This is a genomic window from Nocardia sp. NPDC127606 (genome assembly GCF_042671725.1).
In the GTDB taxonomy this organism is placed as follows: domain Bacteria; phylum Actinomycetota; class Actinomycetes; order Mycobacteriales; family Mycobacteriaceae; genus Nocardia.
On the sequence record NZ_JBHXWQ010000011.1, the window covers coordinates 1 to 56,281 of the forward strand.

Here is a 56,281-nt window from a genome sequence, read left to right on the forward strand (position 1 = left end):
TTCCCCACTGCTGCCTCCCGTAGGAGTCTGGGCCGTGTCTCAGTCCCAGTGTGGCCGGTCACCCTCTCAGGTCGGCTACCCGTCGTCGCCTTGGTGAGCCGTTACCTCACCAACAAGCTGATAGGCCGCGGGCCCATCTCGCACCGATAAATCTTTCCACCACCGAACATGCATTCAGTGGTCATATCCGGTATTAGACCCAGTTTCCCAGGCTTATCCCGAAGTGCAAGGCAGATCACCCACGTGTTACTCACCCGTTCGCCGCTCGTGTACCCCGAAGGGCCTTACCGCTCGACTTGCATGTGTTAAGCACGCCGCTAGCGTTCGTCCTGAGCCAGAATCAAACTCTCCGTTGAAGACTCTCGAAACAACCCTCCGAAGAGAGCGAATCAAAATTATCTAACTAGAGTCCGAAAACCTAGCAAAGCGAACACCAGCAAAAAGATTCGCTGTTGTTCAATGTCCAACCTCCCACGACCGGGGGGTACATGAAAGATTGGAACCAATAATAATTATTGGCACTGACATTCATCGACACACTATTGAGTTCTCAAAGAACACACGCACAAACAGAATGACCGGATCGTTCCGGATCTTCCGAAGGGCAACTGTTCCAGTCTAACCTCACGCCCAGACGAAGTCAATCATAAGCCTGGTCACAAGATCTTCAGCTCCGTCAGGCGCTTCCCCGTACTACCGCGTTCTCCCTTGGCCCGCCAGCCACTCGGGCTAGCGTCTCGGCTCCGGGTTGGTGTCCGTGTCGCTCTGACTTCCAATAAGTTACGCGCCGGATAACGCCGCGTCAAATCGCCTGGACAGCACCTGATCTCCGCAGGTCACGGCGGTGCGCTCAGCGCTTGCGCCGGCCTGAATCACACGCATGTGACTCAGGCCTCCGCAACGACGTCAGGCTATCCGATGCACACCCGCCATGTTCTTCTTTCCGCGCCGCAGCACCAGCCACTCACCGTGCAGGTAGTCGGCATCGGACGGAGTCCACTCGAGGTCGCTGACCCGCTGGTTGTTCACCGACGCACCGCCTTCGTTGACCACCCGACGGGCCGCGCCCTTGCTTTCACAGAGGCCCGAGGCGACGAGCAGGTCGACGATCGTGTTCGGTTCACCCGGCACCACCTCGGCGACCTTGCCGTCGACCGCGGCTTCGCGCAGCGCGGCGCCGAGCGTGGACAGCGGAAGTTCGCCGAGCTCACCGCGGCCGAACAGGGCGTGGCTGGCCAATTCCGCCGCGCGGGTCTCGGCCTCGCCGTGCACCAGCGTGGTCATCTCCGCTGCCAGGCGCTTCTGCGCCTCGCGGGCGAACGGACGTTCCGCCGTCGCCTGCTCGAGCTCGTCGAGTTCTTCGCGGCTCAGGAAGGTGAACCAGCGCAGGTAGCGCACGACATCGGCGTCGGCGGTGTTCACGAAGTACTGGTACCAGGCGTAGGGGCTGGTCAGTTCGGGGTCGAGCCACAGGCTGCCGCCGCCGGTGGACTTGCCGAACTTCTTGCCGTCGGCCGAGGTCACCAGGGGCACGGTGAGCGCGTGCACATGCGCGCCGTCCACGCGCCGGTTCAGTTCGACGCCGGCGATGATGTTGCCCCACTGATCGGAGCCACCGACCTGCAGCGTGCAACCGTGCTCGCGCCGCAGCTGCAGGTAGTCGTTGGCCTGCAGCAGCATGTAGCTGAACTCGGTGTAGGAGATGCCGTCGCCTTCGAGCCGCCGTTTGACGGTGTCGCGGGCGAGCATCACGTTCACCGAGAAGTGCTTGCCGACATCGCGCAGGAAATCCACGGTCGACAGCGGGCCGGTCCAGTCCATGTTGTTGACGATGACCGCACCGGTCGGCGACTCGTCGAGGTCGACGAACCGCTCGAGCTGGCCCCGGATGCGCTGTGCCCACTCGGCGACGGTGTCGGTCGAGTTCATCGTGCGTTCGCCCACGTCACGCGGGTCGCCGATCATGCCGGTCGCGCCGCCGGCGAGCACGATCGGCCGATGCCCGGCCAGCTGGAAGCGCTTGAGCGCGAGCAGCGGGACGAGGTGGCCGGCGTGCAGGCTGGCGGCGGTCGGGTCGAAGCCGGCATAGAGCGTCAGGGGCGCGGCGGCCGCGGCAGCGCGCAGCTCGTCCAGGTCGGTGGACTGCGCGATCAGGCCGCGCCAGGTCAGTTCGTCGAAGATGTCGCCGGTCACGCTGACCCATCTTTCCGCATGCGGTTCGTCAGCCGCGTGCGCGGGTGAGCCAGGCGAGCAGATCGGCTTCGACCTCGTCGCGGTTGGTTTCGTTGAGGACTTCGTGGCGGGCGTCCGCGTAGACCTGGTAGGTGAGGTCGGCAAGGCCCGCGTCGCGGTAGCGCTGGACGAGCAGGTCGGACAGGCGCAGCTTGTTGTTGAGCGGGTCCTTGTCGCCGACCATCACGTAGATGGGCAGGTCGGCGCGCACGGTGCTCGGATCGGACAGCCGCGTCTGGGCGTTGGCAGCGAGCAGGCCCATGTTGGCCTCGTCGATGGCGAAACCGCACCAGGGGTCGGCGTTATAGGCGTCGACCTGGGCTTCGTCGCGACTGATCCAGTCGGCGTCGGTGCGGGTGGGCTGGAACTCGGCGTTGAAGAAGGCGATCAGGTCACCACCGGCTGCCGCGATCTCGCCGAACAGGCCGTCGACCGCGGTCGTGCCGCTCAGGACCACCTCGTCGACGAGGCCGGAATGGTCGAGCAGGTACTGCTGCACGGCGAAGGAGCCGAGGCTGTGGCCGATCAGGGTGACGGGTAGCCCGGGGTGACGTTCGCGCAGGATCTCGGTGAGCGCGACCTCGTCGGCGACGAGCAGGTTCCAGCCGTCGGGACCCAGGTCGCCCGGCACTGCACCCATGCTGAGCCCGTGCCCGCGGTGGTCGTCGGCATAGACGGCGAACCCGAGGTCGGCCAGTCGTTCGGCGAGGTGCCCGTAGCGGTCGGAATGTTCGCCCATGCCGTGCGCGATCTGCACGACGCCGCGCGGCTCGGTCTCGGTGGGAAGCCAGCTCCGCACGTGGATCGTGGTGCCGTCACTGCTGGGGAAAGTGAACACGGGCGCTCCTGCTCGTACGGTCTTCTCGACGTGGGCCTCGATCGTCGCACCTGCGATGGATTCGCCCTATTGGGTTCGGCGACGAAATCGGGAGCGCGAGATCAGCTCCCTCACCGAAGCCTCGACACGCCGATAATCGCCGGAACCCGATGGCTCCGGCGATTATCGGCGTGTCGAGTGGTGGCTCATCGCACCAGCGCGGTGATGGTGGCGCGGCGTTCGTAGGCGATCCAGGCGAAGATCGCGGCCAGCACCAGCGGGAAGATCCCCATCGCGGGCTTGTCGGCGATGAAGGCCTGCGTCGCCGCGGCGAGCACGGTGAGCACGGACAGACCGGCGGCGGCCAGACCGGACAGACGCGGCACCATCAGGCCGATTCCGCCCGCCACCTCGACGACTCCGATGAAGATCAGCAGCCCGATCGGGATGGTCAGGTTCTCGGGTGCGTTGTCCATCAACGTGTTCGGGATGACGAGCTTCGGGCCGCCCGAGGCGATGACGAAGAACAGGCCGAGCACGATCTGCAGGGTCCACAGGACGCGGTTGCGGATCTTGCCGGGGCGGTAGTCGGCGGCGTGGGAGAAGTTCGCGGAGGGGGTCGCAGTGGTCATGGTCTCGTCCTTCGAGTCGGTCGCGCCGGGTTGGTAGCGCGTTCAACAGATAGGACGGACCGTCGCCGGAAAACTCATCGCTGTCGGCGAAGTCTGTCGAAATCGCTAGGGCATCGGGGCGCGAGGGCTGCGCCGATAGACCGAGACGGCGGGCGAGGCCGGCAGCCAGAACCGCCACGGGATCTCGGCGGCCACGCTGACACCCACTCTGGGACCGGCGGCGATATCGGACTGCGGCACAGGTGGTTCCAGTTCGAGGCGCAGCGCGGAGAACGGGTCGAACAGTTCGGTTCCGTAGTCGGACATGCTGATGCCGAGCGCGCTGCCGACATTGCCCGGTCCCCGCGCCAGATCGGTGTCCTTGCGGGCGGCGGGCCTGCGTTCGCGGGCGAGGTCGATGCCCCCGACCACCTCTGCCGCACGCACGAGCACCGCGCCTGCCTCACCGTCGTAACCACCGGTCACGTTGACACAGAGATGAATTCCGTACGAGCGGTAGACGTAGAGCCGCCCGGCCGGGCCGAACATCACCGCATTGCGGGCTGTCGGCCCCGGCCAGGAGTGCGCGGCCGGATCGGGCCACGGTCCGTCGGGGTTGCTGCCGTAGGCCTCGACTTCCACGATGCGCAGCGCCACCGGACCCGACCACAGGATCGCGCCGAGCAACCTGCGGGCGGCGGTAGGGGGATCGACGGCCAGTTCCTGGGCGGACACGACCGTCATTGTCACCTAGTCGGGCGCCCACGCGCGGCATTGCCGCCGCGCGTGGCCGCGGGTACGCCGAGCGATCGGCGCTCAGGCGTAGGCGCTGTGCTGCCCGGCGCGCAGGATGCGCCGATCGTCGACGATCACCACCGCGTACGCGACCGCAACCAGGGCTGCGAGTTGGCCCCAGGCGAGCCAGTACACCCCGATCGGCGTGGTGGCGGCGACGGCGAGGGCGCCGAGCAGCCTGCCGCGTGAACCGGACAGGCCGAGCGCGGCCCGGAACCAGGACTGTCCTGCGAAGTAGAGCGCGACCCCGCCGGACAACGCGCCCGCGGCCGCCCAGCTCACCGGCTCGCCGCCGTGCGCGATGCTGAGCGCGATGCCTGCCGAGGTGAGGATGACGCCGACCAGGAGCGGATAGAGCGCGTAGTCGTAGGCGACGAGCGCCGGCCGCACCCGTTCGAGGTCGGGTCGTTCGCCCAGCGCGTGCTCGCCGCGTTCGTCGTCGAAACCGAAGTAGGCCCACCACAGCACGTACGCCAGCGCCAGCCCCAACGCGACCATGGCCAGCAGCGCGACGGTGATCGGTTCGCCGGCCAGCCCGACCCCGAGCGCGACGATCGATTCGCCGAGCGCGACGATCACCACCAGCCCGTGCCGCTCGCAGAAGTGCGAGACGCGGACCCGGAATCCGGCGGTGTCGACGAGGTAGGGACTGAGGATCTGCACGGCGAAAGCCCCGGCCCAGAGCAGGTATTGCAGCGGCGGGTGGGTGAAGCCGCCCGCCACGACCAGGGTGGCCGACAGCGCGTTGAGCGGCCCGATCCGGCGGATCGCCAGAACGGCCGACGCCCCGCCCGCCGAGGCGAACATCGCGGTGTGGATCGCGGTCACCAGCAGGTAGCCGATGCCGAAGGCGACACCGGTGCCGTGGAAGGCGTCGGGCACGGCGAGCGCGAGCATGAAGAACGCCGACATCCCGACCAGCAACCAGGTTCGGCGCGAGGACGAGCTCGGCGCCACCTCGTTGGTCAACCAGACGTACCCGCTGTACATCCACCAGATCACGCCGAACATCAGCGAGACCTGCAGAACTGCTTCCCATCCCGGATGGTGCACGAACACGTGGGTGAGCTGGGTGATCGTGAAAACGAAGACCAGGTCGAAGAACAGTTCCAGGGTCGAGGCCCTGACCTGGCCACCTTCGGCCCGGTCGTTGAGATTGCTTGACACGGCAGAATGGTAGGGCCAGTGACCGGTTCGCGCGAACCCAGCGCGGGACGAGGTTTCACCCCTGATTCGGGCGGGGTCCTCGGCCGGGACGAGCTCGTCCCGGCGCGACAAGCGGTCAGCGAGGGATTGCTCAGCCGAGCAGGTCGGTGCCGCGGTACAGACCGGCCAGCTTGCTGGGGTTGACCTGGAATCGCAGATTCTGGATGTGTCCGTCGACGAGGTCGAAAGTGAAGGCGGCGCCGGGGTTTCCGGCGAAGGAGGCCAGGGCGCCGAGCTCGCCGTTGATGTCGGCCCCGGTGAGTTCGAAACCCGCGGACGACGGTTTGGCGAGGACGCCCAGGATCCAGCGGGCGACGTGGTCGGGCCCGTGCAGGGGGCGACGCGCGGCGGTGACCACGCCGCCGCCGTCGGACCAGCAGGTGACATCGGGGGCGAGCAGGTCCATCAGGGCGTTGAGGTCGCCGCCGGCGCAGGCGGCCATGAACTGTGCGGTGACCTGGGCGCGAGCGGCCTTGTCGGTATCGAATCGTGGGCGGCGCGAGTGGACGTGGTTCTTCGCGCGGTGCGCGATCTGTCGCACGCTCGCCTCGGTCCGGTCGAGAGCTTCGGCGATCTCGGCGTGCGAATAGCCGAACACTTCGCGCAGCAGGAACACCGCGCGTTCGACGGGGGTGAGGGTTTCCAGCACGACGAGCATGGCGGTGGAGACGGTGTCGGCCAATTCGGTGTCCTCGGCGATATCGGGCGATGTCAGGACCGGCTCGGGAAGCCAAGGGCCGACATAGCTTTCGCGGGTCGCGCGGGCGGAGGTCAGTCGGTTGAGCGAGAGATTGGTGACCGCGCGGACCAGGTAGGCCTTGGGATGGGCGACCGTGGCGTGGTCGGTGTCGTTCCACTTGAGCCAGGTGTCCTGCAGGACGTCCTCGGCGTCGGCGACCGTACCGAGCATGCGGTAGGCGGTCGCGAACAGCAGGCGGCGGTGTTCGAGGAACGGATCCTGGTCGGACATACGATCTACCATGTCGCACCCTCCGTCACGGTGGCGAATCGGTGGGCGCCGACCAGGGTCGGCGCCCGATCGGCGACGGTGCGGGCTGTTCACGCGAGGGCGCGAGTCGCCTTGCCGCCCTTGGACAATTGCACGTTCATGGTCATCTTCTTGCTGGCCTTGAACGTCGGGACAGGGCTGCTGCTCACCGTCTCCTTGTAGGTGCGCGCGGCCCAGCCGGTGAGGTAGAGGCGGCGCGGGGTGTCGTCGGCGTTGGTGAACTGGATGACCGCGTCGCGGCGGCCCAGGCTGACCGGCTGGTGGAAGTATCCGAAGCGGAACGGCCGCACCGTCTTGCCGCGCAGTTCGGCGGCGATCAGGTCGGCGGTGTACGCGGCGGTGGGCAGGCCACTCTGGCAGGTGCCGTGCACCTGTCCCCACCCCTGGCGGACGGCGGCCGAGTCACCGATGGCGTGAATCATCGGGTGCGACACCGACTTCAGCGTCGGGTCCACGACGATGAGGCCACGCGCGTCGGTCTCGATCCCCGCCTCGGCGCCCAGCGGCGAGACCCGCACGCCGGTGGTCCACAGCGTGAGGTCGGCGCCGATCACCGTGCCGTCGGCGAGTTCGACCGCGTCGGGCTGCACTTTGGCGACGCGCACGCCGATCTCGCGGAGGATGCCGAGCCGGTCCATCGCCTTGTTCAGGTGGGCGCGGGCTTTGTCGCCCATCATCGCGCCCGGCTCGCCCGAGCTGATCAGGGTGACGCGCAGACCGGGGTGGCTTTCCGCGATCTCGGTCGCGGCTTCGATACCGGTGAGGCCGCCACCGCACACGGCGACGGCGGCACCCTGAGCCGCGAGGGTGGTCAGTTTGCCCGCGAATTCGTGGGCGAGGCGCGGGTCGTCGAGGGTGAAAGCGTGGTCGGCGACACCGGGCACCAAGGACGTCTCGGCGGTGCTGCCGAGGGCGTAGATCAACTCGTCGTAGGCGAGTTCGCCGGCACCGTCGACGTGGACGCGCTGCGCGGCGGGGTCGATCGCGGTGACCCAGCCCCGCACGAATTCGACGCCGGTGCCGTCGAGGATGTCCGGGATGTCGTGGTGGGCGAGTTCCTGACCGGCGGCGATCTGGTGCAGCCGCAGCCGCTCGGTGAAGCGGGCCGACGGGTTGACCAGGGTGATCGCCACATCCAGTTTCCTGGCACGCCGGGCCAGGCGGATCGCGGCCAGCATGCCGGTGTAGCCGGCGCCGAGGACGACGATGCGGTGCGTGGTGGTGGTCATTGCGGTGCTCCTTGTCGGTGGGATGTTCATGGGACAAAGCAGCCCGCCGGAACGTGACAACCCCGCTTTGTGATCCACATCACATGATCCTGGCCTGCGGGAAACCCTGAAATCCTCGACCGGAAATCGGGGTCGAACCGGGGACGCACCCGGATGTGGCGCAGGGTTCGCGTCCCTACCGTCGAGGCATGGCTTCTCCCCCACGTCGGCTGCGCCGCATCCTGCTCGGCGCGTGCGCCCTCGTCGTCACCCTGGTCACCGCGATCGGCGCCGGGGTGGCGTGGACTTGGAGCTCCGCCGACATCTCGACGGTCGGCACCACGGAATTCGCTCAGCCACTGCGCATTCCACCGCTGGCCGATTCGACTGTCGACTCCACCGGAACACGGGTGTTCGCACTCGATATGCGCACCGGGACAACCGCGTTCGAGCCCGGCCGCGCCACCGAGACATGGGGCTTCAACGGCACCTATCTCGGTCCCACTCTGCGCGCGGCCCGCGGCGAACGCGTGCGAGTCCAGGTGCGCAACCAACTCCCCGAGGCATCGACAGTGCACTGGCACGGCATGCACCTACCTGCCGCCATGGACGGCGGACCGCACCAGATGGTCGGCCCCGGTGCGACATGGACACCGGAATGGACTGTGGACCAACCGGCTTCGACTCTCTGGTATCACCCGCACCCGCACGGCGCCACCGAGGACCATGTGCGCCGCGGCTTGGCGGGCATGTTCCTCATCGATGACGCACCGAGTGCGGAACTGCCGCTGCCGAACACCTACGGCGTGGACGACATCCCGGTGATCGTGCAGGACATGCGCCTGCGCGGTAGCCGCCTCGACGGGGCGCACGCGATCTTCCGTGACATCGGCTTCCTCGGCGACCGCACCATGGTCAACGGCACCCTGTCCCCCTATCAGGAGGTCGGGGACGAACTGGTGCGGCTGCGCCTGCTCAATGCCTCGACCGCGCGGATCTACACCTTCGCCTTCGACGACGCCCGCGCGTTCGCGATGATCGGTTCCGACGGCGGTCTGCTCGAACGCCCCGTCACCCTCGATCGCCTCCGCCTCTCACCCGGCGAACGCGCGGAGATCGTGGTGCGGGTGCGTCCCGGCGAGCGCACCGTGCTGCGCAGCGAGAAGCTCACGGCGGGCCTCGATTTCTGGTCGAACCGGTTCTCGGGCGGTGACGACACGTTCGATGTGCTCGAACTGCGCGCCGCATCGACCTTGCGCCCCTCCGATGCGTTACCGGAAAACCTTGTGCCGCTGTCGATTCCCGATGGGACCGACTCGGTCACGCAACGGCGCTTCGATCTGACCCTGGCCGGTATCAACGGCGAGCGCATGGACATGAGCCGCATCGACACCACGGTCACCCGGGGCACCACCGAGACCTGGGTGGTGCGCAACATCGACGGCATGCCGCACAACTTTCACGTCCACGATGTGCAGTTCCGGGTGCTCGACTACGACGGCGGCCCGCCCCCGCCCGAGCTGACCGGCGCCAAGGACACCATCTTCCTGCCGCCGAATACGGCGACGACGCTGGCTCTGCGCTTCGACGGGCCCGCCGATCCGACGACGCCGTACATGTATCACTGCCATCTGCTGTGGCACGAGGATGTCGGGATGATGGGCCAGTTCACCGTCGTCGAACCAGGTCAGCAGGCCGTGACACCCCCGGGACACGCCCACTGACCTTGCCACCCGGACACCATCGCGCTAAATTCATCACGTAGTGAATTCAACACTCGATGAATTGAGGCGACCATGTCGCGCACCGCACCGCCACCGATCGCCGTCCAGGTCGCGGACCTGACCGTCACACGCGGAAAACGCCCCGTCCTACACGGCCTCACCCTGGACATCCCGCGCGGCTCGATCACCGGCCTGCTCGGTCCGTCCGGCTGCGGGAAGACCACCCTGCTGCGCAGCATCGTGGGAACGCAACTGGTGGAATCGGGCACCGTCACCGTGCTCGGCGAGCCGGCGGGCAGCGCCGGGCTGCGCCGCCGGGTCGGTTATGTCACCCAGGCGCCGAGCATCTACGCCGACATCAGCGTCCGCGACAATGTGTCGTACTACGCCGCCCTCTACGGACGCGACCGCGACGACACCGAATCCGCGCTCGTCGCAGTCGGTTTGGCCGATCACGCGGATCAGCTCGGCGACCAGCTCTCGGGTGGCCAGAAGACCAGGGCGTCGCTGGCGTGCGCGCTCGTCGGCAAGCCGGAACTACTGGTGCTCGACGAACCGACGGTCGGCCTCGATCCGGTGTTGCGGGTGGAGTTGTGGAAGCAGTTCCGTGAACTGGCCGCGGCGGGAACGACGCTGCTCGTATCGAGTCACGTGATGGACGAAGCCGAACACTGCGACAAACTCCTGCTGATGCGCGAGGGCAACCTGCTCGCCCAGCTCAGCCCCGACGAACTGCGCGAGCGCACCGACGAACAGAACCTCGAAGCCGCTTTCCTGACCTTGATCACGATGGGAGAGCACGCGTGACCACCCTGCGCCCCTACACCGCCACGACCGCCCGGATCCTGCGACAACTGCGCAACGACCACCGCACCGTCGCCATGATCCTGGTGGTTCCCGCCCTGCTAATGACCCTGCTGTACTTCATCTACCAGGACGCACCGCACGCGCCACACTCCCCGCTGACCATGTTCGACCGGGTCGGCATCACGATGCTCGGGATCCTGCCGTTCATCGTGATGTTCCTGATCACCGCGATCGCGATGCAGCGCGAACGCACCTCGGGAACCCTCGAACGGCTGCTCACCACTCCGCTGAGCAAGCTCGACCTGCTCGCCGGGTACGGCAGCGCGTTCTCCCTCGCCGCCGCCGCGCAGGCCGCGGTCGCCTGCGTGGTCGCGTTCTGGCTGCTCGGGTTGACCGCCGCGGGCAGTCCGGGCTGGGTCATGCTGATCGCGATGGTCGACGCGGTGTGCGGCGTCGGGCTCGGCCTGCTGGCGAGTGCTTTCGCGCGGACCGAATTCCAGGCCGTGCAGTTCATGCCGGTGATCGTCGCGCCGCAGATCTTCCTGTGTGGGCTGCTGGTACCGCGTGACCGGCTGCCCGACTGGCTGGAGGCGATCAGCAATGTGATGCCGTTGAGCTACGCGGTCGACGCGCTCCAGCAGGTGTCGGTTCACGCGGAGCCGACAGCCGCGATGTGGCGCGATATCGCCGTCGTCGCCGGGTTCGCGGTGGTGGCCCTCGGCCTCGCCGCGGCTACTCTGCGTCGACGCACCACGTAGCGAACAAGACCCGACGAGAGGATCCATGATGAGTGACGGCGAATCCGGTTCCGGCACAGCGAAATCCGGGCGCACCGGGCGCAGGCCGGGCAACGCCGACACCAGGCTGGCGATTCTCGACGCGGCGCGGGTCCGGTTCGCCGGCGCCGGGTTCGACAAGACCTCGATCCGCGCGATCGCGGCCGATGCCGATGTCGACCCGGCGCTGGTGCACCACTACTTCGGCAACAAGCAGCAGCTGTTCGCCGCCGCGGTGGACTTCCCGGTCGACCCGGACACCACGCTGAACGCCGTCGACGCCGCACCGATCGCCGAACTCGGCGCGACGATCGTGCGCGCGGTCGTCACGGTGTGGGACTCCCCCGCCGGACCCGGCATCGTGGCCATGGTCCGCAGCATCTTCGCGGGCGGCGATCAGAATCTCGCGCGCACGTTCCTGCTCCAGGTGGTGCTGGAACGGGTCCGGGTGCGCATCGCCACCGGCGACGACGACGGGCGCGCCAGGGTCTCGCTGGCCGCGTCCCAGATGATCGGGGTCTTGACCGCGCGCAAGATCATCGCGCTGGAACCACTGGCCTCGATGCCGATCGAGGCCGTGGTCGATGCCGTCGGCCCGGTCGTGCAGCGCTACCTGACCGGTGACATCGATACCGGCAGTTGGTGATCCAGCGCCGGAAATCGTTCGAGGGTCAGGATTCGGCGACGAAGAATTCGTGCTCGGCGTCGGTGACGTCGCGGGCCTCGTCGATCAGCAGCACCGGGATGCCGTTGTCGATCGGGTACGCGCGCCGTAGACGCGGGTTGTAGAGCACGCTCACATCGGCTTCGGTGCGCACCAGCTGCAGCGGGCCCTTGTCCTGGGGGCAGGCCAGCAGGCCGAGCAGGGTTGCGTCGATGGTGGATTCGTGCGCCATGTGCCTAACCTACCGCGCCCGGCGGAACGAGATGTAGCGGTGTCCGAAGAAGCTCACGACCGCCACCAGACCCATGACGATCACCGAGGCGGGAGCGGCGGGAAACCCGAGGCCGGTGACCGCCAGCTCCACCAGGATCACGTTGAGCACCAGACCACCGGCGTTCACCCCACAGAACGCGAGAAAGTCGCGCAGGAGATGGCCGTGAACGCGGAACACCAGCGTGCGATGCAACACGAACGCGACCACCGTGCTCACCGCGTAGGCAGCGACAACAGCCACACCGGGCCTGCCGTCGCCGAGCACCTGCAGCCAGAACACGACGAGGGCCATGCCGAGCAGCGTGTTGAACCCGCCGACGATCGCGAACGCCAGCTCCTGACGTTTCACGATCCGCAGCAGCGGGCCCGGTGTCTCGAGCACGCCGCCCGCCGCCTCGGCGGTCATCGCACCGCGTCCGCGAGCGCGGTGTCGTCATCGGTGATCGACTCCGCCGCCGGGGCGTCCAGCTCCTCGTCGTCGGGCTTACGCCCACGCACGTACAGCCACTGGAACACCGCGAGTCCGAGCAGTCCGAGGCCGATCGCGGCCCCGCCGATCTTCCAGCCCGGCGGACGCCAGGTCAGCTCGAGATCGCCGTTCTTCGTCCCGGCCGGAATGTCGACCGCGACGAAACTCTTCGCGACGACCTTGAACGGGATGTCCTTGCCGTCGAGGCTCACCCGGTACCCCGGCCAGCCCAGCCGCGCGAACACCACGCGGCCACCGGACTGGGAGCTCACAGTGACCCGGCTCGTCGTATCGCTTTCCGAGGTCGAGACCGCGGTGGCGTTCTCGACCGCCGAGATCCGGCCGTTGCGGGTGGAGATCAGCCCGTCCGCTCGTTCGAGGACCGAGATGTAGTTCTCGTGGCCGGGGTAGTCGACCCATTTCCACCCCTCGGGCGCGGGCTCGGTCCGCGCGGCCGGGTAGAGCGCGCGTTGCAGCACCACCCGGTCGATGTTCATCAGGTCGACGACCGTTTTGCCGGTCGACGGCTCGACCGCGAAAGCGCGGCGGTAGGCGTCGGGGCACACGCTGGTGTCCCAGCGCATGCAGAGCATGTCGCCGAACCAGAAGTGGCCGTTCGGGGTGTAGCCGCTGACATAGGTGCGCTCGATGTCCTTGGCGTAGTTGCCGAACACCAGCGAGCCGTAGGCGCCGTCGAGGGTGCGCTCCCCCGGCTGGATGAGCGCGCGATCGCCGAGCTGCAGCGTGGTCCCCGCGAATTCCGGGAACGCCGCGCGTGCCGCGGCCCGATCGCTGGGCAGATTCCAGCTCATCGGCGTCGGCTGTGCCCGCTCCACCTGGACATAGGCGATCGGGGACACCGCGATGATCGCCAGCGCGACCGCCGCCGAGATCCCCTTGTTCACCGCCAGCCACACCAGCGCGGCCCCGAGCGCGGCGATGGCCAGCGCGGCGATCACATGCGCGATCCAGTTGTGCGGGTCGGCGGAGAACGAGCGCACCCACAGCAGCCCGATCAGCACGGCCGCCGCGATCCCGCGCGCACGCCAGTCCTTGAAGGTCGCGAACCGCCCGAGCAGCACGCACACCAGCAGCAGCAGACCCAGCGCCACCATCGGCAGCACGCGGGCAGGCCAGCGCAGCGGGCCGATCGTGCCCGGCCCGGCCGTCCACATCAGCGCCGCGATCGCGAACAGGCCGATGCCGCTGAGTTCGCGCCAGGCCGCACGCGCCTTGCCCCAGTCGATGAACGCCAGGGCCGGAATCAGGAACCAGGCGATGTAGACCACCGGCAGCGGCTGCACGTAACCCCACCACGAGGTGAACGCGGGCAGGGTCGAGGGCAGGCTCGCGTTCAGCGATTCCGACCACGGCACAGTGAGGAACATGTCGTTGTTGATCTGGGCCGTGCCACGCCAGGTGACCTTCGCCGAGAGCATGCTCGGCAGATAGGTGGCCGCACCGGCCAGCGCCGCCAACCCCGCCACCGTCAGCAGCTTCAGTGACGGGCGCCAGGCCCGCTGGTAGATCAGCTCACCGATCGCGACCGCGCCGATCATCAGACCGGCTTCCACCGCCGGGAAGATGTACTGCACCGAGATCGCCAGGTAGAGATACACGAACACGGGGATCGGCCCACCGCGACCACGCGAGTAGCGCACGCCCGACGCCCAGGCGTGCACCATCCACGCGGTGCCGGTGAAGGCGGTCATCCAGCTGGCCTCGTCGAAGAACAGCAGCCAACCGGTGAACGGAATCGAGACGCCGGCCAGCGCCGCCCACTGCACCCGCGAGCCGTAGGCCAGGCAGATCCGGTAGACGCCGAGGCCGAGGATGATCGCGAAGATCAGCTTCACCACGGTCGCGTACAGCACCAGGTTGTCCACCGAGGGCGCGATCAGATCGATCAGCAGCTGCGGCGGATTCAGTAGCCCGGCTTCCTCGATCGAGTAGTTCCCGGCCATCCAGTGCTCGGGCACCATCACCGGCAGATCACCGTTGCGCAGCCGGTTGCCGAGCATCACCCACAGCGGGACGTACTGGGATTCGGTGTCGTCGGTGTAGAAGTGCCGAACGTTGGCGAGGAGAACCGCACCATAGCCCGCGATCACTCCGAGGGAGGTGATCAAGCCCCAGATATAGACGGAACGACGGGACGGGGTTCTACTTTCCACCACGAGGACCAGACCCTACAGGCACACGGCCCGACTGGCACCGTCGCACAGCGGGATCGCTTCCACCGACGTGTCACGCGCCGGTGTTAAAGTGCGCTCACTGTTGGGTCATTACCTCCGAAACACCGAAAGTGTCCGCGATGCCGATTCCGTCCGCACCTTTGTCCAGGCCCGACACTGTCGTGCGATCGGGCGCGCCCGATCGCAACGGGTCGAGCCCGGTGCATTCGGTGTCGGTGGTCGTTCCGGTGTATCGGGGTGAGGACACGATCGCGGCACTGGTCGCCGAGCTGGACCGGCTGACGGGCCCGAGTACGACCGCGGCGGGCGCCCGGTTCGCGGTCGAGGAGATCATCCTCGTGCACGACAACGGTCCCGACCGCTCCGATGTCGTGCTCCAGGAATTGGAAGGCTCCTTCCCTCAGGTGCGCGCGGTGTGGTTGAGCCGCAACTTCGGTCAGGACGCGGCGACGATCGCCGGTATGGCGGCGGCGCAGGGCGACTGGATCGTCACAATGGACGAGGACGGTCAGCACGACCCCGCGTTCATCGCCGACTTCCTGGACGCGGCGCTGGCCTCGCGCGCGGACCTGGTCTATTCGAAACCGTCCAACACCCGCCCGCACGGCTTCCTGCGCAATCTCACCTCGCGCGGCGCCAAGATCGTGCTGGCGACGGTGTTCGCGTTCCCGGATTCGACGCGCTTCGAGAGCTTCCGGCTGATCCGCGGTGACATCGGCCGCCAGCTCGCCGAAGTCGCGGCCAACGGGGTCTACCTGGACGTGGCGCTCACCTGGGTGGTCGGCAATACGGTCTCGGTGCCGGTGGTGCTGCGCGCCGAAGGGCGCGAGGAGTCCGGCTACAACTATCGCCGTCTGTTCTCGCTGTTCTGGAAGATGGTGCTGTGCAGCGGCACTCGCGGACTGCGACTGGTGAGCATGCTCGGGGTCACCCTCGCGCTGGCCGGGGTGATCATGGCCGCGGTGGTGATCGTGCAGGCGCTCACGCAGGACAACCACGATCCCGAGGGCTGGGCGTCGATCATCGTCGTGATGCTGCTGTGCTCGGGCGCGATGCTGTTCTCGCTCGGTCTGATCGCCGAGTATCTCGGTGTCGCGCTGCACATCCTGGTCGGCAAGCCGCTCTACCTCACCGTGCAGACCCCGACACCGCGCCCGGATACGATGCATGCGCCGGCCCTGAACCATCGAGTCGACGCCGCGGTACCGGCAGCCGCGACGGAGAAGGGCCATCGCGCGTGAGCGACCGCATCATCTTCAGCAGGCCGTTCCGCGCTGCCGCTGAACGCCCCAATCTGATGACCGTGCTCGATTCCGATCACAGTCACGGCGACGGTCAGTTCACCAAGTCGGCGACGGCGAAGATCAAAGCCATCACCGGCGCCGATCACGCGCTGCTCACCACCTCCTGCACGCACGCACTCGAATTGGGCGCGCTGCTGCTGGAGCTGGGCCCCGACGACGAGGTGATCGTCCCCAGTTTCGCGTTCACCTCCGCGGCCACCTCGATGGCCCTGCGTGGTTCCACCTGTGTGTTCGTCGACATCGACGAGTCCACCGGCAATATCGACCCCGCCGCCGCGGCCGCCGCGGTCACCGACCGCACCAAGGCCATCGTGGTGATGCACTACGGCGGTGTCGCCGCCGACATGGAGCCGCTGCTCGCGCTGGCCGCCCAGCACGGCGTGGCGATCATCGAGGACAACGCGCACGGTCTCGGTGGCACCTGGCGTGGCAGGCAGCTGGGCACGATCGGCACCCTCGGCACGCAGAGTTTCCACGACACCAAGAACGTGCACTGCGGTGAGGGTGGCGCGCTGCTGCTGTCGGACGAGATCCTGATGAGTCGCGCCGAGATCATGCGGGAGAAGGGCACCGACCGCGCTCGCTTCCTGCGCGGCCAGGTCGACAAGTACTCCTGGCAGGACATCGGTTCCAGCTACCTGCCCAGCGAGCTCAATGCCGCCGTGCTCGACGCTCAGCTGGCCGAGTTCGACACCATCCAGGCCAACCGTCACCGCGTGTGGGACACCTACGCGGCCGCGCTGCCCGACTGGGCGGCACGCAACGACGTGCGCCCGATGACGGTGCCCGCCGACGCGGGCCACACCGCGCACCTGTTCTACCTGCGCATGCCCAGCGAGGACAGCCGCGACGGCATCATCGCCCACCTGGCCGAACGCGGCATCGTCGCGCCGTTCCACTACATTCCGCTGGATTCGAGCCCCGCGGGCCTCAAGTACGGCCGTACCCCGGTGCCGTGCACGCGCTCGGCGAACTTCTCGGCGACGATCGTGCGCCTGCCGCTGTGGCCGTTGCTCAGCGAGGCGCAGCTCGGTCGTGTCGTCGACGCGGTCACCGAATACCAGGTGTAGCCGCAACGAACGACAAGGCCGCCCGGCTTCTGCCGGGCGGCCTTGTCGTTGTGCGGTCAGCGGTTGGGCCAGGTCACCGGTCAGCTTCCGCCGAACAGCGTCGCCGCGGCGGCGTCGCTGAGTACCTCGTAGGCCTCGGTCTCCCGGTTGTAGATCCAGGTACCCGGTCCCGCCTTGGGCAGGCCCGCGGCCTGGATCGCCGACGCCGAGGGGCGGAAGCTGGAGCTACGCGGGATCTCGTCGACGACGTAGACCAGGTCGGGACGCTGGGAAGCCTCCAGCCCGCGCATCGCCTCGGTGACATCGCCCGGTTCGATCCGGAATCCGTGACGCACGCTCAGCGCGGCCGCGGCGATGACCCCGGCCGCGGTCTTCAGCCCGAACGCGACTTCCATGTCGACCGGTGTGATGTCGTTGAGCATGTCCACGATCGGCTGGGTGAACACCGGGCCGCGCGCGGTGCGGATCACCGTGTCACGGCGATCGACCAGCCAGTAGTCACCGTCGCTGTCGCGGCGGAACAGATTCTCCGTCGGCCACCAGGCGTCACCGGCGCGGAACACACCGCGCAGCCCACCGTCGGAGATGTCGCCGCCGTCGACGGCCTTGCCGAGCAGCAGGCCGGGTTCGTTGTCGGCGCAACGGCGCGCGAATCCGTCGTCACCGACGAGGATCTGCTCGCTGATCGGGTCGTAAGCGACCAGTTCCACCCGTGCGGTGCCGGGCACCGGCCTGCCTTTGGACCCGATCTTGGCGCCGGTGACATTCGCCAGCACCACATCACCGTCGATCGAGGCGTAGAACTCGAGCACCCTGGCCGGGTCGAACTGTTCGACCGTGCGCCGCCACAGTCCAGCGGGCATGCCGGAGCCGATGAACAAGCGGATCGGATGGTTGTGGCCCGCGGGGAAGACCTGGGCGTCGAGCAGATCGCGCAGCATGGTCCAGGTGTAGGTGACAACCGTGACGCCGTACCGGTGCACCTCTTCGGCGAAGCGACCCGGGTCCATGTCCACCGGCCTGGCCAGCGCGATCCGGCTGCCACCAGCGATCGCCCCACCGAGGCTCACCAACAGCCCCGACGAATGGTGCAGTGGCGCAAGGCAGTACACGGTGTCACGACGGTCCAGATCGGCCGCGCTCGCGGTACCGAATGCCGACAGCGCCCAGCGATGGTTGGTGATGTACTTCGCCTCGAGGCGGTCGCCGGAGCCGAGCACGAGTACGAACGCGAGTTCGCGCGCCAGACCCGGGTTCGGCCGGTACCACGCGGGCACCCTGACCTTCGCCGGGTCGATCTGCTCCAGGTCGACCACCCGGTCGCTGGTGGCCACCGCGAGCGAACGACTGCCGCCGCCGCCGAGCACGAGCACCCTGGCAGCCGTCGCGGCGGCCGAACGCAGGTTCTCCGGGTCGGCGATCAACGTCTGCACGCCGGTCAGCTCGATGGCCCGGTCGAGTTCGGCGCCCGGCGCGAGCAGCACCGCGACAGCGCCGATCCGCGACAGCGCGGCCACCGAAGCCAGCGCACTCGGACGCGTCTCCATCATGACGCCGACCCGCATCGCGGGCCGGATACCGACAGAGATCAGGCCACGCACCACATTGTCGACGCGCTCCTCGACAGCGGCGTTGGTGTGCACCCGGTCGTCGAAGAGCACCAGGTCCTTCTGCGGAGCGCGGGAGGCGTGCTCGCTGAGCAGTTTGCCGAGGGAGATACGGGTGTGCGGCTGGATCATCCCGAGCCGCGTCAGCCGCGGCAGCGCTCGCGCCGCCTCGCCCGCCATCTCGATCGATCCTCGAATCGTGTTGCCCGCGATGCCTTCCAACGCCTTGCCGACACCCGCGCCCGCCTCGGCCAGACCGGCGGCGGTGTGCACCATCCGGGTGGCGGCCGTGCGCGGCGCGTTGCTCGCGACGTGTTCCTGCATGGGCACGATCTGCTCGGGAAGGGTGCCGTTGCCGTCCATCCAGGCGATCCAGTCGCGCACCATCGGCCAGGTGTGGTTGGTGGCGGTCGAGCCGGCGACGAGCCCGAAATGGCCTGCCACCAAACTGGCTTCGTACACCTCAGCATTGGGCGCGGCCCGCACGATGCCACGCACCGCGGCGGGCTGACCGATGTCGTCGACCTCGCCGACGAATGCCAGGATCGGGCACTTGAGCTCGGCGAGTGACACCGGGTGGTCGCGAATCACGAAGCCGCCGAGCATCATCCGGTTGTGGGCGACGAACTGCTTGAGCAGATCGGCCACGGCCGGACCCGAATAGCCCACCCAGCCATCGCTGTTGAGGAAGCGGCGCTGACGTTCCTTGGGCAGCAACGCTTCCCGATCGTGCAATTGCAGCAGGAAGTCGATCCGCGACTTGGCGGTCTTCACCGGATCGAGCATCTGGAAACCGATGCGTACCATCGATTCGGTGATCGGCAGCCGGTGCATCACGTGGTCGGCGAGGAAATCGGCGACTTCGGAAACCAGACCGTAGGGCAGGCCGAACGGCATCCCGTTGACTATGTCGACAGGGCTGCCGAAGGTGACGATGGAGGCCACGCCCTTGCCGTAGCGGTAGGCGGTGGACTGGTAGGCGAACATGCCGCCCTGGGAGTACCCCATCAGGTGCAGCTGCGCGCCGGTGGCCTCACAGACGGTGTCGATGGCGGAGTTCACCGCGAGCACGTGGTCGGCCAGGTCGCGTTCCCAGCCGCCCTCCTCGGTCGCCGGTGAGCCGAAATCGATGACCCAGCAGTCGATTCCGCTGGCGTGCAGGATGCCGACCGCGCCGCCCGCCGCATTCACGTCCCAGATGTCGGCGTTCACCATCAACGGCGGCACCAGCAGCGCCACCGGACGCCCCGGCGTCGTATCGTCGGGGAAGTAATGTCGCAGCCGGTACATGCGTCGACGCTCGACGACCTCGAAGGGCGAGGACTCGACATCGTGTGACAACCCGCCGAAGCGGATCACCTCCAGCCCGTTCTGCGCGGTAGCCAGCAACCGCTGCACCGAACCGACCACACCTTTTGGACTGATATCCACCGTTCCCACCTGGCCCTACCTGCTCAAAGTGACACACCTCACACACCCCGATGTGCTCATATGAGCTTGCCACATCGGACCTCCATTATGTGTCGGCTGTGACAGGCCGCATGTTCCGGCGATTCGAGTCACATCCCCCGCTCACCGGCCGATCACACTGAGGTCACAACTCTCGCACGGTTCGCTGTCACCGCCGAGATCGCCCGGAAACGGACAGCCCTGGGCGAGGTGGCTGCCGCGATGAGGCCGAGCATCCGCGCACAGAACACATCGCCGGGCGATCCTCGGACACCCACCTGTCCGCAATCGCCTCCCGCACAACGGTTCTCCCGGTCATCATCATGTTTTCGCGAATTTCCGGCGCGCGGTCACCGCGACCACCTACCATCGTTATCGTCCGGAACGTACTGACACGCATCAGATTTCGTGTAACACCGTTTCACACGCCCGGTTATCCGCGCAGGACCATTCGCTTCGCACCATTACCCACACCCGAGCCTGTCGCGCATTGTCGCGCCACACAGGTCGATCGGCCGTGCCGGTTTCCGTCCCGAGGTGAGGACATATTCCATGACCATCGAAATGCCGTTGCCCACAGACAATTCCGTGCGCAAGAGCCTGAGTACCACGGCTGCGCACAAGCTGACGCACACCACCAAATCCGAACCGCAGATGCAGGGCATCAGCTCGCGCTGGCTGTCACGCGCCCTGCCATGGGTGCAGGTCGCGGGCGGTATCTACCGGGTCAACCGCAGGCTCACCCACACCGTCGGCAACGGCGAAGTGGAATTCGTCGTCGACGGGTCACGGGCCAGGGTGATTCCGCAGGAACTCCGCGAGCTTCCGCCGCTGCGCCATATCGACGACGACGAACTCCTGCGCCCGCTCGCGGACAAATTCGTGCAATACGACCTCGATCCGGGAACGGTGGTCGCCGAATTCGGTAATCCGATGGATCAGGTGATCCTCGTCGTGCACGGAAAACTCGCCCGGCTCGGCTCCGGTCAATACGGCGAGTCGACCAAACTCGGCCTGCTGTCCGGCGGTGACTATTACGGCGAGGAAATGCTCACCGAGCCTTCGGCGATCTGGCCGGACACGGTGAAGACGGTGACCAGAACGACCATTCTCTGCCTGCCGAGACAACAATTCGAGCAATTTCTCGAGCTGAACCCGGAGCTGGATCGGATCCGCACCGAGGCGGCCCAGCGGTCGAGCCGGCTCCAGAACTCCAAGGGTGAAGCCGACATCGAGATCTCCTCCGGCCACTCCGGCGAACCGCTGCTCGAGGGCACTTTCGTCGACTACGACGCCAGCCCCCGCGAATACGAACTCAGCCTGGCCCAGAGCGTGCTGCGGGTCCACACCCGCGTCGCCGACCTGTTCAACGATCCGATGAACCAGGTCGACCAGCAGCTGCGGCTCACCGTCGAAGCGCTCTACGAGCGACGCGAACACGACCTGGTGAACAATGCCGAGTTCGGGCTGCTGCACAACTGCGACCTCAAACAGCGCATCACCACTGAATCCGGCGCGCCGACCCCCGACGACATGGACGAGCTGCTCAGCATGCGGCGCGGCACCAAATTCTTTCTCGCACATCCGAAAGCGATCGCCGCGTTCGGTCGCGAGTGTTCGCGCCGCGGTCTGTATCCCGATCCCGTGGAGTACCAGGGGCACCGGGTGCCCGCCTGGCGCGGCGTGCCGTTGCTGCCGTGCGGCAAGATCCCGGTCAGCGACACCCAGACCACATCGATCATGGCGATGCGCATCGGTGAGAAGGATCAGGGCGTCGTGGGTCTGCATCAGACCGGCATTCCCGACGAATACGAGCCGAGCCTCAACGTCCGGTTCAAGCAGATCGACGACCAGTCGATCATGTCGTACCTGGTGAGCTGCTATTACTCCGCGGCCGTCCTCGTTCCCGATGCGCTCGGCGTGCTGGACGACGTGCTCGTCGCGCGCCGAGCCGACTGATCGGCGCGGACCGTGTCCATCCTCACCAGGGTCGGCGCCCCGATCGCGGCAGGCGATCTGGCTGTCGCGGTGGCGGCCCTGTTGCACGGCGCCGCCGCCCCGGCCGACCTGTTCTCCGGCACCGCGACGCTCCCCCGACGCACACCCGCGGCCACCGGCTCGGTCACGCCGCGTCGTCTTCGCGGCCCGACCGGGATCGGCACTTCAGGCCTGCGATTGTTCCCGGCACGGACATCGCCTGTCGCATCCCCTGCGGAGACGACGAATTCCGCTGGGCAACAGTCGGTTCCCGCTCTCTACTGCCCACCTCCCGAGCGCGACGACCCGGCGCTCGCCGAGGCCGTCAACGCGGGTCTGCTCGCCTGGGCCGTCGAGATCGGCCTCTACGAAGGCCGACTCGACGAGCTCGCCAAGGCCGACTTCGGCCGGCTGATCATGCTCGCCCATCCCGATTGCGACGATCCCGACCGGCTGCTGGCCGCCGCACGCTGCGCGGTGGCGGAATGGTCGGTCGACGACTACTACTGCGAGGAGGACGCCCCTGGCGACACCGCACCCGACGGCACGCCGTCCAGCGCCGCCGCCGAACTCGGGCCACGGCTCGAGTTGGCCGCCGCCGCGATGGATCCGGCTCATCTGCCCACGCGGTACGCACCCAGGCTCGAACAGGCCATGCAGGCCGACCCGATTCTGCGCGCGTTCCGCACCTCGTTCGCGCACCTGGCGGGATACGCGAGCCCGGCGCAACTGGCCCGGTTACGCACCGAGATCGCGGGGTGGTTCATCGCGCTCGGCGCCGAGGCGGGCTGGCGCACCGCGGACCGGATGCCGCCGGTCTGGGAGTACCTGACCAATCGGCAGCCACACAGTTTCCTGCCGTGCATGGCACCGATCGACGCCGTCGGCGGCTACGAACTCACCGCCGCCGACTACGCCGACCCGGCGGTGCGGCGGGTGACCACCACCGCCGCGCTGGCCGCCCAGATGGTGAACGACCTGTATTCGATGGCGCGCGAAGACCTTTCGGGCGGCAGGGAGTTCAATCTGCCGACGGTCCTGGCCGCCGAGGAAGGCTGCAGCCGGGCCGATGCCGTGCTGCGCACCGCCCAGATCCACGACGAACTGATGCATCGCTTCGAACGGGAGGCGGCCCCCCTCGCCGCCTCGGGCTCACCCCAGCAGCGCCGCTTCCTGGCCGGGCTGTGGGCCTGGATGGGCGGCAACCGCGCCTGGCACGCGGGCAGCCGCCGCTACCACGACATCGCACCAGGAGAGGACGACAGATGACCATCGTCAACACCCCCGACCGCTCGGTCCTGCGCACCACCTATCAGCGTTCGGTGGCCGCGTACTGGAACAACAATCCCAACGACGACCGGGTCAATACCGAACTGGGCAAGGTCGACGGCCTCTACCACCACCACTACGGCATCGGCGAACCCGATTGGTCGGTGCTGGAAGGCCCCGAGAAGACCCGGCAGGAACGGATCGTGCGCGAACTGCACCGCCTCGAGACGGCCCAGGCCGACTATCTGCTCGACAACCTCGGCGCTGTCACCCCCGACGACCGGCTGATCGATGGTGGCTCGGGCCGGGGCGGCACGAGTTTCATGGCCGCCGATCGCTTCGGCTGCCACGTCGACGGGGTCAGCATCTCCGAGTACCAGGTCGGCTTCGCCAACGATCAGGCCGAGGCCCGCGGCGTGACCGAGCGGGTCGGGTTCCACTTCCGCAATATGCTCGACACCGGTTTCGTCGACGAGTCGGCGCGGGCCATCTGGACCAACGAAACCACCATGTACGTCGACCTTTTCGATCTGTTCGACGAATTCGCTCGCGTGCTCGAACCGGGTGGACGCTACGTGTGCATCACCGGCTGCTCCAACGATGTCACCGGCGGCCGGTCCGCTTCGGTCAGCTGGATCGACGCGCACTACGGCTGCATGATCCACCCGCGCAGCGAGTACTTCCGCGCACTGTCCGACAGCGGCCTCGTCCCCACCACGGTCGTCGACCTCACGCCCGACACCATCCCGTACTGGGAGTTGCGCACCCATTCCGAGCTCGCCACCGGCGTCGAGCAGCCGTTCCTCACCGCCTACCGCGAGGGCAGCTTCCAATACCTGATGATCGTCGCCGATAAGGTGGCCAGGTGACCGAGAAGCTCGCCGACCCGTCGACCGACCGCGAAGCCATGCTCGTCGAGTTGGTCGACGAATCAGGCGCGGCGATCGGAGCGTGCTCGGTGGCCGATGCCCATCGGCCACCGGGCACGCTCCACCGCGCCTTCTCCGTGCTGCTGTTCGACGCGCACGGACACGTCCTGCTCCAGCAGCGCGCGGCGGTGAAGACCCGGTTCCCGCTGCAGTGGGCAAACACCTGCTGTGGGCATCCGTTGCCGGGTCAGAGCGTTGTCGAGGCCGCTGCGATCCGGTTGCGCGAAGAGTTCGGGATGGCGGCCGAGCTCACGAAGGTCGGCGTGTTCACCTACCTCGCCGGCGACGAGAAGACCGGCCGTGTCGAGCACGAGTACGACCACGTCTTGATCGGCGTGGTCGGCGATGTGCCGCCGCGACCCGACCCGGCCGAGATCGCCCGCTGGGCGTGGATCCCCCCGCAGGAGGTACGTGCGGATCTGGCGGCGAACCCCGGCAAGTTCACGCCGTGGCTGTCCCAGGTGCTCGAGATCGCCGATCAGGCCCACCAGCGCTGACCTGGCTGTCCCTGCTTTCTTTTCTCGTCCCGGGTTCGCCCGTGGCGACCAACAGGATAGATGCGCATATCTATATTTGTAGATGGTTCTGAGTTCCTTGGGGAACTCACAGGCTCACCACAGTCCGTGAACAGGCCGCCCGACGAAGCTGGACATCGAACGGTCCGCACGATGGCGAGTGAGGTAGCGATGGTCGAGGTCGAGATCAACGACGACACGGTGACGGTCAATGTGCTCGGTGGGCATCGCCTGCTCGCCCTGCGCCAGCAGGTCGTGATCGACCGCGCCGCGATCACCGAGATCGCTACCGCCGAAGTGGACCTGCGGCCCCCGTGGGTCCGTGCCCCCGGCACCTTCATCCCCGGCGTGATCGCCGCGGGCGTCTACCGCGGCAAGGGCCGCAAAGAGTTCTGGGACACCACTTTCGGCGGCAGCGCCGTGCGGATCGACCTGGACGGGCCCGACTTCACCCGTCTGGTCGTCGACGTCGACGATCTCGCCGCGGTGCTGAACGCACTGGGCACCGAGACCGCCGGCGTCTGACCGGCATTCACGAACCGAACGATTCCAGCAGTCCCGCGTAAGTCTTCGGCGGCGGCGTCGCGAACTCTCCCCTACCCGACTTGCGCAGGCCCATCGTCAGCAGCGACTGCACGGTCAAGGTCGCCGCCGCGACGCCGTCGATCACCGGCACCCCGATCTCGTCGCGGATGTGCGCGCACAGATCGGCCATTCCGGCACACCCGAGCACCACAGCATCGGACCCGTCCTGCGCGACGGCGACCCGGCATGCCTCGGTGACGATCTTGCGCGCGTCCGGATCGGTTTCGAGGGCGAGTACCGGGATCTCGCATGCGTGGATCCCCCGGCAGAACCGTTGCATCCCATAGTGTTCCGCGAGATCGGCCGCCCGCCCGATGGTGCGACCGAGCGTCGTGACGACACTGAATCCGCGACCCAGATGACTCGCGGTGTGCATGGCCGCCTCAGCGATCCCGATCACCGGCCCCGCCGCCAGTTCCCGTGCCGCGTCCAAGCCCGGATCACCGAAGCAGGCGATGACGTACCCGTCCACGCCGTCGGCCTCACCCTGCCGGATCGCGGCGAGCAGGCCCGGCACGCTCATCGCCTCGTCGTAGTGGCTCTCGATCGAGGCGGGCCCGATCTCGGAGGTGACCGCGTCGAGCAGCGTGCCCCGGCCCGCGACGGCCAGCGCACACTGCTCGATCGTGTCGGTCATCGCCCGCGTGGTGTTCGGGTTGACGACCCGGATGCGCATCAGACACCGACCTCCTCGGCCGCGGCCGCGCGCGCGGCGCCGGTCAGCAGGTAGTAGACGACGAAGCCGATGCCGCAGCCGATGAACCAGCTGTACTGGGCGGCGGTGTGCATGCCGGGCAGGCTGTTGGCCAGCACCGGGAACACCGCCACCGCGGCGGCCACGGCGGTCGCGATGACCGCGGCCGGGTGATAGCCCTTCACGTAGTAATACCTCCCCTGCTCCGACATCGTGAACAGATCGTCGACGACCACCTTCTGCTTGCGCACCAGGTAGTAATCGCAGATCAGCACCCCGAACAGCGGTCCGATGAAGGCACCGAGCACCTCGAGGGTGTAGTGGATGACGTCGGGATTGTTATACAGATTCCAGGGCGTGATCAGCACCGAACCGACCGCCGCGATCATGCCGCCCGCCCGCCAGCTGATCCGCTGCGGACTCACGTTCGAGAAGTCGAAAGCCGGCGAGATGAAGTTCGCGACGATATTGATCCCGATGGTCGCGATGGTGAAGGTGAGTGCGCCGAGCACGATCGCGAACGTGGAATCGATCTTGGCGACGGTGGCGACCGGATCGGTGATGAGCTCGCCGTACACCGGCAAGGTCAGGGAAGCCGTGACCACCACCAGTACCGAGAAGACCAGGAAATTCACCGGAAGCCCGAGGAAGTTCCCCTTCTTCACCGCGGCGAAGCTCTTGCCGTATCGGGAGAAGTCACCGAAATTGAGCATCGGCCCCGAGAAATACGACACGACGAGCGCGATCGCGCCGAGCATCACCGGCACCGACGCCCAGCCGGTGTATTTCACATCGCCGAGTTTCAGGTCGATGGCACTCCAGCCCGCCTTCGCGATGAGGTAGCCGCAGAGCAGGAACATGACGACGTAGACGGCGGGACCGCAGAAGTCGATGAACTTGCGGATCGATTCCATGCCGCGCCAGAACACGCACGCCTGCACCACCCACAGCAGCAGGAAGCTGCCCCAGCCCAGGGCCGACAGTCCGAGGAACCCGTAGTCGGCGGTGACGGCGTAGGGCGCCAATCCCGGAAACAGCTTCACCAGAACGACATCCAATGCCGCCGACGCGAGGAAGGTCTGAATGCCGTACCAGGCCACCGCGATCAGCCCACGGATGATCGCGGGGATATTCGCGCCGAGCACACCGAACGCACTGCGACAGATCACCGGATAGGGCACCCCGGTCACCTGACTCGGTTTCGCCACCAGATTACAGAAGAAGTACACGATGGTAATGCCGATGAGCAGTGCGGCGAGCACCTGCCAACTGGCCAGCCCGAGTGCGAAAAGACTTCCCGCCGTGACATATCCGCCGACGCTGTGCACGTCCGACATCCAGAACGCGAAGATGTTGTAGGTGCCCCAACTCTGCTTGCGCAGCGGCGCCAGGTCCTCGTTCGTCAGCCGCGGATCATAAGTGGGTGGTTCACCGGCGGGAACCGCCGAGGACGTAATGGTGTCGGTCATGATCGTTCCCGTCCGAAAGGGTACATCTGCTGAACTGACGGTAAGTATCAGCAATTGCCCAGCGGTTTCCCGGGAATTTCGCGCCTATTGCACCGAAGATATATCTTCCGGCGCGAGCAGCCCGGTATCGGTCGGCAGGGTCGCGACCACGGTTTCCAGCCTGCGGTGGTGCTCCTCGGCGGCCACGAGCAGACGGTCGACATCGCGGGCGAGGAACGCGTCGAGCATGGCGATGTGGTCGATGTGCAGGCGCTCGCGGTCGAGTCGGTCGATGTGGACCATCGACTGCACCGGCTCGGTGACATTCCACGCGGCTTCGAGCATGTACAGCAGCCGGAACATCCGTGACGGCCGCGTCAGCGCCACGTGGAAGCTGCGGGACTGACGCTGGTATGCCTCGGGATCGTCGTCGAGGATGGCGCGTTCGAGCAGGTCGTTCACCGCGAGAAGGTGCGCGCGTTCGGCCTCGTCGGCGTGCAGCGCGGCCGCGGCGAGTGACGCCGTCTCCAAAGTGTCACGCACGATGTACATTTCGCGCAGTTCACGGGCGGTGAGCTGAGCTACCTGATAGCCGCGCTGCGGACGGTGGGTGACCAGGCCCTCCCCGATCAGCGTCTTGAGCGCCTCACGGACCGGGATGTGACTCACCCCGAACAGCTCGGCGACTTCACGCAGCGGGATCACGGTGCACGGCGGTACGGCGCCGTCGAGGATCACCCGGCGCAGTTCGCCCAGAATCACTTGCGGTCGGCCTGGCTCATCGACCACAAGCCTTGCGAGCAGCGCCGATCGTCGTCTCGGGGGCATGCGAACATGCTATGGACCACGTATTGCGCGCGGAGTGCTCGATGTGACAGTTAGGAAACGATCACCGTACCGACCGGTCCCTAGTGTTGGATGGCATGCTCGAAGGATGGGAGTTTCGACAGCGCAGTCGGTGGATCGCCGTTTCGTCCGCTTGGTCACCGTCTTCGACCATCTGTTCCGCAAGCCCTCGCACGGCGGTGGCGCACTGTGTGTGTATCTGCACGGCGAGCCCGTCGTCGATGTGTGGGCGGGCTACGCGAGTCCGGGCGTGCCGTGGACGGCGGACTCGGTGGCGTTGGGCTTCTCCACCGGAAAAGGCGTGGCCTCCACCGTGGTTCACCAGCTGGCCGATCGGGGACAGCTCGACTACGACAGCCCTGTCGCCGAGTACTGGCCGGAATTCGCCGCGGCGGGCAAGGCCGACATCACCGTACGCGATGTCCTCACCCACCGCGCCGGCCTGCACCGGCTGCGTGGCCTGCTGCCCGGACCGATCGAGAGTTTCCTCGATGACGCTGCCGTCACCGCCGCGCTGGCCGCCGCCACTCCCGATCCGCGGCATCGGGTCACCAGCGGCTATCACGGAATCAGCTACGGGCACTTGGCCGCCGAGATCGTCGCGCGGGTGACCGGCCGCGAGTTCGTCGATGTGGTGCGCACGGAACTGGCCGAACCTCTTGACGCCGAAGAACTCTGGTTCCGGGTGCCGCACGACCAGCGCCACCGCATCGCCACCACCTTCCCACGCCTGCGCGCCGCGGGCATGGAGTGGGACACCGGTTCCGATCTGCTCACCCGCACCCGTTTCGCCGCCGCCGCGGAGACCACCCCGCGCGGCTTCGCCGACCTGATCGTCGATGAGCGCGTCCACGATTCGGTGATGCCCGGCGTGAACGGCGTCTTCTCCGCCCGCGCTCTGGCCCGCGTCTATGCGGCCCTGGCCAACGGCGGCGAACTCGACGGCGCCCGCATCCTCTCCCCCGAAGCGATCCGCCGGTTCGCCACCCGCCAGGTCTTCACCCCCGACTATGTCCTGGCATTCCGCATCCCCTGGGCCATGGGCTTCCACGGTGTCCCGATGAAACCCTCCAAAGCCGACCCGATCTCCGCCTTCGGCCACTTCGGACTCGGCGGCTCCGGCGCCTTCGCCGATCCCGAAACCGGCCTCTCGCTGGCCTTCGTCACCAATCGTCTCGGCGGCAGGCTCACCCCGCTCGGCGACGCCCGCCTCACCCGCCTCGGCACCATCGCCCACAACATCGCGAAGTCGTCGCAACTCTCCTGAGCCATCGCCGGTCGGTTGATCACTGCACAATATGGACGCAACACCCGGATACACGACTCGCGATGCCGAACCTGGCACCATGTGGCCGATGGAGACCGTGGGACTGGAGCGGATCGAGGAAGCTGCGCGACTGCTGGCGCCGGTGATTCGACGGACACCGATCGTGGGGTCGCGGGTGTTGTCGGAGCGGGCGGGTACGCAGGTGCTGCTCAAATGCGAGAACTTGCAGCGCACCGGGTCGTTCAAACCGCGCGGGGCCTACAACCGGATCGCCAATCTCCCGGCGGCGGATCGGGCGCGGGGCGTGGTGGCAGCCAGCGCCGGCAACCATGCGCAGGGTGTGGCGTGGGCGGCGAGCGAGCTCGGGATCGCCTCGACGGTGTTCATGCCGGTCGGGGCCTCGCTGCCGAAGCTCGTCGCGACGCGCGCCTATGGTGCCGACGTGCATCTGGTCGGTGACACGATCGACGAATCCTTGGTCGCCGCACAGGACTTCGCTGATCGGACCGGCGCGACCCTGATTCATCCCTTCGACCATCCCGATATCGTCGCCGGTCAGGCGACGGTCGCGCTGGAAATACTCGAGCAGGTTCCCGAGGTGGGCACGGTCGTCGTGCCCACCGGTGGTGGCGGGTTGCTCGCCGGTGTCGCGGTGGCGTTGCACGCGCTGGCGCCGAATGTCCGGGTGATCGGCGTGCAGGCGGCCGAGGCGGCGGCGTGGCCGGATTCGCTGGCTGCGGGCAGGCCGGTCCGGGTGCCACGGATGTCGACGATGGCCGACGGTATCGCGGTCGGACTACCCGGCGCGGTGCCCTTCGCCCATGTCGCCGAGCTGGTGTCCGAGATCGTCACCGTCGACGAGGACGCCCTGTCCAGGGCCCTGTTGCTCTGCCTCGAACGGGCCAAACTCGTCGTCGAACCCGCAGGTGCGGCGGGCGTCGCAGCCTTGCTCACCTCCGCTCTCGAGGATCTACCCGGCCCGGTGGTGACCATCTTGTCGGGCGGAAATATCGACCCGCTGCTACTCACGCGCGTGATCGGCCACGGTCTCAGCGCCGCGGGCCGCTACCTGGCCATGCACGTGACGATCGACGACCGGCCAGGAGCCCTGTCCGCGCTGCTCGCCGTGGTCGGGCGCGCGGGCGCGAGCGTGGTGGATGTCGTGCACTCGCGGACGGGGCCGTGGCTGGCCGTCGACGAGGTCGAGGTCTCGCTCACCGTGGAAACCCGCGGCTCCGCGCACCGCGACGACGTCCTGGACGCACTGCGTGACTCGGGTTTTCGCGTACACGCCGAGCTCTAGAAACCGTGCGCTCACCGAGTTCCCGCACCACGAGCCCGGAGATCACCGCGTCAGTGCGCCATTTTCAACCCGACCACACCGGCAACGATCATCACCAGGAATACGGCCTTCACGACCGAGAAAGCTTCCGCGCCGGTGACCATGGCATAGACGACGGTCAGGACGGCGCCGATGCCCACCCAGACCGCATACGCGGTGCCGATGGGGAGATCGCGCATGGCCAGCGCCAGTCCGGTCATGCTGGCTGCCAGGGCAACGCCGAACACCACGGTCGGGGCGAGTCGGGTGAACCCTTCGGTCCGACCCAGCGCGGTGGCCCACACTGCTTCCAGCACACCGGAGATGACGAGCAGAATCCAAGACATGACGAGCCTCCTGTGGCCGTCTTGTCGCGTTCCGGGTACGGCTACCCTCGTCCGGGAGCCCCGTTCGGGCTCACTGCCAAGCTGTCACACCGGCAATCTCTTGGCAAGCGGGTGGTGGGTGAAGTCACCACCCGCCGCTTCAGCTCAACCAGGCGCGGGCGCCGTCGGCGGTCTTGCGGACCTCGTCGAGCTGTTCGGCCACACGCACACCGGCGGTGCCACCCCGCGCGTTCCGCGAGGCGATCGAACCCTGGACCGTGAGTACCTCGCGCACACCGGCGGTGAGCGCGGGGTCGACGGCGGCGAACTCTTCGTCGGTCAGCTCGTCGAGACCGACACCGCGCGCCTCGGCGACGCGCACGCACGCACCGGCCGCCTCGTGGGCGACACGGAACGGGACACCTTGGCGCACCATCCATTCCGCGATATCGGTGGCGAGGGTGAACCCGGCGGGTGCGAGTTCGGCCATCCGGTCGGTGTGAAAGGTCAGGGTGGCGACCAGGCCCGCGATGGCGGGCAGGAGCAGTTCGAGCTGGGCGACCGAGTCGAAGACCGGCTCCTTGTCTTCCTGCAGGTCCCGGTTGTACGCCAGCGGTTGGGCTTTCAGCGTGGCGAGCAGGCCGGTCAGGTTTCCGATCAGGCGGCCTGCCTTGCCACGGGTGAGCTCGGAGACATCGGGGTTCTTCTTCTGCGGCATGATCGACGAACCGGTGGACCAGGCGTCGGCCAGGGTCACATAGCCGAATTCCGGTGTGCTCCAGATGATGACCTCTTCGGCCATCCGGCTCAGATCCACACCGATCATGGCCAGCACGAACGCGGCCTCGGCGGCGAAGTCACGCGAGGACGTGGCGTCGATCGAATTGGCGGCGGAGGCGGTGAAATCCAGTTCGGCGGCGATCTGCTCGGGATCGAGGCCGAGCGAGGAACCGGCCAGCGCACCCGAACCGTACGGCGAGATGGCGGCGCGCTTGTCGAAGTCGCGCAGGCGTTCCAGATCGCGCAGCAGCGGGTGCGCGTGAGCGAGCAGGTGATGCGAGAGGAGTACCGGTTGGGCGGCCTGGAGGTGGGTCTTGCCCGGCATCACGGCGTCGGGATGCGCGGCGGCCTGGGCGACGAGCGCGTCGACCACGTCGAGCACACCGGCGGCGACGCGACGCACGCCGTCGCGCAGCCACATCCGGAACAGGGTCGCCACCTGGTCGTTGCGCGAACGACCGGCCCGCAGTCGACCACCGAGTTCGGTGCCGACCCGCTCGATCAGCCCGCGCTCGAGCGCGCCGTGCACGTCCTCGTCGGAGTCGGCGGGGCCGTAGGCGCCCGAGGCGACGTCGGCGGCGAGCGCGTCCAGACCGGCCAGCATGGCGGGCAGGTCGTCATCGGCGAGCAGTCCGGCCTTGTGCAGCACACGAGCGTGCGCCTTGGAGGCGCGAATGTCATAGGGAGCCAGCACCCAGTCGAAATGGGTCGACTTGCTCAGCGCCGCCATCGCCTCGGCCGGACCGGAAGCGAATCGCCCACCCCAGAGCGCACCTTCGTTGGTTCCACTGTGGGTCATAGTCGATGTCTCCTCCGGTCGGGATGGCGGGCATGGATGATGACGACACCGGCCGATCCGTGGGGACCGGCCGGTATCGAGACTACGAGGGTGATTCTGTGCCTATTACTTCTGGTTCAGGTCGCGGCGGGCGGCGACCTTCGAGGACAGGCCGTGGATCTGGACGAAGCCCTTGGCCAGCGACTGGTCGAAGGTGTCGCCCTCGTCGTAGGTGGCCAGGTTGAAGTCGTAGAGCGACTGCTCGGAGCGACGGCCGTTGACCACCGCGGACCCACCGTGCAGCACCATCCGGATCTCGCCGGTGACGGTCTGCTGGGTGTCGGAGATGAAGGCGTCGAGCGCGCGCTTGAGCGGGGAGTACCACAGGCCGTCGTAGGCCAGCTCGCCCCAGCGCTGCTCGACCTGCCGCTTGTAGCGGGCCAGCTCACGCTCGACGGTGACGGCTTCGAGGGCCTGGTGCGCGGTGATCAGCGCGATGGCGCCCGGCGCCTCGTAGATCTCGCGGCTCTTGATGCCGACGAGCCGGTCCTCGACCATGTCGAGACGGCCCACACCCTGGCGACCGGCGCGGGTGTTCATCTCCTCGATGGCCTGCAGCACCGAGACCGGGCGGCCGTCGATGGCGACCGGCACGCCCTTCTCGAAGGTGATGATGACCTCGTCGGGCGCCTCGAAGTTCACCGTCGGGTCGGCGGTGTAGTCGTAGACGTCCTTGGTGGGCGCGTTCCACAGGTCCTCGAGGAACCCGGTCTCGACCGCGCGGCCCCACACGTTCTGGTCGATGGAGAACGGCGACTTCTTGGTGACGTTGATCGGCAGGCTGTTCTGCTCGGCGAAGGCGATGGCCTTCTCGCGGGTCCAGGCGTAGTCACGGACCGGGGCGATGACCTCGAGGTCGGGCGCGAGCGCACCGATGCCGACCTCGAAGCGGACCTGATCGTTGCCCTTGCCGGTGCAGCCGTGCGAGACGGTGGTGGCGTTGTGGAACTTCGCGGCCTCGACCAGGTGCTTGACGATCAGCGGGCGGCTGATGGCCGAGACGAGCGGGTACTGGCCCATGTACATGGCGTTGGCCTGGATGGTGGGCAGGCAGTACTCGTCGGCGAACTCGTCGCGCGCGTCGACCACGATGGCCTCCACGGCGCCGCAGTCCAGTGCGCGCTGTCGGATCGCGCTCATGTCCTCGCCGCCCTGGCCCAGGTCGATGGCCACGGCCACCACCTCGGAACCGGTCTCCTTCGCGATCCAGCTGATGGCGACGGAGGTGTCAAGCCCACCGGAGTAGGCGAGTACGACGCGATCGGACATGTCTGTTGTGCTCCTCGAAGTCTGGTACGTAAGGCCTGCCGTGAGCAGTATGGATGCTCCGGCAGCCGGTTCGGCTCACGCCGTTGCTACAAATGATTATGCATGATGATGCAATCTCATTCATAACCGGGGGGCGCGGTCAGGGCCGGACGACACCCAAAAGGCCGATTACCTGCGACGACATCGTAAGCCCCCTTGGCGAGCAGTCTCGGCTGTGAGACGCTGGTCACAGCAGATAGCCACGGGTCGGGACCAAAGGAGCCATCATGCAGTCGCTACGTGATTTCGCCGAGGCCAACTACGACCTCATCGGCACGGTGGTCATCGGACTCGGAAACCTCGGACTGACGGTGGCCAAGGCCGTCATCGAGCTCGGCACCCCACTGCTCCAGGGATTCTTCGCCTGACCCCATCGACCTCGAATCCAGGGAGCACACCATGGACGAAGTCCTGCAGTTCCTCTCCGACAATTACAACGCCATCGCTGGTCTCGGGCTGTATGTCTTGCAAACAGGATTCGAGATCACCGCCCCGTTGACCTTGCTGATCCTGAATTTCCTCAACTCCTGACACCTCGCGTATGGCACGCTGGGAGAGCACTATTCGGCTCGCCACACGTGAGGACGAACAAGATGCTCCATTACATCGCGCAGGAATTCTCGATCCTCGGCAACGGTGTTCTCGATGTCGGCAAGGCCGTCGTCGACCTCGTTCAGGACATCATCGACATCGCCACGCCGAACAACCGTGGCGGCGGCCCGGGCGGCGGCCAGTACCCGTTCAACTGACGCTCCCCACCTCGCCTGGATTTCGGCGCGGGTTACCGCTGATCACCGACCCACGCCGCTAGTCTGCGAGCCATGACCGACGATGTGCGGCTCGACGCAGGTTCCGCAGGTCTCACGATCGCCCCTGGCGACGGCGGCGCGATCCACAGCCTCACCGTCGACGGCACCGAACTGCTCCGGCAGGATCCGGGCACCGGCTGTTTCGTCATGGCGCCGTGGGCCGGTCGGCTCGGCAACGGTGAACTGAGCGTCGGCGACCGCACGTATCAGATGCCGATCAACAACCCGCCGCACAGCATTCACGGCACCGCGCGCGACGGAGCGTGGGAGGTGGTCGCGGCTTCGCCGGCCGAGGCGACGATCAGTCATCGACTAGGTGATCCGTGGCCGTTCGCGGGCACGGTCACTCAGACTTTCACCCTCACCGACACCGGCCTCACCCTGGCCATGCGCATCGCCACCGATCGCGACGCCTTCCCCGCCCAAGGCGGCTGGCATCCGTGGTTCCTGCGCGAAGTCGCGCCCGCGACAGGGCCGGTGCGGCTCGATTTCGACCCGGCATGGCAGTGCGAACGCGGCGACGACTACCTGCCCACCGGCCGCAAGATCGCGCCGACGCCGCCACCGTGGGACGACTGCTTCGGCATGCCCAACGGCGTTCTGGCCCGCCTCACCTGGCCCGGATTTCTGGAATTCACCATCACCAGCCCGGTCCACGACGTGGTCGTCTGGACACTGCCGGAGCAATCCCTGTCGGTGGAGGCCCAGTCCGGCCCACCCAACGGCCTCAAGACCGAACCACGGATGGTCACACCCGACTCACCACTCGATGTACGCGTCGACTGGGCCTGGCAACGTTTGTCGAGGGACCGGACGGCTCGGAAGCCCGAGTAGCCCGGCACCACAGCCGATTACGGTGAATCCGCGCCGATCGACTCGCGGCCGTCGGCTATCGAGCCGCACAAGACCTGCACCGGCCTCGGCTATGTCTGCTCTCTCGCCGGAACAGCGGCCCTCACCTCACTTTCGGTGAGCGAGCGGACGCTGCGGAAGGTGAGCGCGACAAGGAAGGTCAGGGCGGCGATGACGGCGGCTGCCGCGAAGGCGGCGGTCATGCCGCCGACCAGGGCATGGGTGGGTGAACCGCCCGCGTCGCGCGCGGCGGTGCCGAAGATCGTCACCAGGATCGCCAAGCCCAGCGCGCCGCCGGTCTGCTGCATGGTCTGCAGGGCGCCGCCCGCCGCACCCGCCTCGTCGGGCGAGACCGTGGACATGATGATCACGTTCAGCGGCGAGAACGCCAGCCCGATACCGCAGCCCATCGCGACCATCGCCACGAACAGCAGTGGGAAATAGCCGGAGTTCTCCGAAAGCCGGGTCAGCAGTATGAGTCCGATGACCATGGCGACGGAGCCGGTGAGCGTCACCGGCTTCGGACCCCAGCGCGCCAGTAGCCGCGGGATCAGCCGGATCATGGTGAACATCAGCACCGCCGTGGGCAGGAACGCGAAACCCGTTGCCAACGAGCTCATTCCCAGCACATCCTGCAGATACTGCGTGAGGAAGAAGAACATCGACATGCCTGCCATCGGCCCGAGGAACATGTTCAGATAGGCGGCGCCACGGTTGCGATCGGCGAACAGGTGCAGGGGCAGAAGTGGTTGTGGCGCACGCAGTTCGATCGCGATGAAGGCCGCCAGCAAGGCCGCCCCGACCGCGAGCCAGATGTCGGTGCCCGCCGCGCCCCAACCGTGCGAGGCGGCACTGATGAAACCGTAGACCAGGGCGGCCACGCCCGCGGTCGCCGTCACCGCGCCCGGCAGGTCGAGCCGAGCGGCACGACGCGGCAAGTCGGGCAGGTACCGCAATGCGAGCATCGCGATGACCAGGCCGAACGGCACATTGATGAACAGCACCGAGCGCCAGCCGAACCATTCCGTGAGCAACCCGCCGACGATCAAGCCGATCGCGAATCCGGCGCTGGACATCCCGGAGAACAGAGCGAGCACCCGGATTCGAGCCTTGGGCTCGGTGAACGTAGTGGTCAGTAGCGCAAGGGTATTCGGCCCGGCCATGGCGCCGCCGATGCCCTGGAGCACGCGGGCCGCGAGCAACCACCCGGCCGATGGCGCCAGGCCACCGGCCAGCGAGGCCACGGTGAACAGCACCACGCCCGCGATGAACATGGTGCGCCTGCCGAACAGGTCGCCCGCACGGCCGCCGAGCAGCAACAGGCCGCCGAAGACGAGCGTGTAGGAATTCATCACCCAGGACAGGCCGGTCGCGCTGAACTCCAGGTCGGTCCTGATGTGCGGTAGCGCCACATTCATCACGGTGATATCGAGAACGATCATGAGCTGACAGGTCAGCAGGGTGACCAGGACGATCCGTGGCCGAACGCGTTCGACCCGGTCGTTTTCGGAGAGTGTGGGGGTAGTCAAGAACGCTCCATCAACAAGGAACTAAAACGGAGAGAGTCTCCGTTTATGACAGAGTTAGCATAGGGAGAAAGTCTCCGGTTCCGCAAGACTAAACGGAGACTTCATCCGTTTCCAGTGGAGGATCTCGTGGACGCACCGTCGCGGCCGATGCGCGCCGACGCACGCCGCAATTACGAGCGCATCGTCGACTGCGCCCGCGACGCGTTCGCCGAGCACGGCACCGACGCGCCCCTCGATGACATCGCACGGCGCGCGGGCGTCGGTCCAGGAACGCTGTATCGCCACTTCCCGAATCGCACCACGCTCATGGAAGCGGTGTACCGCTCCAACATCGAGACCCTCGCCGCACGGGCCGACGAATTACGCCGAACCCACGCCCCCCTCGCCGCGTTCGACGCCTGGTTCGGCGAACTGGTCACCTACATCCTCGAAAAACACGGCCTGGCAACCACTCTCAAAGCGGCCATCGATCGCACCTCGGACACCTTCACCGCCTGCTCCACCCTGCTGGCCGAAGCCGCGGGCAGCGTGCTGATTCCGGTGCAGGAGGCAGGCGCCATCCGCCCCGAAGTGAGCCCCCGCGACATCCTGCGCCTGGGCCACGGCATCGGCGCGGGCTGCCAAGCCGCGGCCGACTCCGCACCGCTGCTCACCGACGTGGCGCTCGCGGGGCTGCGCGTCCAGCGTTAGTCAGGCCAGGCCTTCGATTTTCGCCGCCAGTTCGGCGCCGGTGAGGGGTTCGCGGGCGATGACGGCGATGGTGTCGTCACCGGCGATGGTGCCGACGATGTAGGGCAGGGCGGCGCGGTCGAGGGCGCTGGCCAGGAAGTGGGCCGCGCCGGGCGGGGTGCGCAGGACGGCGAGATTGCCGCTGGCGTCGGTGGAGACGAGCAAGTCGCCGAGGAGTTTGGACAGGCGGCCGGTGCCGCCGGTGACCCCACGCACGGGGCTGCCGTCCTCGGGAACGATGTAGACGCCCGCGCCGCCGTCGGCCGCGCGCAGTTTCACCGCGCCGAGTTCGTCGAGGTCGCGCGACAGGGTGGCCTGGGTGGTCTCGATACCCTCGGCCGACAGCAGGGCGGCGAGTTCGGTCTGACTGCGGACCGAATGCGAGGTCAGCAGTTCGATGATGCGGGACTGGCGGCCGGCGCGGGTGCGGGCGATGGCGGGCGAGCCCTTCTCGGGTGCGCTCATGCCTGCGCCTCGCTGTCGCTCGGCTCCGGCATGACCGCACGGGCGGCTGTGTTTTCCGGCCGCTCGCTGCGCTCGCTCATCGCCTGGCCCCCACGCCGGCCCCGGTTCGCGGTCTCACGCGGCGGCTTTCGCGAGCAGCCACACCAGCAGCGCCTTCTGCGCGTGCAAACGGTTCTCGGCTTCGTCCCAGACCACACTGTGTTCGCCGTCGAGCACCTCGTCGGTGATCTCCTCGCCGCGGTGCGCCGGAAGGCAATGCAGCACAATCGCTTCCGAAGCCGCGTGGGCGAGCAGCTCGGTGTTGAGCTGGAACGAACGGAACGGGCCGACGCGGTCGAGGCCGTCGTTCTCCTGACCCATGGAGGTCCAGGTGTCGGTGACGAGCACGTCCGCGCCGGTCGCGCCGACCTCCGGGTCGCCCGTGACCGACACGGTCGCACCGGTTTCCGCGGCGCGCTTGGCGGCGGCGTCCAGGATCCACGGCAGCGGTTCGAAGCCCGCGGGCGCGGCCACGGTCACGTTCATGCCCGCCGTCACGCCACCGAGCAACAGCGAGTGCGCCATATTGTTGGCGCCGTCACCGAAGTAGGTGAGGTTCAGCCCCGCGAGGGTCCCCTTACGCTCGCTGATCGTCTGCAGATCGGCCAGCACCTGGCAGGGGTGGAACTCGTTGGACAGCGCGTTCACCACGGGAACCGTTGCGGTGACGGCCATCTCGTCGAGGCGGGACTGTTCGAAGGTCCGCCACACGATGGCGTCGACGTAGCGCGAGAGCACGCTGCCGGTGTCGCCGAGGGTCTCCTCACGACCCAGCTGGGTGTCGCGACCGTCGACGACCACCGCGTGCCCGCCGAGCTGCGCGATGCCCAGCTCGAACGAGAAGCGGGTGCGGGTGGAGTTCTTCTCGAAGATCACCCCGACTCCGCGCGGGCCGTCGAGCGGCCGGTGCGCGAAGGGGTCCTTCTTCAATTCGGCGGCGATGGCGAGGATCTCGGCCTGTTCGGCCTGGCTCACATCGTCGTCGCGCAAGAAATGACGCAGGGTCACTTGGTCGCTCCCTTAGCATCGGCGGCGGCCTTGTCGAGGATCTCGGGCAGGTCGGCGACGAAATTGTCGGCCTGGGTTTCGGTGAGCACCAGAGGCGGCGCCAACCGGATCACGTCGGGCTTGGCGGGGTTCAGCAGGTAGCCGGCCTCGCGGGCCCGTTCGTCGACATACGCGGAGATGTCGTTCTTCAGCACGATGCCGATGAGCAGACCCGCACCACGCACGTGGTCGATCTCCGGATGCTCGAGCAACGCGATGCCGTCGCTGAGCTTCTTGCCCACCCACTCCACGTGGGTCAGCAGGTTGTCGGAGTCGATCGTGCGCAGCACGGCCAGAGCCGCCGCGGCACAGACGGGATTGCCGCCGAAGGTGGTGCCGTGCAGACCCGGCGTGAGCAGTTCGGCGGCCCGGCCCTGGGCCAGCACGGCGCCGATCGGCAGCCCGCCACCGAGACCCTTGGCCAGGGTGATCGCATCGGGCACGATGCCCGCCGCCTGGTGCGCGAAAAACGTTCCGGTGCGCCCGATTCCGGTTTGCACCTCGTCGAGGATCAGCAGCGCCCCGGCCCGCGAGGTGATCTCACGCGCCTTGGCCAGGTAGTCGAACGGCGGGACGACCACACCGCTCTCCCCCATCATCGGCTCGAGAAACACCGCGGCGGTGTCGGAATCGACCACGGCTTCGAGCGCGGCGGCGTCACCGTAGGGCACGTGCACGACGCCGGGCGGCATCGGCTCGAACGGCGTCCGCTTGGCCGGCTGACCGGTGAGGGCCAGCGCACCCATGGTGCGACCGTGGAACGCCTCCTCGGCGGCGACGATCTTGGCCCGCCCGGTGAGCCGCGCGATCTTGAACGCGGCCTCGTTGGCCTCGGTGCCGGAGTTGCAGAAGAACGCCTTGCCCTCACCGTCGCCGAAGTGGGCCAGCAGCTTCTCGGCCAGCTCGATCACGGGCTCGCTGGCATACAGGTTCGACACGTGGCCGAGCGTGCCCAGTTGCTGGGTGACCGCCTCCAGGATGGCGGGGTGGGCGTGGCCGAGGCTGTTGACCGCGATGCCACCGAGGAAGTCGATGTAGCGCTTGCCGTCGGCGTCGTAGAGCACCGCACCGGCGCCGCGCACCAGCGCGACCTTCGGGGTGCCGTAGTTGTCCATCATCGCGGCCGACCACCGCTGCTGCAGCTTCTCTACTTCGCTCATGATTGCGTTCCATCCGGCGACCCGGCGGGGGTCACCATGGTTCCGATTCCTTCTCCGGTGAACAGTTCCAGTAGTACCGAATGCGGCACGCGCCCGTCGATCACGTGGGCACTGGGGACCCCGCCGAGCACGGCGCGCAAGCACGCTTCCATCTTCGGCACCATGCCCGCATCGAGGCGCGGCAGCAACTTCGCCAACGCGTCGGTGTCGATCTGACCGGTCAGCGAGGAGCGGTCCGGCCAGTCGGTGTAGAGGCCCTCGACGTCGGTGAGCACCACGAGCTTCTCCGCGCCGATGCCCTCGGCCAGTGCGGCGGCGGCGGTGTCGGCGTTGATGTTGTGCACCACGCCGTCGGCGTCGGGGGCGATGGTGGAGACCACCGGGATGCGGCCCGCGTCGATCAGGTCGAGCACGGCGCCGGGGTTGACCTCGGTGACGTCGCCGACCAGGCCGATGTCGGTGGCGACGCCCTCGACGGCGACGGTGCGCCGGGTGGCGGTGAACAGGTGCGCGTCCTCACCGGAGATGCCGACCGCGTACGGGCCGTGCGCGTTGATCAGCCCGACGAGCTCACGGCCCACCTGACCGAACAGCACCATCCGCACCACGTCCATCACCTCGGGGGTGGTGACGCGGAAGCCGCCGCGGAATTCGCCTGCCATGCCGAGCCTTTTCAGCATGGCGTTGATCTGCGGGCCACCACCGTGCACGACCACGGGATGTACGCCCACGGTGCGCAGGAACGCCATGTCGGCGGCGAAGGCGGCCTTGAGTTCGTCGTCGACCATGGCGTTGCCGCCGTACTTCACGACCACGATCTTGTCGCGGAACTTCTGCAGCCACGGCAGCGCGTCGGCGAGCACGTGCGCCTTGTCCAGCGCCGAAAGCGTGTGCACCACAATGTTACTCATGAGCTGTACGCCGAGTTCTCTTCGACGTAGGCGTGCGAGAGGTCGGTGGTGCGCACCATCGCGGTGCCCTCGCCCACGTTGAGCTCGATCAGCACGTCGACGTCCTCGCCGGACAGGTCGACCTCCCGGGCGCCGGGCGCGCCGACACTGTCGACGCAGACCGGATTGCCGTTGAACGACACCGTGATCCGGTTCGGATCCAGGGTCACCGGTGCGATCCCGACGGCGGCGAGCACGCGGCCCCAGTTCGGGTCGGAGCCGAACAGCGCGGTCTTGACCAGACTGTCGCGGGCGACCACGCGGGCGACGGTGAGCGCCTCGTCCTCGGAGACCGCGCCGGCGACGGTGACCTGGACCCGCTTGGTGACGCCCTCGGCGTCGGCCATCAGCTGGGCGGCCAGGTCGTCACACACGGTGAACACCGCGGCGTCGAGATCCTCCTGGGAGGGCGCGACGCCGCTGGCGCCGTTGGCCAGCAGCAGCACGGTGTCGTTGGTAGAGCAGGAGCCGTCGACATCGAGCCGGTCGAAGGTGTACTTGGTGGCCTTGCGCAGGGCGGAGTCGAGCTGCTCGGGCGTGGCCACCGCGTCGGTGGTGAGCACGACGAGCATGGTGGCCAGCGAGGGTGCGAGCATCCCCGCGCCCTTGGCCATGCCGCCGACATTCCACTTGTCCTCGCTGTGGAACGCCGACTCCTTCGGCACGGTGTCGGTGGTCATGATGGCGTGGGCGGCGTCGGAGCCACCTGACATGCCGCCGCCCATCTCGTGCACGATCTCGGTGACCGCCGGGATGAGCTTGTCCATCGGCAGGCGGTCACCGATGAGACCGGTGGAACAGACCGCGATCTCGCCCGCGCCGGTCTCGGTGCCCCAATTGCTCAGTGCCGCGGCGAGTTCCTCGGCGGTCTTGTGGGTGTCCTGGAAACCGCCGTGGCCGGTGCAGGCGTTCGCGCCGCCGGAGTTCAGGATCACCGCGCGTAGGTGACCGGTCTTCAGCACCTGCTGCGACCACAGCACCGGTGCGGCCTTGACCTGGTTGCTGGTGAAGACACCGGCCGCCGAGTACTCGGGGCCCTCGTTGAGCACCAGCGCGAGGTCCGGCTTGCCGCTGGCCTTGATGCCGGCCGCGATGCCCGCCGCGCGGAAACCCAGTGGCGCGGTGACGCCCTGGGTGTGGATCAGTTTGCCGTGGTCCGGGGTCTGCGGATCAGGGGTCGTCACGGTGCCACTCCTACGGTGGAAAGTCCTGCGGTCTCGTCGAATCCGACGGCCAGATTCATCGATTGCACCGCGGCGCCCGCGGTGCCCTTGGTCAAGTTGTCGATCGCGCCGATCACCACGAGCAGACCCGCGTCGGTATCGACGGTGACCTGCAGGGTGATGGCGTTGGAGCCGAGCACCGAACCGGTCTGCGGCAGTACGCCTTCGGGTAGCAGGTGCACGAAAGGTTCGTCGGCATAGGCTTTTTCGTAGACGGCGCGCGCCTGCGCGGCGTCGACCTTCACCGGGGCGGTGCAGGTGGCGAGGATGCCACGCGGCATCGGCGCCAGCACCGGAGTGAACGACACCGAGACATCCACGCCGCCCGCGGCTTTCAGGTTCTGCGCGATCTCGGGAGTGTGCCGGTGCGCGCCCGCGATGCCGTAGGCCCGAACGCTGCCCATCACCTCGGAGCCGAGCAGACCGACATCGAGTTTGCGACCGGCACCCGAAGTGCCGCTCACCGCAACGACATTCACGGCGGGCTCGATGATCCCGGCGGCGATCGCCGGGGCCAGCGCCACACTGGACACGGTCGGGTAGCAGCCGGGCACGGCGATCCGCCGGGCACCGGTGAGCTTCGCCCGTCCACCGGGCAGTTCGGGCAGACCATAGGGCCAGCTGCCCGCGTGGGGACTGCCGTAGTACCGCTCCCAGGCGGCGGCGTCGGTGAGCCGGTAGTCGGCGCCACAGTCGATGACGACCGTCTCGTCGGGCAGGGCGGCCGCGATCGCGCCGGACTGCCCGTGCGGGAGGCCGAGGAACACGATGTCGTGACCGGCCAGGACCTCGGGGGTGGTCTCGTCGAGAATCCGGTCTGCCAGGGGCAGCAGATGCGGCTGCAGCGCGCCCAGCGCGGTACCCGCGTTGGAACCGGCGGTCAGCGCCCCGATCTCGAGGCGCCCCGCTCGGTATTCGGGATGACCGAGCAGTAGACGCAACACTTCGCCACCGGCGTATCCACTCGCACCGGCAACCGCCACCCGCAACACGGGTCCTCCCGACGTATCGACCATGTGATGATTATGCACGACTATGCAAGCTCATTCATGAGCGGGTGTGACCGACTTCGCCTCCGACGCCCCGATCAAGCGCGCGACCAGCGGAAACACCAGGACGGTCGTCGCGCCCGCCGCAACCAGGATCGAGGCGACATCGGCGGTCAGCAGGCCCGCCTGGGTGGCCACCTGGGTCACCGCGACGATGATCGGCAGGCCCGTCGCGGCATAGAGAGCCAATTCGACGCGCTCGCGCCCGGTCGGCAGGGTGTCCGCGCGCGGCACGAACCGCTCGCTCAGCCAGACGGGCAACCCGCGGGCGATCGCGATGGTGACCACGAACCACAACCACAGTGCCGGATTCCGGCCGACCGCCGCCACATCGATGCCCATGCCCGACACCACGAAGAACACCGGGATCAGCAACCCGTACCCGATCGCCTCGAGCGACGAGTCCACATCCGGGTGCCCCGCCGCGATGAGCCGCCGCAGAATCATGCCCGCGGCGAACGCGCCGAGGACCACGTCCAGATCGAAGACCTCGGCGACCACCATCAGCACCAACAGCAGCAGCACCACCCCGCGCACGGGCAGCTGCGAGGTGCCACCGCCCAGCCTGGCCAACCCGACGCCCAGATCCGGCATGCGGTCGAGCATCCGCACCGGCACGAATCCGACGACCACGGCCGCCACCACGAACATCACGACCACCACCACCGCGCTGCCCGCATCGCGACTGGTGAGCAGCACCGACATCGCCACGATGGGCCCCAGCTCGCCCACCGCGCCGTGTGTCATCACCGCCCGGCCCAGCCGTGAGTCGAGGATTCCCGCCTGCTTCAGAATCGGCAGCAGGGTGCCGAGCGCGGTCGAGGTCAACGCGATCGCGACCGCGACGCGGGTGCCGTTCGAGGTGTCCGTCGCCACCATGACGATCACGAACGCGAACAGCAGACACACGATCCACACCACCCACGCCGTCCGCCCCGAGCGGCCGCGCAGCAACTGTGGATCGAGCTCGTAGCCCGCCAGCAAGAACAGCATCCCCAGCCCCAACTCGCTGACCAGGTCGACCCCGCCCGCACTGCTCGCCCACCCGAGCACATGCGGCCCGACCACCGCCCCGGCCACCAGCAGGATCACCACATCGGGCAGATACCCGCGCACCAGCCGCGACAGCAGCGGTGCGACCACCGCGATGAGCGCGATCCAGAACAGCGAGACGATCGGCGAGGGATCGCCGACACCCTCGGAAGCGAGCAGATCCATGCAGGTCATCGTGGCACAGCGGTATGCCCGATCCCCGAAACCGCGCGCGGGCGAGCTGTCACACCACCGGGCGAGGCGTGATCGGTGCTCGCTCGTCGACCGCGCCCGGTTCCGGCAAGAGGTGGGCGAGGAGGAGTTTGATCAGCAGCACGGGTCCGAACCAGAGCAGGAACGTGGGGACCGCGAGCACGGCCGAGGTGATCGCGACACCGAAGACGGTGGCGGCGAAGGCGACCGGGGTGCGCAGGTGGTGCGGCACCGAGGTCACCGCGACAGCGGCCGCGACGGCGAACCCGTAGATCGCGGCCGCCGTCCACCAGCCGAACCCGGGCACGACCAGGGCGAGCAGGAACGGCTGGCCGTGGATCGCCACGAACGCGAGATGGTGGCGGGCGTCGCGGCCGGGCCGATGGAACCAGCGCTTCGCCGAGTCGGTCGCGTTCACGACGGCGCCACCGAAAAGGTCGAACCCGACCAGCGCGACCACGATGATCACCAGCGCGGATCCGCCGGCGTGCCGAGCCGGCAGACCGGCTGTCACCGCGCCGGCGACTGCCGCCGAATAGCACAGGGCAGCTTCACTTCTCGTCGTGTTCGGGGCGATCAGCCGGTCGGTGATCGTCATCGCCGGATGCCTTCCACACAGATCTGCACGATGGGTTCGGCCAGGTCGACGAGTTGCACCTGATCGTCGGCGAGCCACTGCACCAGGCAGCCTTCGATCGCGCCGACGATCACCGCCGCGTGCCCCGGCCCGATCCCCGCCCGCAGCTGTCCGTCGGCGTCTGCCGCACGCAGCAGCTCGGCGATCGCGGCGCGATACTCCGCGTACACGGCGGCCATGTCAATCGGGGTGCGGGCGGCCCACACATCCAGCAGCACGCGGGCGTGGTCGGGATGAGCGGCCAGCATCGCGACTGTCGCCCGGATCAGCGCGGCCAGCTGATCCAGTGCCGAACCGGCGCCAGGAGTCGCGAGCTGTTCCCGCGCCCGAGCGCGGTACTGGTCGAACGCCGCGGTCAGCAGCTCCTCTCTGCTGCTGACCGCAAGGTAGACACTGCCTTTCGCGACACCGGCCTCGGCCGCGACATCCTCGATCCGGGACGCGGCGAAGCCCTTGCGCGCGAACACCCGAACGGCCGCATCCAGGATTTCGGTGCGCCGGGCATCCACGTCCACTCTCTTGGGCATGCCCCGATTATGACTGACTGGACAGTCATAATCAACCGACGCGAATGCCCCATCACCGGACGATTGATCACCGGACTCCGTGCCCACGGGAAGTCGACGTGGTGATCAATCGTCCCCGTGGATGACTCAGTGCTTGCGGACGACGGTTTCGCCCGCACCCGGCTTCCAGACGGTGATGTCGAGATGGTCGTCGTCGGTTTCGACAGTGGAGGCGCCGGTGAGGTCGGCGACGTAGAAGTGGTCGAACTTCTCACCACGGATGTCGAAACCGCTGTCGTCGAACAGCTTTTGAGCGAAGCGGGCGTGGACGGTTTCGTCCTGGAGGTCGGTGACGGTGCCGAAGAGTTTCGCGTCGCCGTCGGAGACCATGGTGTCGACGGTGGCGGTGTGTAGGCAGAAGCGCGGGTCGCGGGCGAGGTCGTCGAATTTTCGGGTGTTCGGCATGCCGGCCAGGACCAGCATGCCCTCGAAGACCATCGGCTCGATCGGGCTGATGCGGGGCGATCCGTCGGCGCGCAGGGTGCCCAGCATGCACAGCTTGCCGGTGGCCTGGTGTCTGCGCTGGAACAAGGCCGCGATGCTCGGTGCTTCTTCGGTGAACTGGCTCCACGTGGTCATATCTCGTACGGTACGACGCAACCTTGACATCTTGTGTCAGGTTTTGCGGCTAGTCTCGAGATATGCGGGCGAGCAGGTTGGTGCAGTTGCTGCTCCTGTTGCAGGCGGGCGGCGGTGCGACCGCGAGCGAGTTGGCACGAGAGCTCGAGGTGTCGGTGCGCACGGTGTATCGAGATGTGGAAGCGCTCTCGGCGGCGGGCGTTCCGGTGTACAGCGAGCCGGGGCGCGGTGGGGGTGTGCGATTGATCGACGGCTACCGCACCCGGCTCACCGGCCTCACCTCCGACGAAGCCGACGCCGTCCTCCTCGCCGGCCTCCCCGGCGCCGCCGCCGACCTCGGCCTCGGTACCGTGCTGGCCACCGCCCAGCTGAAAATGCTCGCCGCGCTCCCACCGGAACTACGCGGCCGGGCGACCCGGATCGCCGAACGCGTCCACATCGACATGCCCGGCTGGTTCCAGCGCCCCGACGACACCCCCAGCCTCGCCACGGTGGCCGACGCACTCTGGCACGACCGCCGCCTCGCGATCACCTACCGGCGCCGCGATCGCACGGTGGAACGGACCCTCGACCCACTCGGCCTGGTTATGAAGGCGGGCACCTGGTACCTGATCGCCCGCGAACACACCGACATCCGCTCGTACCGGGCGAGCCGCATCGCCACCGCTGTCCCCACCGGCGAATCATTCACCCGCCCATCGACTTTCGACCTCGCCCAGCACTGGCAGTCCGCCGCCGAGGAGTTCGCCCGATCCATGCTGCGAGTCCGCGCACACTGCCGGATCTCCACCGACCACCTGAGCCTGCTGCGCCTCATGAACGACCCCGCCGCCGTCCGCGAAGCCCTCGCCTCGACGGGCACCCCCGACGCGGACGGCTGGGCCGACATCACCATTCCCGCCGAGTCCTACGAAGTCTTGGCCCACGCGCTGCTCCCCCTCGGCGAACACATCGAAGTCCTCACCCCACCCGAACTCCGCGCGACCATGACCGCCACCGCCGCAGCCGTGCTCGCCCGCTACCACCGGCCGACGGCCACCTAGGCACTCCGGCACCGCGCCGCCGCGAAACCTACGCCGACTTCGAGGTGCCCGGTCGGCTGAACTCGACGCAGTCAGGGCATTCGTCGACGATCGGGTGAGTACAGCGCAGAACGTGACCGAGGAAGTCGATCGTTCGGGTGAGGTCGTCGACGTGAGCTCGCAGTTCGGCTTGCTTGTCCGCGAAGAGTGCTACGCGCCGGGCCCTCGACCTCGTGTCGAAAAGATCTTTGATCTCCGCCAGGGACAGCCCCGCTCGTTGACAGAGCTGGACGAGGCGGGCCTGAACGATCAGTGCGCCGTTGTAGATCCGTTGACCGCCGGGCGCGCGGGGCGGAACGAGGACACCGGCGTCCTCCCAGTGGCGCAGGACATGAGCGGCAACGCCCAATTCGGCGGCGGCGTCACCGATGCGGCGCAGCTCGTCGGAATGCGGCATATTCACCCCTTTACTTCAGGTCGACCTGAAGTTATAGCGTACTTCGCATGGGACACATCGACAATCGGACACCATTGATCGACTCGGTCGCGACACCGGACTTGTGGCGCTGTTGCCGATCCGTGGGATCGGCGTTGACGGGCGGCCTGCGGCCACGACGACCCGACCGCCGGTTCCTGGCCTCGCTGCCCGATCAGGGCCTGCCACGCGGCACGACGACGGTCGAGCTGACAGTTCTGGCGCAGAATGCCAAGAGTGTGCCGACGGCAGCGATCGTCGAAGGCCTGTTCGCTCCGCGACGGATCGATTCCGCGATGACGGCTTTCGTGGTCCGGCATCCGACTGCGACCTTTCTGGTGGACCCGGGCATCTGCGTCAACGTCCAGGACCGAGCGGTGGTGGAACTCCCCCAGATATTGCGGCTTGCGGTGACGCCTCCGAAGGACGTACTCGACATACGCGAGTCACTGCATCGCAGCGGAATCGAGGCGGATGCCATCGACTTCGCGCTGCCGACACATCTGCACTGGGACCATATCGCCGGCCTTCTCGATCTACCCGGGCTGGCACTGCGCCTGCACCGACCGGAGCACGAGTGGGCGATGACGGGTCCGGTGGCGCCGGTCGGCGGCGTGCGGCGAGCCGTTCGTGAACGACCTCTCGATTTCTACGATCTGGACGGTCCACCCGTTCTCACCTTCGCTCGCAGCCACGATCTCTTCGGAGACGGCGCGGTGGTACTCGTCGACCTGTCCGGCCACACCCCGGGCAGCGTCGGATTGCTCTTACGTACCGAGCACGGTCCGGTCTTGCTCGCGGGGGACGCGATCTGGCACAACCTCCAGACCGAGGAGCTACGACAGAAGTCCGGCTATCCGGGCATGCTGGCCGATAACGACCGCACCGAGACCTGGCGAACTGTCCACCGGCTGCACGCGATCCGCGGCGCCGTGCGCATCATTCCCAGTCACGACCATCAGGCGGCGTGCGCGTGGCACGAGGACCCGCGGTCGAGCGAGAGCTGACCTCAACACGTCCAGTCGAGAATCTCTGCCATGGAGCGCAACTGGGTCGAGGTGGGGGTGAGGCGTAATGCGGTGTTGCGGAGGGTGACCAGGGGGCGCGCGGACAGCTGGGCGATGGTGCCGATCCGGGCGGAGCGGGCGACGATCATCTGGGTTCGGGGGCGGCGCTCTCGGTCGTAGCGGGCGAGGCCGTCGGGTTCGCTCGCCAGGCGGGCCAGGACCACCGCGTCTTCCAGGGCTTGGCAGCCGCCCTGGCCGAGGTTCGGTGTCATCGCGTGGGCGGCGTCGCCGAGGAGGGCGATGCGACCGGCGGTGAAGGTCGGTAGCGCCGGTAGGTCATAGATGTCGTTGTGCAGCAACGTGTTCGGGTCCGCGGCGGCGAGGAGGGCCGAGATCGGGTGGTGCCAGTCGTCGAAGCGGTCACGCACTTCCGCGAGGCTGCCGGGGGCGTTCTCGGGGGCGTCGTAGACAGCGAAGCAGTAGACGCGACCGTCCGCGAGCGGGGCCATGCCGAACCGTGCGCCCCGACCCCAGGTTTCACCGAACTCGGTGAGCGGCTCGTCGATGTCGACCACCGCGCGCCAGGCGGTGTAGCCGGCGTAGCGTGGTGCGACTTCGCCGCAGATCGCACGCCGGACGACGCTGTGAATCCCGTCGGCACCCACGACCAGGTCGGCGGACGAGGCGCCCGAGGAGTGCACGACCGCGCCGTCGGCCGTCGCCTCGCGCACCGAGATCCCGGTGCGCACAACACCTTCGGGAAGCGCCGCGCGCAGAATGTCGAGCAGCCGGGCACGGTGGATCACCACCGGAGCACCGAACCGCTCGCGCAGGGTCGCCACATCGGTGCGTGAGAGCCATCGCCCACGGTCGTCCCTGATTCCGGCCGATACCTCCGCCAGACCCTGCGCACGGACCGTGTCACCGACACCGAGGGCATCCAGCGCCTGTAAGGCGTTGGACCACAGGGAAATCCCGGAACCCACCTCCGCGACCTCCGGCGCTCGTTCCAGCACCTGAACGGACCACCCCCGCCGAGCGAGCGCGAGCGCCGCGGCCATTCCGCCGATTCCGCCACCGACGACGATTGCTGTGGACATCGCACACTCCCTCGTTTCGAGTACGACACGAACCGCGTCCGCGCACAGGCACGCTTGACGCTGTTCGGCGAGCCGCGGACGATGCCCATTCTCACCGAGTCGGCGCATCGTGGGCACCATCGCCTGCGTGCAGATCGATCAGCAAGCCCGGCATGTCCCGACTTTCGTCCGGGTCGGTCGCGGCCGTTCGCCGGATCCGTCCTCGGCCCAACACGAAGCCGGACTGCCCCCGTGGGGACAGCCCGGCTTCGCGGTAGATGTCAGACGATCGAGAACAGCAAGGCCGCGACCGCGAAACTGACCACCGACAGGATGGTTTCGAGAACCGTCCAGGTCTGCAACGTCTGTTTCACCGTCATGTTGAAGTACTTCGCGATGATCCAGAAGCCGCCGTCGTTGACGTGGCTGAGGATGATCGAGCCCGCCGCGATCGCCATGGCGATCAGCGCGATCGACATCTGTGAGTAGCCCTGCTCGGCCACCAGCGGCGCGACGATGCCGCCGGTGGTGACGATGGCGACCGTCGCCGAGCCCTGGGCGATGCGCAGTCCACAGCTGATCAGGTAGGCGAGCACGATGATCGGCAGTCCCGCCGCGGACATCGTGTCGGCCAGGGCCGTGCCGATGCCGGTGGCCGAGATGACCTTGCCGAAGAAGGCGCCGGCGCCGACCACCAGCAGCACCATGCCGACCGGCTTGAGCGATTCGGCGGTGATGGTGCTCAGTTCTTGCACCGTCGAACCGCGCCGGATCCCGAGGAGATAGAACGCGACGAGCACGGTGATGAGCAGCGCGACCGCCGGGGTGCCGAAGAAGGTGAGCACCTGCAGCAGCGTCGAATTCTTTTCCAGCAGCTGGTAACCGAACGTGGCGCCCAGGATCAGGACGAGCGGGATCGCGATGATGCCGCCGATCAGCGCGACCGAGGGCGGCGATTTCGTGACCACCGCGGTCCCACCCGAACCCTCGGCCTGCTCCGGCTCCGGTTCGGGCTCCAACGGCACGAACTCCTCGGGCACCGAAACCTGCACGCGCTTACCGATATACGAGCCCCACACAATGCCCGCGGCGATGAAACCCGGGATGCCACAGACGAAGCCCATGAGAATCAGCCAGCCCAGGCTCACCCCGAGCAGCCCACCGAGCGCGACCGGGCCGGGGTGCGGCGGCAGAAAGGCGTGCGTCATCGACAGACCGGCGAGCATCGGCATGGCGTAGAGAACCAGCGAACGCCCGCCGCGCTTGGCCGCGACATAGACCAGGGGCGCGAGCACGAAGATGCCGATGTCGAAGAACACCGGGATGCCGAAGATGAGCCCGAGCAGGCCCATCGCGACGGGAGCGCCCTTCTCGCCGAACATCTTCAGCAGTTTGTCGGTGAGAACATCGGCGCCACCGGATCTTTCGAGGATCGCGCCGAGCACGGTTCCCAGACCGATGATCACCGCGATGTGGCCGAGGATGCCACCGAAGCCTGTTTCCAGCAGTGACTCACCGGCTTTCAGCGGTGTGCCGACGATCTGGGAGATCGGCAGCCCGGCGGCCAGCGCCAGCAGGAGTCCGGTCAGCAGCAGCGCGACGAACGGCTCCAGTTTGACCTTGATGATGGCGATGAGTAGGACAGCGATCGCGAGACCGCACAGCACCAGCAACCCGGGGGTGGTGGTGCGCAACCAGTCGATGGTGGCGCCCATGGAAAACCTCTCAATCCAGCGAATGAACGAAATGCGCGGCTTTGGAGCCGATGTGGGACCAGTGCGCGGCCTCGACGTCGGTCGGGGCGACTACTTCGGTGCCCGCGGTGACCGCGATCGCGCCCGCTCGGAGAAAGTCGCGGGCGTTGTGGGAATTGACGCCGCCGGAGGGGATCAGGAACATGTGCGGGAACGGCCCGAGCAGATCCTTGAAGTACTGCGGGCCGAGCGCGCGAGCCGGGAAGATCTTCACCGCCGCCGCCCCCAGCTCCGCCGCGGCGAGGACCTCCGACGGCGTGAACGCGCCCATGATCACCGGAATCGTGTGTGCCGCCGCCACTTCGGCGACCTCGGGGCGCAGCGCGGGTGTCACCAGGAAGCGGGCGCCGACCTCGACGGCGGCTTCGGCCTGCGCACGGGTGGTGACGGTGCCGACCCCGATCACGGCATCGGTGACCGCGCTCGCCTTGCTGATCGCGTCGAGCACACCGAGAGTGGTGAAGGTCAGTTCGACCGCGCGCAGACCGGCGCCCGCGAGCGCTTCGGCCAGCGCGGCCGGATCGGGGATGGCGGGGGCGCGGACCACCGTGAGGGCGCGATCCGCGCGGATCACGTCCATGGCCTCCGACGACGAGCTCAGCATCGGGTTCATCGGGTTTCCTCCTTCGTGGGGTCCAGGCGCAGGGAGCGACCGGCGCGCACGCCGGTCGCGGTGCCGTTCTGCAGCGCGAATTCGCCGTTGACCAGCACGTGCTGGATGCCGCGGGCCTGCTGCTGGGGATGCTCGAATGTCGCCGTGTCGTGGATCGTCGCCGGATCGAAGACGACCAGGTCGGCGGCGTAACCGGGCCGGATCAGGCCGCGTTCGGCCAGGCGGAGCCGCGCGGCCGGGCGGCCGGTGAGGTGATGCACGCAGTCCTCGAAACCGAGCACGCCCAGTTCCCGGACGTAGCGCGAGAGGTAGCGCGGGAAGGTGCCCCAGGCGCGCGGGTGCGGCCGGGCGCCGACGAGCAGGCCGTCGCTGCCGCCCATGTGGCCGGGGTCGACCATGATGGCGCGCACGTTCTCCTCGTGGCCGACGTGCTGCAGGATCGTCGTGGCGAGCTGGTCGCGGCGCAGCAGGTCGAAGAACACCTCCGCCGGGGCGATGCCGCGCTCGGTCGCGAGCTCGGCGACGGTGCGGCCCACCACATCCGAGAGCGCGTCGTCGCCGACGCCGCTGATCTGGATGGTCTCCCATTCGACGGTGACGCCGTGGCAGCCGTCGGAGCCGTTGACGTCGACATCGTCGGTGATCCTGGCGCGCTCGGCCGGATCGTCGAGCCGGGCGAGCGCGGCGTCGGGACCGCCCGACATCGCCCAGCTGGGCAGCAGCGCGGACAGGGTGGTCGAGCCGGGCAGATAGGGATAGGTGTCGAGGGTGATGTCGCAACCGTCGGCGCGGGCCGCGGCGAGCATCGCGAGGAATTCCGGTGCGCGCCCACGGTTCACGCCGAAGTTCATGGTGGCGTGGGTCAGGTGCAGCGCGCAGCCGGTCGCTTTCGCCAGGCCGATCATCTCCGCGTAGGCCTCCAGCGCCCCCGCGCCGTAGGAGCGGGTATGCGGTGCGTAGAAGCCGCCGTAGGAGGCGACCACCGCGCACAGCGCCGCGAGTTCGCCTGTGTCGGCGTACATTCCGGGCGTATAGGTGAGCCCACTGGACATGCCGACCGCACCCTGTTCGAACCCTTCGGCCAGCAGCGCGCACATCCGGTCGATCTCGGCGGCGGTGGCCGCCCGCTGCTCGCTGCCGACGACGAGCATGCGCAGCGTGCCCTGCGGAACGAGGTAGGCGGCGTTGGGGGTGATGCCGTGGTCGAGGCGGTCCAGGTATTGCGCGACGGTGCGCCAGCTGAAGTCGAAGTCGCCCGGGTTGCCGTTCCAGCCGGCGATCTGCTTGCGCACCACCGCGAGTACGGCCTCGTCGATCGGCGCGTAGGACAGCCCGTCCTGGCCGATCACCTCGGTCGTGACGCCCTGGGTGATCTTCGGGAAGTGATCGGGATGGGTGAGCAGGTAGAGGTCGGAATGCGCGTGCATGTCGATGAATCCGGGTGCGATGACCGAGCCCGGCTGTACCGGAACGATTCTCGCGTCGGAGCCGATAGTGCCGGGTGGCGCGATCTCGGCGATGCGGCCGTCGCGGACCAGCACGTCGCCCCTGGTGCGTGGGGCGCCGGTGCCGTCGACGATGTCGATGTCACGAAAGAGCAGGTGCGTCATGGTCATCCGTCAGAAGTAGGTGCGGATCAGGTCGACCACGCGCGGATCGGGCGCGTCGACGCTGTCGATCACCGGGATCAGGCGCCACTTGTCGAACGCGGTGCAGGGGTGTGAGAGACCCAGACGCACGATGGAGCCGACCGGAAGGTCGCCCGCATCGGCGCCGGGCAACCGCAGGAAGGTGTGCTGATCGTTCAACGCGGTGACCACCGCGTTCGGCGGAAGGGTGCCGCCGACCACCAGTTGAGGCACCGGCAGACCCTCGTCGAAGGGAAAATCGCGTTTGCCGCCGTCGAGCAGGGCCAGCTCCGGTTCGGGCCGCGAGACCACCCTGGCCCAGCCGTGCATGGCGGACCGCAGGCCGGGCTCCTTCGCGGGCGCGGCGAGCGGGGAGATTCCCGCGTAGAAGCCGTCGTCGTGGACGACGTAGGCGCCGCTGCGCAGAACCACCGTGGTCGGCACACCGCGCGCACCCTCGGGGTCGGCCAGTCCGGCGAGTTCCTCGACCACGAGCTCGGGGTAGGCGCTGCCGCCCGCGGTGACCACCGCCGGGCCCGAATAGGCCCCTGCCGCACCGAGTTCAGTGTGCAGCGCGGCCAGTTCGCGCAGATAGCCGCGCACCGCGGCGACACCCTCGGCGCTGCGATCGTGAGCCAGCGCGCCCTCGTAGCCCGCCACTCCGGCCAGGCTCAGCCGCTCGCTCGCACCGATGGCGGCGGCGACCGCGCGCGCTTGGGCCCGGGTGCGGGCGCCGGTCCGGCCGTGCGGTCCCCCCAGCTCGACCAACACGCGCACGCGCGGACCCGCAACCGTCTCGCGCAGGATCTTGTCCATCAGTTCGACGGTGGCGACGCCGTCGGCCCAGCAGTACAACTCGAAGTCGGCCTCGCGCGCCGATTCGGCTGCCACCCAAGCCAATCCGACCGGGTCGAGCAGAGTATTGGCGAGCATGATCCGGCCGACACCGAACGAACGCGCGAGCTGTGCCTGCCACGCGGTGGCCACGGTGATCCCCCACGATCCGGCCACGAGCTGCTCGCGCCACAGCTGCGGCGCCATCGTCGTCTTGCCGTGCGGGGCGAGCGCGACGCCCGCTGCCGCGGTCCACTCGGCCATGAGGTCGCGGTTCGCGTCGAGCCCGCCGCGGTCGAGGGTGAGCAACGGCGTCTGCCACTGATCGAGTCGCGGTGCGCCGGCGAGATATTCGCGCACGGCACTCCCCCACGCCGCGGCCGGCGCGCTCTTGTCGTGGGGTCCGAGCAACTCGTCGGCGAGGGCGTCCACGACGTCGTTGTCGATGATCACAGCATCCCTTTCTGTCGACCGAGCCCGGGATGGCGGCCCGATCAGTCATATCGAACAAACATTGCACATTATGCAACGGTGGTTGCGCTGAATGTTTCCGCTCGTTATTGTGCATCTCGAAGGCAGTGACCGCAAGCACGAAAGGGCGAACAAGGTGACCCAGGCAACAACCACTCCGCCCAGGGCGGTCACTGTCGGCGAGGGACTGGCCGTGCTGA

The 56,281-nt window shown here is 67.8% G+C and carries 55 protein-coding genes, 1 rRNA gene and 1 riboswitch (1 of these 57 cut by a window edge); of the genes, 21 read left to right on the forward strand and 35 right to left on the reverse strand.

Annotated elements, in window-relative coordinates; all coding sequences use genetic code 11:
- The 8 genes from ACFVJ5_RS32285 to ACFVJ5_RS32320 form a co-directional block, all read right to left on the reverse strand.
- Positions 1-356 (reverse strand): 16S ribosomal RNA (locus ACFVJ5_RS32285); the annotation flags it as partial.
- Between the two features lie 550 nt (positions 357-906).
- Positions 907-2,193 (reverse strand): tyrosine--tRNA ligase, encoded by a 1,287-nt coding sequence (gene tyrS, locus ACFVJ5_RS32290; protein WP_379226042.1) that lies wholly within the window; start codon positions 2,191-2,193, stop codon positions 907-909.
- Between the two features lie 28 nt (positions 2,194-2,221).
- Positions 2,222-3,070 (reverse strand): alpha/beta hydrolase, encoded by an 849-nt coding sequence (locus ACFVJ5_RS32295; protein WP_379226044.1) that lies wholly within the window; start codon positions 3,068-3,070, stop codon positions 2,222-2,224.
- A 185-nt stretch (positions 3,071-3,255) separates the two neighbouring features.
- Positions 3,256-3,681, reverse strand: a complete 426-nt coding sequence (locus ACFVJ5_RS32300) for a DoxX family protein (RefSeq protein ID WP_379226046.1) — start codon at positions 3,679-3,681, stop codon at positions 3,256-3,258.
- 105 nt (positions 3,682-3,786) lie between these two features.
- Positions 3,787-4,395 carry a DNA-3-methyladenine glycosylase gene (locus ACFVJ5_RS32305; protein WP_379226390.1) on the reverse strand — a complete coding sequence of 203 codons (609 nt, stop codon included), beginning with the start codon at positions 4,393-4,395 and terminating at the stop codon, positions 3,787-3,789.
- An 81-nt stretch (positions 4,396-4,476) separates the two neighbouring features.
- Positions 4,477-5,622 carry a low temperature requirement protein A gene (locus ACFVJ5_RS32310; protein ID WP_379226048.1) on the reverse strand — a complete coding sequence of 382 codons (1,146 nt, stop codon included), beginning with the start codon at positions 5,620-5,622 and terminating at the stop codon, positions 4,477-4,479.
- A gap of 130 nt (positions 5,623-5,752) precedes the next feature.
- Positions 5,753-6,631: an RNA polymerase sigma-70 factor gene (locus ACFVJ5_RS32315; RefSeq protein WP_379226050.1), complete on the reverse strand. Its 879-nt coding sequence runs from the start codon at positions 6,629-6,631 to the stop codon at positions 5,753-5,755.
- Positions 6,632-6,720: 89 nt separating this feature from the next.
- The gene (locus tag ACFVJ5_RS32320) at positions 6,721-7,899 is read right to left on the reverse strand and encodes an NAD(P)/FAD-dependent oxidoreductase (protein WP_379226052.1); all 1,179 of its coding nucleotides are present in this window, start codon (positions 7,897-7,899) and stop codon (positions 6,721-6,723) included.
- Positions 7,900-8,087: 188 nt separating this feature from the next.
- Between ACFVJ5_RS32320 and ACFVJ5_RS32325 the strand changes: the two genes are divergently transcribed.
- The 4 genes from ACFVJ5_RS32325 (at position 8,088) to ACFVJ5_RS32340 (ending at position 11,831) form a co-directional block, all read left to right on the forward strand.
- Positions 8,088-9,602: a multicopper oxidase family protein gene (locus ACFVJ5_RS32325; protein WP_379226054.1), complete on the forward strand. Its 1,515-nt coding sequence runs from the start codon at positions 8,088-8,090 to the stop codon at positions 9,600-9,602.
- Positions 9,603-9,674: 72 nt separating this feature from the next.
- Complete coding sequence (locus ACFVJ5_RS32330; RefSeq protein WP_379226056.1) at positions 9,675-10,409, forward strand: ABC transporter ATP-binding protein; 735 nt, start codon at positions 9,675-9,677, stop codon at positions 10,407-10,409.
- Positions 10,406-11,167, forward strand: coding sequence for an ABC transporter permease (locus ACFVJ5_RS32335; protein ID WP_379226057.1), 762 nt, complete (start codon positions 10,406-10,408; stop codon positions 11,165-11,167). Before ACFVJ5_RS32330 ends, ACFVJ5_RS32335 begins: the two co-directional genes overlap by 4 nt.
- A 28-nt stretch (positions 11,168-11,195) precedes the next feature.
- Positions 11,196-11,831, forward strand: coding sequence for a TetR family transcriptional regulator (locus tag ACFVJ5_RS32340; RefSeq protein WP_379226059.1), 636 nt, complete (start codon positions 11,196-11,198; stop codon positions 11,829-11,831).
- Between the two features lie 25 nt (positions 11,832-11,856).
- Here ACFVJ5_RS32340 and ACFVJ5_RS32345 read toward each other — a convergent pair whose 3' ends face one another.
- From ACFVJ5_RS32345 to ACFVJ5_RS32355, 3 genes are read right to left on the reverse strand one after another with little or no spacing between them, the layout of a single operon-like run.
- Positions 11,857-12,081 (reverse strand): Trm112 family protein, encoded by a 225-nt coding sequence (locus ACFVJ5_RS32345; RefSeq protein WP_266287518.1) that lies wholly within the window; start codon positions 12,079-12,081, stop codon positions 11,857-11,859.
- 9 nt (positions 12,082-12,090) lie between these two features.
- Positions 12,091-12,528, reverse strand: coding sequence for a GtrA family protein (locus ACFVJ5_RS32350; RefSeq protein WP_379226061.1), 438 nt, complete (start codon positions 12,526-12,528; stop codon positions 12,091-12,093).
- Positions 12,525-14,720 carry a hypothetical protein gene (locus ACFVJ5_RS32355; RefSeq protein WP_379226063.1) on the reverse strand — a complete coding sequence of 732 codons (2,196 nt, stop codon included), beginning with the start codon at positions 14,718-14,720 and terminating at the stop codon, positions 12,525-12,527. The genes ACFVJ5_RS32350 and ACFVJ5_RS32355 overlap by 4 nt, the downstream gene beginning before the upstream one ends.
- A 266-nt stretch (positions 14,721-14,986) precedes the next feature.
- Between ACFVJ5_RS32355 and ACFVJ5_RS32360 the strand changes: the two genes are divergently transcribed.
- Entirely contained in the window at positions 14,987-16,027 is a 1,041-nt protein-coding gene (locus ACFVJ5_RS32360) for a glycosyltransferase (RefSeq protein ID WP_379226392.1), read from the forward strand.
- A complete protein-coding gene (rffA, locus tag ACFVJ5_RS32365; RefSeq protein WP_379226065.1) occupies positions 16,024-17,160 on the forward strand; it encodes a dTDP-4-amino-4,6-dideoxygalactose transaminase in 1,137 nt (378 codons plus the stop codon). The genes ACFVJ5_RS32360 and rffA overlap by 4 nt, the downstream gene beginning before the upstream one ends.
- Positions 17,161-17,240: 80 nt before the next feature.
- Here rffA and ACFVJ5_RS32370 read toward each other — a convergent pair whose 3' ends face one another.
- Positions 17,241-20,198, reverse strand: a complete 2,958-nt coding sequence (locus ACFVJ5_RS32370; RefSeq protein WP_379226067.1) for an AMP-binding protein — start codon at positions 20,196-20,198, stop codon at positions 17,241-17,243.
- A gap of 570 nt (positions 20,199-20,768) precedes the next feature.
- Between ACFVJ5_RS32370 and ACFVJ5_RS32375 the strand changes: the two genes are divergently transcribed.
- The 5 genes from ACFVJ5_RS32375 to ACFVJ5_RS32395 all read left to right on the forward strand — a co-directional run bounded on the left by ACFVJ5_RS32375 (position 20,769) and on the right by ACFVJ5_RS32395 (position 25,431).
- Positions 20,769-22,175, forward strand: coding sequence for a family 2B encapsulin nanocompartment shell protein (locus ACFVJ5_RS32375; RefSeq protein ID WP_379226069.1), 1,407 nt, complete (start codon positions 20,769-20,771; stop codon positions 22,173-22,175).
- 12 nt (positions 22,176-22,187) lie between these two features.
- Positions 22,188-23,462 carry a family 2 encapsulin nanocompartment cargo protein terpene cyclase gene (locus ACFVJ5_RS32380; protein WP_379226071.1) on the forward strand — a complete coding sequence of 425 codons (1,275 nt, stop codon included), beginning with the start codon at positions 22,188-22,190 and terminating at the stop codon, positions 23,460-23,462.
- On the forward strand, positions 23,459-24,331 hold the full coding sequence (locus ACFVJ5_RS32385; RefSeq protein WP_379226073.1) for a geranyl diphosphate 2-C-methyltransferase: 873 nt from the start codon (positions 23,459-23,461) through the stop codon (positions 24,329-24,331). Before ACFVJ5_RS32380 ends, ACFVJ5_RS32385 begins: the two co-directional genes overlap by 4 nt.
- Positions 24,328-24,888, forward strand: a complete 561-nt coding sequence (gene idi, locus ACFVJ5_RS32390) for an isopentenyl-diphosphate Delta-isomerase (protein WP_379226075.1) — start codon at positions 24,328-24,330, stop codon at positions 24,886-24,888. The genes ACFVJ5_RS32385 and idi overlap by 4 nt, the downstream gene beginning before the upstream one ends.
- A gap of 171 nt (positions 24,889-25,059) precedes the next feature.
- A complete protein-coding gene (locus ACFVJ5_RS32395) occupies positions 25,060-25,431 on the forward strand; it encodes a hypothetical protein (protein WP_378636902.1) in 372 nt (123 codons plus the stop codon).
- 7 nt (positions 25,432-25,438) lie between these two features.
- On the opposite strand, the gene ACFVJ5_RS32400 is transcribed toward ACFVJ5_RS32395, so the two are convergent.
- The 3 genes from ACFVJ5_RS32400 to ACFVJ5_RS32410 form a co-directional block, all read right to left on the reverse strand.
- Entirely contained in the window at positions 25,439-26,167 is a 729-nt protein-coding gene (locus tag ACFVJ5_RS32400; protein WP_379226077.1) for an aspartate/glutamate racemase family protein, read from the reverse strand.
- Complete coding sequence (locus tag ACFVJ5_RS32405) at positions 26,167-27,654, reverse strand: NCS1 family nucleobase:cation symporter-1 (RefSeq protein WP_379226079.1); 1,488 nt, start codon at positions 27,652-27,654, stop codon at positions 26,167-26,169. Before ACFVJ5_RS32405 ends, ACFVJ5_RS32400 begins: the two co-directional genes overlap by 1 nt.
- A gap of 84 nt (positions 27,655-27,738) precedes the next feature.
- Positions 27,739-28,461 (reverse strand): GntR family transcriptional regulator, encoded by a 723-nt coding sequence (locus ACFVJ5_RS32410; RefSeq protein WP_379226081.1) that lies wholly within the window; start codon positions 28,459-28,461, stop codon positions 27,739-27,741.
- Between the two features lie 106 nt (positions 28,462-28,567).
- On the opposite strand from ACFVJ5_RS32410, the gene ACFVJ5_RS32415 reads away from it, so the two are divergent.
- Both ACFVJ5_RS32415 and ilvA read left to right on the forward strand, forming a co-directional pair.
- On the forward strand, positions 28,568-29,746 hold the full coding sequence (locus ACFVJ5_RS32415; protein ID WP_379226083.1) for a serine hydrolase domain-containing protein: 1,179 nt from the start codon (positions 28,568-28,570) through the stop codon (positions 29,744-29,746).
- Positions 29,747-29,825: 79 nt separating this feature from the next.
- Positions 29,826-31,049, forward strand: coding sequence for a threonine ammonia-lyase (ilvA, locus tag ACFVJ5_RS32420; protein ID WP_379226394.1), 1,224 nt, complete (start codon positions 29,826-29,828; stop codon positions 31,047-31,049).
- A 50-nt stretch (positions 31,050-31,099) separates the two neighbouring features.
- On the opposite strand, the gene ACFVJ5_RS32425 is transcribed toward ilvA, so the two are convergent.
- The 3 genes from ACFVJ5_RS32425 to ACFVJ5_RS32435 form a co-directional block, all read right to left on the reverse strand.
- Positions 31,100-31,414, reverse strand: a complete 315-nt coding sequence (locus tag ACFVJ5_RS32425; protein ID WP_379226085.1) for a DMT family transporter — start codon at positions 31,412-31,414, stop codon at positions 31,100-31,102.
- Between the two features lie 10 nt (positions 31,415-31,424).
- Positions 31,425-31,489: riboswitch (guanidine-III (ykkC-III) riboswitch) on the reverse strand.
- A 64-nt stretch (positions 31,490-31,553) separates the two neighbouring features.
- Positions 31,554-32,972, reverse strand: a complete 1,419-nt coding sequence (argH, locus tag ACFVJ5_RS32430; RefSeq protein WP_379226087.1) for an argininosuccinate lyase — start codon at positions 32,970-32,972, stop codon at positions 31,554-31,556.
- A 105-nt stretch (positions 32,973-33,077) separates the two neighbouring features.
- Positions 33,078-34,280, reverse strand: coding sequence for an argininosuccinate synthase (locus tag ACFVJ5_RS32435; protein ID WP_056824327.1), 1,203 nt, complete (start codon positions 34,278-34,280; stop codon positions 33,078-33,080).
- 266 nt (positions 34,281-34,546) lie between these two features.
- Between ACFVJ5_RS32435 and ACFVJ5_RS32440 the strand changes: the two genes are divergently transcribed.
- The 4 genes from ACFVJ5_RS32440 to ACFVJ5_RS32455 all read left to right on the forward strand — a co-directional run bounded on the left by ACFVJ5_RS32440 (position 34,547) and on the right by ACFVJ5_RS32455 (position 35,962).
- The gene (locus ACFVJ5_RS32440; RefSeq protein WP_379226089.1) at positions 34,547-34,687 is read left to right on the forward strand and encodes a hypothetical protein; all 141 of its coding nucleotides are present in this window, start codon (positions 34,547-34,549) and stop codon (positions 34,685-34,687) included.
- A 31-nt stretch (positions 34,688-34,718) separates the two neighbouring features.
- Complete coding sequence (locus ACFVJ5_RS32445) at positions 34,719-34,850, forward strand: hypothetical protein (RefSeq protein ID WP_281258043.1); 132 nt, start codon at positions 34,719-34,721, stop codon at positions 34,848-34,850.
- Between the two features lie 62 nt (positions 34,851-34,912).
- On the forward strand, positions 34,913-35,068 hold the full coding sequence (locus ACFVJ5_RS32450) for a hypothetical protein (RefSeq protein ID WP_379226091.1): 156 nt from the start codon (positions 34,913-34,915) through the stop codon (positions 35,066-35,068).
- A 72-nt stretch (positions 35,069-35,140) separates the two neighbouring features.
- Positions 35,141-35,962: an aldose 1-epimerase gene (locus tag ACFVJ5_RS32455; protein WP_379226093.1), complete on the forward strand. Its 822-nt coding sequence runs from the start codon at positions 35,141-35,143 to the stop codon at positions 35,960-35,962.
- Positions 35,963-36,051: 89 nt separating this feature from the next.
- On the opposite strand, the gene ACFVJ5_RS32460 is transcribed toward ACFVJ5_RS32455, so the two are convergent.
- A complete protein-coding gene (locus ACFVJ5_RS32460; RefSeq protein ID WP_379226094.1) occupies positions 36,052-37,509 on the reverse strand; it encodes an MFS transporter in 1,458 nt (485 codons plus the stop codon).
- A 126-nt stretch (positions 37,510-37,635) separates the two neighbouring features.
- Between ACFVJ5_RS32460 and ACFVJ5_RS32465 the strand changes: the two genes are divergently transcribed.
- Complete coding sequence (locus ACFVJ5_RS32465) at positions 37,636-38,199, forward strand: TetR/AcrR family transcriptional regulator (RefSeq protein ID WP_379226096.1); 564 nt, start codon at positions 37,636-37,638, stop codon at positions 38,197-38,199.
- Here the strand turns inward: ACFVJ5_RS32465 and ACFVJ5_RS32470 are convergent, their stop codons facing one another.
- From ACFVJ5_RS32470 to ACFVJ5_RS32515, 10 genes are all read right to left on the reverse strand, one after another.
- Positions 38,200-38,703: an arginine repressor gene (locus ACFVJ5_RS32470; RefSeq protein ID WP_378636937.1), complete on the reverse strand. Its 504-nt coding sequence runs from the start codon at positions 38,701-38,703 to the stop codon at positions 38,200-38,202. It abuts the gene before it with no gap.
- Between the two features lie 114 nt (positions 38,704-38,817).
- Positions 38,818-39,750 carry an ornithine carbamoyltransferase gene (gene argF, locus ACFVJ5_RS32475; RefSeq protein WP_379226098.1) on the reverse strand — a complete coding sequence of 311 codons (933 nt, stop codon included), beginning with the start codon at positions 39,748-39,750 and terminating at the stop codon, positions 38,818-38,820.
- Positions 39,747-40,949: an acetylornithine transaminase gene (locus ACFVJ5_RS32480; RefSeq protein WP_379226100.1), complete on the reverse strand. Its 1,203-nt coding sequence runs from the start codon at positions 40,947-40,949 to the stop codon at positions 39,747-39,749. The genes argF and ACFVJ5_RS32480 overlap by 4 nt, the downstream gene beginning before the upstream one ends.
- Positions 40,946-41,860, reverse strand: coding sequence for an acetylglutamate kinase (argB, locus tag ACFVJ5_RS32485; RefSeq protein ID WP_379226102.1), 915 nt, complete (start codon positions 41,858-41,860; stop codon positions 40,946-40,948). The genes ACFVJ5_RS32480 and argB overlap by 4 nt, the downstream gene beginning before the upstream one ends.
- Positions 41,857-43,083, reverse strand: coding sequence for a bifunctional glutamate N-acetyltransferase/amino-acid acetyltransferase ArgJ (argJ, locus tag ACFVJ5_RS32490; RefSeq protein ID WP_379226104.1), 1,227 nt, complete (start codon positions 43,081-43,083; stop codon positions 41,857-41,859). Before argJ ends, argB begins: the two co-directional genes overlap by 4 nt.
- Entirely contained in the window at positions 43,080-44,138 is a 1,059-nt protein-coding gene (gene argC / locus ACFVJ5_RS32495) for an N-acetyl-gamma-glutamyl-phosphate reductase (protein ID WP_379226106.1), read from the reverse strand. Before argC ends, argJ begins: the two co-directional genes overlap by 4 nt.
- A 27-nt stretch (positions 44,139-44,165) precedes the next feature.
- Positions 44,166-45,389: a cation:proton antiporter gene (locus ACFVJ5_RS32500; protein WP_379226108.1), complete on the reverse strand. Its 1,224-nt coding sequence runs from the start codon at positions 45,387-45,389 to the stop codon at positions 44,166-44,168.
- A 58-nt stretch (positions 45,390-45,447) separates the two neighbouring features.
- On the reverse strand, positions 45,448-46,014 hold the full coding sequence (locus ACFVJ5_RS32505; RefSeq protein WP_379226110.1) for a hypothetical protein: 567 nt from the start codon (positions 46,012-46,014) through the stop codon (positions 45,448-45,450).
- On the reverse strand, positions 46,011-46,580 hold the full coding sequence (locus tag ACFVJ5_RS32510) for a TetR/AcrR family transcriptional regulator (protein WP_379226112.1): 570 nt from the start codon (positions 46,578-46,580) through the stop codon (positions 46,011-46,013). The genes ACFVJ5_RS32505 and ACFVJ5_RS32510 overlap by 4 nt, the downstream gene beginning before the upstream one ends.
- 126 nt (positions 46,581-46,706) lie before the next feature.
- Entirely contained in the window at positions 46,707-47,198 is a 492-nt protein-coding gene (locus tag ACFVJ5_RS32515; RefSeq protein ID WP_379226114.1) for a pyridoxamine 5'-phosphate oxidase family protein, read from the reverse strand.
- A 62-nt stretch (positions 47,199-47,260) separates the two neighbouring features.
- On the opposite strand from ACFVJ5_RS32515, the gene ACFVJ5_RS32520 reads away from it, so the two are divergent.
- Positions 47,261-48,241, forward strand: a complete 981-nt coding sequence (locus ACFVJ5_RS32520; RefSeq protein WP_379226116.1) for a helix-turn-helix transcriptional regulator — start codon at positions 47,261-47,263, stop codon at positions 48,239-48,241.
- A 28-nt stretch (positions 48,242-48,269) separates the two neighbouring features.
- Here the strand turns inward: ACFVJ5_RS32520 and ACFVJ5_RS32525 are convergent, their stop codons facing one another.
- On the reverse strand, positions 48,270-48,677 hold the full coding sequence (locus ACFVJ5_RS32525; protein ID WP_379226118.1) for a MerR family transcriptional regulator: 408 nt from the start codon (positions 48,675-48,677) through the stop codon (positions 48,270-48,272).
- Positions 48,678-48,724: 47 nt separating this feature from the next.
- Between ACFVJ5_RS32525 and ACFVJ5_RS32530 the strand changes: the two genes are divergently transcribed.
- Complete coding sequence (locus ACFVJ5_RS32530) at positions 48,725-49,702, forward strand: MBL fold metallo-hydrolase (protein ID WP_379226120.1); 978 nt, start codon at positions 48,725-48,727, stop codon at positions 49,700-49,702.
- Between the two features lie 2 nt (positions 49,703-49,704).
- On the opposite strand, the gene ACFVJ5_RS32535 is transcribed toward ACFVJ5_RS32530, so the two are convergent.
- The 5 genes from ACFVJ5_RS32535 to ACFVJ5_RS32555 form a co-directional block, all read right to left on the reverse strand.
- Positions 49,705-50,802, reverse strand: coding sequence for an FAD-dependent oxidoreductase (locus ACFVJ5_RS32535; protein ID WP_379226122.1), 1,098 nt, complete (start codon positions 50,800-50,802; stop codon positions 49,705-49,707).
- A gap of 260 nt (positions 50,803-51,062) precedes the next feature.
- On the reverse strand, positions 51,063-52,496 hold the full coding sequence (locus ACFVJ5_RS32540; RefSeq protein ID WP_379226124.1) for a GntP family permease: 1,434 nt from the start codon (positions 52,494-52,496) through the stop codon (positions 51,063-51,065).
- A 10-nt stretch (positions 52,497-52,506) separates the two neighbouring features.
- Positions 52,507-53,148, reverse strand: coding sequence for a bifunctional 4-hydroxy-2-oxoglutarate aldolase/2-dehydro-3-deoxy-phosphogluconate aldolase (locus ACFVJ5_RS32545; RefSeq protein WP_379226126.1), 642 nt, complete (start codon positions 53,146-53,148; stop codon positions 52,507-52,509).
- Positions 53,145-54,758 carry an amidohydrolase family protein gene (locus ACFVJ5_RS32550; RefSeq protein ID WP_379226396.1) on the reverse strand — a complete coding sequence of 538 codons (1,614 nt, stop codon included), beginning with the start codon at positions 54,756-54,758 and terminating at the stop codon, positions 53,145-53,147. Before ACFVJ5_RS32550 ends, ACFVJ5_RS32545 begins: the two co-directional genes overlap by 4 nt.
- Before the next feature lie 9 nt (positions 54,759-54,767).
- Positions 54,768-56,063 (reverse strand): amino acid deaminase, encoded by a 1,296-nt coding sequence (locus tag ACFVJ5_RS32555; protein ID WP_379226128.1) that lies wholly within the window; start codon positions 56,061-56,063, stop codon positions 54,768-54,770.
- 154 nt (positions 56,064-56,217) lie between these two features.
- On the opposite strand from ACFVJ5_RS32555, the gene ACFVJ5_RS32560 reads away from it, so the two are divergent.
- Positions 56,218-56,281 carry the beginning of a sugar kinase gene (locus tag ACFVJ5_RS32560; RefSeq protein WP_379226130.1) on the forward strand. Its footprint extends 971 nt past the window's final position, so the window shows 64 of its 1,035 coding nt (coding positions 1-64); its start codon is at positions 56,218-56,220; the stop codon falls past the right edge of the window.

What these genes read in the sequence shown, in the direction of transcription:
- ACFVJ5_RS32315 (WP_379226050.1), bottom strand. Translation starts at nt 6,631, where the DNA reads ATGTCCGACCAGGATCCGTTCCTCGAACACCGCCGCCTGCTGTTCGCG.
- ACFVJ5_RS32435 (WP_056824327.1), bottom strand. Translation starts at nt 34,280, where the DNA reads ATGTCCGATCGCGTCGTACTCGCCTACTCCGGTGGGCTTGACACCTCC.
- ACFVJ5_RS32510 (WP_379226112.1), bottom strand. Translation starts at nt 46,580, where the DNA reads ATGCCCAAGAGAGTGGACGTGGATGCCCGGCGCACCGAAATCCTGGAT.
- ACFVJ5_RS32395 (WP_378636902.1), top strand. Translation starts at nt 25,060, where the DNA reads ATGGCGAGTGAGGTAGCGATGGTCGAGGTCGAGATCAACGACGACACG.
- argC (WP_379226106.1), bottom strand. Translation starts at nt 44,138, where the DNA reads ATGGTCGATACGTCGGGAGGACCCGTGTTGCGGGTGGCGGTTGCCGGT.
- ilvA (WP_379226394.1), top strand. Translation starts at nt 29,826, where the DNA reads ATGTGGCCGATGGAGACCGTGGGACTGGAGCGGATCGAGGAAGCTGCG.
- ACFVJ5_RS32345 (WP_266287518.1), bottom strand. Translation starts at nt 12,081, where the DNA reads ATGGCGCACGAATCCACCATCGACGCAACCCTGCTCGGCCTGCTGGCC.
- ACFVJ5_RS32540 (WP_379226124.1), bottom strand. Translation starts at nt 52,496, where the DNA reads ATGGGCGCCACCATCGACTGGTTGCGCACCACCACCCCCGGGTTGCTG.
- ACFVJ5_RS32440 (WP_379226089.1), top strand. Translation starts at nt 34,547, where the DNA reads ATGCAGTCGCTACGTGATTTCGCCGAGGCCAACTACGACCTCATCGGC.
- ACFVJ5_RS32340 (WP_379226059.1), top strand. Translation starts at nt 11,196, where the DNA reads ATGAGTGACGGCGAATCCGGTTCCGGCACAGCGAAATCCGGGCGCACC.
- ACFVJ5_RS32400 (WP_379226077.1), bottom strand. Translation starts at nt 26,167, where the DNA reads ATGCGCATCCGGGTCGTCAACCCGAACACCACGCGGGCGATGACCGAC.
- ACFVJ5_RS32330 (WP_379226056.1), top strand. Translation starts at nt 9,675, where the DNA reads ATGTCGCGCACCGCACCGCCACCGATCGCCGTCCAGGTCGCGGACCTG.
- ACFVJ5_RS32450 (WP_379226091.1), top strand. Translation starts at nt 34,913, where the DNA reads ATGCTCCATTACATCGCGCAGGAATTCTCGATCCTCGGCAACGGTGTT.
- ACFVJ5_RS32405 (WP_379226079.1), bottom strand. Translation starts at nt 27,654, where the DNA reads ATGACCGACACCATTACGTCCTCGGCGGTTCCCGCCGGTGAACCACCC.
- ACFVJ5_RS32325 (WP_379226054.1), top strand. Translation starts at nt 8,088, where the DNA reads ATGGCTTCTCCCCCACGTCGGCTGCGCCGCATCCTGCTCGGCGCGTGC.
- ACFVJ5_RS32415 (WP_379226083.1), top strand. Translation starts at nt 28,568, where the DNA reads ATGGGAGTTTCGACAGCGCAGTCGGTGGATCGCCGTTTCGTCCGCTTG.
- ACFVJ5_RS32350 (WP_379226061.1), bottom strand. Translation starts at nt 12,528, where the DNA reads ATGACCGCCGAGGCGGCGGGCGGCGTGCTCGAGACACCGGGCCCGCTG.
- ACFVJ5_RS32545 (WP_379226126.1), bottom strand. Translation starts at nt 53,148, where the DNA reads ATGAACCCGATGCTGAGCTCGTCGTCGGAGGCCATGGACGTGATCCGC.
- argH (WP_379226087.1), bottom strand. Translation starts at nt 32,972, where the DNA reads ATGACCCACAGTGGAACCAACGAAGGTGCGCTCTGGGGTGGGCGATTC.
- ACFVJ5_RS32300 (WP_379226046.1), bottom strand. Translation starts at nt 3,681, where the DNA reads ATGACCACTGCGACCCCCTCCGCGAACTTCTCCCACGCCGCCGACTAC.
- ACFVJ5_RS32410 (WP_379226081.1), bottom strand. Translation starts at nt 28,461, where the DNA reads ATGCCCCCGAGACGACGATCGGCGCTGCTCGCAAGGCTTGTGGTCGAT.
- ACFVJ5_RS32425 (WP_379226085.1), bottom strand. Translation starts at nt 31,414, where the DNA reads ATGTCTTGGATTCTGCTCGTCATCTCCGGTGTGCTGGAAGCAGTGTGG.
- ACFVJ5_RS32500 (WP_379226108.1), bottom strand. Translation starts at nt 45,389, where the DNA reads ATGGATCTGCTCGCTTCCGAGGGTGTCGGCGATCCCTCGCCGATCGTC.
- ACFVJ5_RS32520 (WP_379226116.1), top strand. Translation starts at nt 47,261, where the DNA reads ATGCGGGCGAGCAGGTTGGTGCAGTTGCTGCTCCTGTTGCAGGCGGGC.
- ACFVJ5_RS32445 (WP_281258043.1), top strand. Translation starts at nt 34,719, where the DNA reads ATGGACGAAGTCCTGCAGTTCCTCTCCGACAATTACAACGCCATCGCT.
- argB (WP_379226102.1), bottom strand. Translation starts at nt 41,860, where the DNA reads ATGAGTAACATTGTGGTGCACACGCTTTCGGCGCTGGACAAGGCGCAC.
- ACFVJ5_RS32550 (WP_379226396.1), bottom strand. Translation starts at nt 54,758, where the DNA reads ATGACGCACCTGCTCTTTCGTGACATCGACATCGTCGACGGCACCGGC.
- ACFVJ5_RS32385 (WP_379226073.1), top strand. Translation starts at nt 23,459, where the DNA reads ATGACCATCGTCAACACCCCCGACCGCTCGGTCCTGCGCACCACCTAT.
- ACFVJ5_RS32470 (WP_378636937.1), bottom strand. Translation starts at nt 38,703, where the DNA reads ATGAGCGCACCCGAGAAGGGCTCGCCCGCCATCGCCCGCACCCGCGCC.
- ACFVJ5_RS32530 (WP_379226120.1), top strand. Translation starts at nt 48,725, where the DNA reads ATGGGACACATCGACAATCGGACACCATTGATCGACTCGGTCGCGACA.
- ACFVJ5_RS32505 (WP_379226110.1), bottom strand. Translation starts at nt 46,014, where the DNA reads ATGACGATCACCGACCGGCTGATCGCCCCGAACACGACGAGAAGTGAA.
- ACFVJ5_RS32375 (WP_379226069.1), top strand. Translation starts at nt 20,769, where the DNA reads ATGACCATCGAAATGCCGTTGCCCACAGACAATTCCGTGCGCAAGAGC.
- ACFVJ5_RS32320 (WP_379226052.1), bottom strand. Translation starts at nt 7,899, where the DNA reads ATGACCACCACCACGCACCGCATCGTCGTCCTCGGCGCCGGCTACACC.
- ACFVJ5_RS32525 (WP_379226118.1), bottom strand. Translation starts at nt 48,677, where the DNA reads ATGCCGCATTCCGACGAGCTGCGCCGCATCGGTGACGCCGCCGCCGAA.
- ACFVJ5_RS32455 (WP_379226093.1), top strand. Translation starts at nt 35,141, where the DNA reads ATGACCGACGATGTGCGGCTCGACGCAGGTTCCGCAGGTCTCACGATC.
- ACFVJ5_RS32480 (WP_379226100.1), bottom strand. Translation starts at nt 40,949, where the DNA reads ATGAGCGAAGTAGAGAAGCTGCAGCAGCGGTGGTCGGCCGCGATGATG.
- ACFVJ5_RS32535 (WP_379226122.1), bottom strand. Translation starts at nt 50,802, where the DNA reads ATGTCCACAGCAATCGTCGTCGGTGGCGGAATCGGCGGAATGGCCGCG.
- ACFVJ5_RS32515 (WP_379226114.1), bottom strand. Translation starts at nt 47,198, where the DNA reads ATGACCACGTGGAGCCAGTTCACCGAAGAAGCACCGAGCATCGCGGCC.